Raw genomic sequence first — 55,952 nt, 5'->3', positions numbered from 1 at the left:
GGACGAAGCCGTCGGTGAGCACGGTGACCGCCTCGGTGAAGGCCAGTGCCGCCCGCTCCCGCTCGGAGTAGAGGTCGCCGGCCTCCTCCCAGGCCGGCAGCAGGTCGATCCGCTGCTGCTCGACGCCGGCCTCGCGGAGGTTCTTCACATGCATGTCGACGCAGAACGCGCACTTGTTGAGCTGGGAGGCGCGCAGCACGGCCAGCTCCGCGAGGACCGGGTCGCCGAAGCCCTTCTTGGCGGCCTCGGTGAGCTTGAGCTGGGCCTGGAAGAAGGCGGGGACCTTGCTCCAGAACGTCATGCGGTGGGTCATCGTGCTCACTCCTGTCCGGGGGCCCGGCGGGTGGCCACACCGAAGCGGTTCCAGGCGTTGATGGTGGTGATCATGGCGATCAGCTGGGCGAGTTCGGGCTCGTCGAAGACGGCGGCGGCCTGCGCGTAGACGGCGTCCGGGACGAAGCCTTCGGTGAGCACGGTGATCGCCTCGGTGAGCGCCAGGGCGGCCCGCTCGCGGTCGGTGTAGTAGCCGGCGGCCTCCTCCCAGGCGCTGAGGAGGGCGATCCGCTCCTCGGTCTCGCCGGCCTTGCGGGCGTCGGTGGTGTGCATGTGGAGGCACATGGCGCACCGGTTGATCTGCGAGGCGCGGATCTTGATCAGTTCGGCCAGGGTGGGGTCGAGGCCCTTACGGGCCGCCACGTCCAGGCCGATCATGGCCTTGTAGACGTCGGGGGCCAGCTCGGCCCACTGCATCCGGGGGCCGTGCCGGTGGCCGGCGGCGGCCGGCGCCTGCTGCCCTGCGGGCGGTGTCGTCGGGTTCGTCATGCCGTAGACGCTACGCGGTGAGTGGCTCAGCGGTATGGTCCACTTCCATGGAGAAATCGCGGGCCACTTTCGGACGGGATCTGGGCCGGGACCTGCATCTGGACCTCGGCGGGCCGGGCGGGGTGCGGGCCTCGCTGATGGCCGCGCTGCGCGAGGCGGTGCGGTCCGGGCGGCTGACCCCCGGCACCCGGCTGCCGTCCTCCCGGTCCCTCGCCGCCGACCTCGGCATCGCCCGCAACACCGTCGCCGACGCCTACGCGGAACTGGTCGCCGAGGGCTGGCTGAGCGCCCGCCAGGGCTCGGGCACCGAGGTCGCCGAACGGGTCCTGCCGCGGGCGGGCGGCCAGGCGCCCCGGCGCGCCCCGGGCCCGCCCTCCCCCGCCGCCGGCCCGCGCTTCGACCTCACCCCCGGCACCCCGGACGTCTCGTCCTTCCCGCGGACCGCCTGGCTGGCCGCGGCCCGCCGGGCGCTGACCGCCGCGCCCAACGAGGCGTTCGGATACGGCACTCCGGCCGGCCGCCCCGAGCTGCGCGCGGTGCTCGCGGAGTACCTGGCCCGGGCGCGGGGCGTGCGGGCCGACCCCGAACGGATCGTGGTCTGCGCGGGGTTCATGCAGGGGCTGGGGGTGCTGTGCCGGGCGCTGCGGCCCCGCGGCGGCGCCCCCGGCCGGGTCGCCACCGAGGCGTACGGGCTGCCCTTCCACCGCGCCGTCATCGCCCGCGCCGGCCTCGGCACCGTCCCGCTGCCGATCGACGCGCACGGCGCGGACACCGGCCGGCTGACCGGCCTGGACCACCTGCGGGCGGCCCTGCTGACCCCCGCCCACCAGTTCCCCACCGGCGTCCCGCTGCACCCCGACCGGCGGGCCGCGGCGGTCAACTGGGCGCGCGCCACCGGCGGTTACGTCCTGGAGGACGACTACGACGGCGAGTTCCGATATGACAGGCAGCCGGTCGGGGCCCTTCAAGGGCTGGACCCCGATCACGTCGTCTACCTGGGCACCGCGAGCAAGAGCCTGGCCCCGGCGCTGCGGCTGGCGTGGATGGTGGTGCCGGACCGGCTGATGGACCGGGTGCTGGAGGTCAAGTCGACCGGCGAGTGGCAGTCCGGTTCGCTGGACCAGCTCACCCTGGCGGAGTTCGTCTCCTCCGGCGCGTACGACCGGCATCTGCGCGGGATGCGGCTGCGCTACCGGCGGCGGCGCGACCAGCTGGTGGCCGCGCTGGCCGAACGTGCCCCGCAGGTGCACGTCTCGGGGATCGCCGCCGGGCTGCACGCGGTGCTGGAACTCCCGCCCGGCACCGAGCAGTCCGTCGTCCAGGCCGCGCGGTGGCAGGGCCTGGCGGTGACCGGGCTGGCGGAGTTCACCGACCCGGCCGGCCCGGCGTCCACCCGCGACGCGCTGGTCATCACCTACGGCCGCCCGCCGGACCATGCGTTCTCGGCCGTCCTGGAGGCCCTGTTGAGGGCGATGCCGCCGGCGGGGTGAGGGGGGCGGCGGGCCGGGGTGGGCTCCCGTTCAGGGTGTTCAGGGGCGTTCGGCGGCCGCCGTGGCGGGGTCGGACGGGGCCGCCGGTATGTCGGTGTTCGTGTCGCTGTCGGGGGCCTCGGTTGCCGGGGCCTCGGTTGCCGGTGCCTCGCCGAAGCGGGCCAGCGCCAGCGCCCCGGCGACGGCCAGCGCGAAACCGGCGACGGTCAGCGGGGCCAGCCCGTCGCGGGTGCGGTCGCCGAGCCAGACGACGCCGACCACGGCCGGGCCGAGGGTCTCGCCGATCACCATGCCGGCGGTGGCGGTGGTGACCGCGCCGCGCTGGAAGGCCGAGGTCAGCAGCAGGAAGGCGGCGGCCCCGCCGATCAGCAGCGCGTAGGTGGCGGGGTTGGTGAGCAGGTCGGACGGGGCGAAGCCGTCGATCAGGCGCACCGCGACCTCGACGACCCCGAAGCCGAAGCCCGAGCCGAGGCCGAGCACGGCGGCGCGGGAGCGGTCCGGGAGCCGGCCGGCCAGGGCGCCGGCGGCGAGCACGGCGGCCGCGAAGACCAGCACCCCGATCCGCAGCGCGGGGGTGCCGGCCCGGTGCCCCTCGCCGCCGGACGACAGCGCCAGCAGGGCCAGCCCGCCGCAGACCACCGCGACCGCCAGCCATTCGGCGCGCCGGAGGCGGACGCCCAGGACCGGCGCGGCGACCACCGCGGTCACCGCGAGGGTCGCGGCCAGCGCCGCACCGACCGTGTAGATCGGCAGCGTCCGCAGCGCCACCAGCTCCAGCAGGAAGCCCAGCCCGTCCAGCGCCAGCCCGAGCAGATACCGCCACTGCGTCAGCACCCGCAGCAGCAGCCGGGCGTCGACGCCGGAGCCGGTGCCGGGCGGGGTGTCCCGGGCGGCCACGGCCTGGAAGACGGAGGCGGTACCGAAGCAGACCGCGGACGCGAGCGCGCAGATCATCCCGAGCAGCATGGCTCCGACTGTACGGCGCCCCGGGGCCACGGGGCAGAGGGTCTCCCGCGCAACGGACGCTACGCGCCCAGCACCACCCGGAGCTGTTCCAGCCCCCAGTCCAGGTCCTCCTTGCCGATCACCAGCGGCGGTGCGATCCGGATCGTCGCGCCGTGGGTGTCCTTGACCAGGACGCCGCGGGCCAGCAGCCGTTCGGAGACGGCCCGGCCGTCGCCGCGGGAGGGGTTGATGTCGACGCCGGCCCACAGGCCGCGGCCGCGGACCGCGTCCACCGCGCCGCCGCCCACCATCGGGGCCAGCGCGCGGTGCAGGTGGTCGCCGAGTTCGGCGGCCCGCCGCTGGTACTCGCCGGTGCGCAGCATCGCGATGACCTCCAGGCCGACCGCGCAGGCCAGCGGGTTGCCGCCGAACGTCGAGCCGTGCTCGCCGGGCCGGAAGACGCCCAGCACCTCGCGGGACGACACCACCGCGGACACCGGCACCACCCCGCCGCCCAGCGCCTTGCCGAGGACGTACACATCGGGCACCACGCCCTCGTGTTCGCAGGCGAAGGTGGTGCCGGTGCGGCCCAGCCCGGACTGGATCTCGTCGGCGACGAAGAGCACGTTCCGGGCCCGGGTCAGCTCGCGCACCCCGGCCAGGTAGCCGCGCGGCGGCACCAGGACCCCGGCCTCGCCCTGGATCGGCTCCAGCAGCACCGCGACGGTGTCGGCGTCGACGGCGGCGTCCAGGGCGGCCAGGTCGCCATAGGGGACGACGGTGAAGCCGGGGGTGTACGGGCCGAAGTCGGCGCGGGCCTCGGGGTCGGTGGAGAAGGAGACGACGGTGGTGGTCCGGCCGTGGAAGTTGTTCTCCGCGACGACGATCACGGCCCGGCCGTCGGGTACGCCCTTGACCCGGTAGCCCCATTTCCGGGCCGTCTTGACCGCGGTCTCCACGGCCTCCGTGCCGGTGTTCATCGGCAGGACGAGTTCCATCCCGCACAGGTCGGCGAGCTGGGTGCAGAAGTCGGCGTAGCGGTCGTGGTGGAAGGCGCGCGAGGTGAGCGTGACCCGTTCCAGCTGGGCGCGGGCCGCCGCCAGCAGACGGGGGTTGCGGTGGCCGAAGTTGAGCGCGGAGTACCCGGCGAGCAGGTCCAGATAGCGGCGGCCGGTGACGTCGGTCATCCAGGCGCCCTCGGCGGTGGCCACGACCACGGGGAGCGGGTGGTAGTTGTGGGCGCTGTGGGCCTCGGCGGCGGCGATGAACGCTTCCGTGGACGTCACGGGTGACTCCGTCCGCTGGTCCGGACTCCCGGTCCGACTTCTGTGCCGGTCTTCTGTGCCGATCTCTCCTTACTCATTGTCTCGCTCGGCGCGGGCGCCCGCAGGCCACGCACCGGACGCCCGCCACCAGACGCCGCGGGGCAGGCGGGACTTCGGACGCACTCATCTAGAATTCCGGTGCGCAGCCGCGACTGGCGCACGGGGAACGGACCCCGAGGAAGCGGTGCGTGGCCACACGCCTACGAGGTGCCGCCCGCCTGGGTACCCCGGGACCACGACCGACCACCGCTCGATCGCCCCGGAGGACGCCATGACGGCCCATCCCCTCGCCCATCCCGCCCTGTACGCCGCCGACCCCGAACTCGCCGCGCTGGTCGGCGCCGAGGAGCGGCTCCAGGCCGACACCCTGCGGCTGATCCCCAGCGAGAACTACGTCTCCGCCGCCGTACTGGAGGCCACCGGGACGGTCCTCCAGAACAAGTACAGCGAGGGCTACCCGGGCCGCCGTTACTACGAGGGCCAGCAGAACATCGACGTCGTGGAGACCCTGGCCGTCGAGCGCGCCAAGGCACTCTTCGGCGTCGAGCACGCCAATGTGCAGCCGTACTCCGGCTCGCCCGCCAATCTCGCCGTGTACCTCGCCTTCGCCTCGCCCGGCGACACGGTGCTGGGCATGTCGCTGCCGATGGGCGGGCACCTCACACACGGCTGGGGCGTCTCGGCGACCGGGACGTGGTTCCACGGGGTGGGCTACGGCGTACGGGCCGACACCGGGCGGATCGACTTCGACGAGGTGCGCGACCTGGCCCGCAAGGAGCGCCCGAAGATCATCTTCTGTGGTGGCACGGCCGTCCCGCGGACCATCGACTTCGCGGCCTTCGGCGAGATCGCGCGGGAGGTCGACGCCGTCCTGGTCGCGGACATCGCGCACATCGCGGGCCTGATCGCGGGCGGCGCGCACCCCTCGCCCGTGCCGCACGCCGACGTCGTCTCGACCACCACCCACAAGACGCTGCGCGGTCCGCGCGGCGCGATGCTGATGTCCCGCGCGGCGCACGCCAAGGCGATCGACAAGGCGGTCTTCCCCGGCCTGCAGGGCGGCCCGCACAACCACACCACGGCCGCCATCGCGGTGGCGCTGCGCGAGGCGTCCGCGCCGTCCTTCCGGGAGTACGCGCACGCCGTCGTCGCCAACGCCAAGGCGCTCGCCGAGGCGCTGCTGGCCCGCGGCTTCGACCTGGTCTCCGGCGGCACCGACAACCACCTGGTGCTGATCGACCTGACGTCGAAGGAGGTGCCCGGCAAGGTCGCGGCCAAGGCCCTGGACCGGGCCGGGATCGTGGTGAACTACAACACCGTGCCGTTCGACCCGCGCAAGCCGTTCGACCCGTCCGGCATCCGGATCGGCACCCCGTCGCTGACGTCGCGGGGGCTGGGCACCGCGGAGATGCCGAAGGTCGCGGAGTGGATCGACCGCGGCGTCCGGGCCGCGTCCACCGGCGACGAGGAGACCCTGACGGCGATCCGCCGAGAGGTCACGGACCTCATGGCCGCCTACCCGGCACCGGGGCTGGCGACCGGCGACTGAACCGGATCTCAGTCCTCGGCGAGCAGGATGTCGGCGTCGTCGAAGATCCGCAGGACGACCAGGAGCAGACGGCCGCGCGACACCATGTACTCGGCCACGATCTGCGACGTGAGGCGGATCTCGCGGTCCTGCTCGCCGGGGCCGACAGGCCGCGACAGCTCGGTGTACGGGTCGCGGGCCAGCAACTCCACGGCCTTGTCGAAGGAAGCGCGACGGACGGGCGTGAGCCGGTCGCGATCGCGGGCTGCCGGTTCGGTGTACAGAATCTCGTAGATCTCTTCGTGCGGCATGAGCCCTCCAACTCGGCGTGACTTCGCCAGCGTACCGAGGAGACCAGCCCACCGTGCACCTGTTCTCCGGCTGTGGACGGGACCTGAGAGAATGACTCCCATGGCTCTCGATCGCCCGCCCGTCGCCCACCACCGCCCCAAGGGGAATGGCTCCGCCATGCAGCATCCTCGAGTGCTCTCCGGTATCCAGCCCACCGCCGGCTCCTTCCACCTCGGCAACTACCTCGGTGCGGTGCGCCAGTGGGTGGCGCTGCAGGAGTCGCACGACGCCTTCTACATGGTCGTCGACCTGCACGCGATCACCGTCCCGCAGGACCCGGCGGAGCTGCGCCGCAACACCCGGATCGCCGCCGCCCAGCTGCTGGCGGCCGGCCTCGACCCGGAGCGCTGCACGCTCTTCGTGCAGAGCCACGTCCCCGAGCACGCCCAGCTGAGCTGGGTCATGAACTGCGTCACCGGCTTCGGTGAGGCGTCGCGGATGACGCAGTTCAAGGACAAGTCGGCGAAGCAGGGCACGGACCGCACGACGGTCGGCCTGTTCACCTACCCCGTCCTGATGGTCGCCGACATCCTGCTGTACCAGGCCGACCAGGTCCCCGTCGGCGAGGACCAGCGCCAGCACCTGGAGCTGACCCGCGACCTCGCGGACCGCTTCAACACCCGCTTCGGCGACACCTTCACGATCCCGAACCCGTACATCGTCAAGGAGACGGCGAAGATCTTCGATCTTCAGGACCCGTCGATCAAGATGAGCAAGTCGGCGTCCTCGCCCAAGGGCATCATCGATCTCCTCGACGACCCCAAGGTCACCGCGAAGAAGATCAAGAGCGCCGTGACGGACACCGACACGGTCATCCGCTTCGACCGCGAGGCCAAGCCCGGCGTCAGCAACCTCCTCACCATCCTGTCCACCCTCACCGGCCAGGACATCCCGTCGCTGGAGCGCTCCTACGAGGGCAAGATGTACGGCGCGCTCAAGACGGACCTGGCCGAGGTGATGGTCGACTTCGTCACCCCGTTCCGGAACCGTACGCAGGAATACCTCGACGACCCCGAGACGCTGGACACGATCCTGGCCAAGGGCGCCGAGAAGGCCCGCGCGGTGGCGGCCGAGACCCTGGCCACCACCTACGACCGGATCGGGTTCCTGCCGGCCAAGCGCTGACCGTCCGCGCAGACCCGGGGACGCGCCCGTCAGGGTCCGTCCCCGGCACACTGGGAAGGGTGCGCGCCCGTGCGGCGCGCACGCACACGTCAGGAGGGAGAACGCAGTGGGGACCGTAACGCTCGGCGTTTCGCTCGCGGTCCCGGAGCCGCACGGCCGCTTCCTCCAGCGGAAGCGCGAGGGCTTCGGGGACCCGGCCGCCCGCGGCATCCCCACGCACATCACCCTCCTCCCGCCGACGGAGGTGGACGCCGGCGCGCTGCCCGACATCGAGCGCCATCTCGCCGAGGTCGCCGCCGCGTCCCGGCCGTTTCCGCTGCGGTTGGCGGGCACCGACACCTTCCGGCCGCTCTCGCCGGTGGTCTTCGTCAAGGTCGTCGAGGGCGCGGGCGGCTGCACGGTCCTCCAGGAGCGGGTCCGCGCCGCGTCCGGGCCGTGCGCCCGCGAGCTCCAGTTCCCGTACCACCCGCATGTGACGATCGCGCACGGCATCGACGAGGCCGCCATGGACCGCGCCCAGGCGGAGCTGGCGGACTTCTCCGCCACCTGGACGGTCGCCGGCTTCGCGCTCTACGAGAAGGGCGCGGACGAGGTCTGGCGGCTGGAGCGGGAGTACCCGTTCGGCGCCGGCGGGGGCCCGGTGCCGGTGCCCCGGCAGGGCGGCGAACCGGCCGAACTGTCCCGGCCGCCGGCCACGTTCCCCTGAGCCACCGCCTACGGAATCGCCGCCTACTGAGCCGCCTCCTATGGAGCCGCCGTGCCGTCGCCCCGGCCGTCACGCGCGTGCCCGGTGCGTCGGGTAGCCACGGGACGCCGGGGTAGCCGGAAGCTAGATGAGTGAGTCCGAAGTCCCGCCTGCCTCGCGGCGTCTGGCACGGCACCTCGCGGCGTTGCCGAACCGTCCCGATAGCTCCGCTATCAAGACGCTCCGGCGCCTTGCGATGCACCGCACCAGACGCCGCGAGGCCCGCCCTTCGGGCGGACGACGGGACTTCGGACTCACTCATCTAGTGTTCCGGATCATCAGCCGGAGCGGCCGGCACGGGAGGCGGTACGGGGATGAACGGCGGGCGCGACGTCCAGGGGAACGGGGACGGGAACGGGGACGCCGACGAGGACTCGCACGGCCACGCGGAGGGGGCCGCGGACGGTGACGCGGACGGGGCCGCGGAGGGCACCGCCGACGCGGACCGCGCCTCGGGGACAGGCGCCGAAGGCGACAACCCCTTCGGCTGGGTCCCGCGGCTGCCGGTCGTCGGACCGCGTCTCGCTCCCCTCGTCGAGCGACTGCTCGTCACCCACCTGTGGCGCAGCTACGCGCGGATGCTGCGGGTCCACTGGACCCGGCTGGCCGCGGCCATCACCTTCACCAGCTTCATCGCGCTCTTCCCGCTGCTGACCGTCGCCGCCGCGATCGTCGCCGCCACGATCGGCAAGGACCAGCTGCACACGCTGGAGGCCAAGCTCGCCGAGCAGGTCCCCGGCATCTCGAACCAGCTCGACCTGGCCGGGCTGGTCGACAACGCCGGCACCGTCGGCCTGATCGCCGGTGCCGCGCTGCTGCTCACCGGCATCGGCTGGGTGCAGTCCCTGCGCGACTGCCTGCGGGCGGTCTGGGAACTTCCCGACGAGGAAACCAACTTCCTGCTCGGCAAGGTCCGCGACGGCGGGCTGCTGCTCGGGCTCGGCGCGGTCGCGGTGGTCTCGGTGGGCTGCTCGGCGTTCGCCTCCGCGGCGGTCGGCCGGGCGGTGGACGCGATCGGCCTGCCCCGGGGCGGCGCGGTCAGCGTCCTGCTCACCGCCGCCGGATTCTGCATCGCGGTGCTCGCCGACTTCCTGATGCTGGCCTACGTCCTGACCAAGCTCGCCGGCGCGCACCCGCCGCGCCGGGCCCTGGTCGTCGCCGCGCTGATCGGCGCGATCGGCTTCGAGGTGCTGAAGCTGCTGCTCAGCAGCTATCTCCAGGGCGTCGCCGGGCGCAGCATGTACGGGGCGTTCGGCACCCCGATCGCGCTGCTGCTGTGGATCAACTTCACCGCGAAGCTGCTGGTCTTCTGCGCGTCCTGGACGGCGACCGAAGGGGCCGGGCAGCGCCCGGACGAGACCGGGCGGCAGCCGGAGACGGGGCCGGCCGCCACGGCGTGACGGCGGCGGGCCGGCCCCGGCGCCGGCCCCCGGCGGCAGTCACTTCCCGCCGCCGGTCACGTCCTCCCCCGGCCGCCTTCGCCGCCGGTCACTTCCGCCGCCGGCCCCCGGAGCCGCCCCGGCGCCCCTGCGCCGCGTCCTGCCCGGTGCCGCCCCCGGCCTCCGGCTGCGGGCGCCTCCTCCGAACGAACCACGCCGCCGCGGCGATCAGGGCAACCACTCCGCCGCCGATCCCGGCGACCGTCCACGGTCCGCCCCAGCCGCCGGAGTCCAGCCCGGCCTGGGCCTGCGGGTCGCCGTTCTTCGCGTCGCCTTGGTCCTTGCCCGAGCCCTTCGGCTCGACGAGGCTGCCGACCGGCGTCACCTTGCCGTCCGCCGCGAAGCCCCAGTCGAAGAGCTTGGCGGCCTCCCGGTACGCCTCGTTGTGCTGCTTCTTCTCCGGGTTCATCACGGTGACCAGCAGCTTGCGGTCGCCGTGCTGGGCGAACCCGGTGAAGGTGGACCCGGCGTTGGTGGTGGAGCCGTTCTTCACGCCCGCGATGCCCGGGTAGGGCTTGATGTCGTAGTCGCCGCTGAGCAGCCGGTTGGTGTTCTGGATGCCGAAGGTGGCGCGCTTGCCGTCCTTGCCCAGGTCGCCCGGGAACTGCGCGCTCGCCGTGGAGCAGTACTCCCGGAAGTCCGGGTTCTGCAGCCCGGCCCGCGCGAACAGGCTCAGGTCGTACGCGCTGGACACCTGCCCCGGCGCGTCGTAACCGTCCGGCGTGACCACATGCGTGTCGCCGGCGTTCAGCTGCACCGCCCGCTGCTGCATCTGCTTGACGGTGGCCTCCGTACCGCCGTTCATCGCGGAGAGCGTGTGCACCGCGTCGTTGCCGGACCGCAGGAACACCCCCAGCCACAGGTCGTGGACGGTGTAGGTGAGGTTCTCCTTTATCCCGACGAGGCTGCTGCCGACGCCCATGCCCGCCAGGTCGGCCGCCTTGACCGTGTACTTGGTGGTCTTGGGGAACTTCGGCAGCACGGTGTCGGCGAACAGCATCTTCAGCGTGCTGGCCGGCGCCAGCTGCCAGTGCGGGTTCTTCGCGGCCAGCACCTCCCCGGTCTCGGCGTCCGAGATGATCCACGAGCGGCCGGTGAGCTCCTTGGGCAGCTCGGGCGCGCCCGGCCGGAGCTGCACCTGGACACCGGGCCGGCCCAGCCGCTCCCCGCCGACCTGCGACATCTTCGCGGGCGGCACGGGGGCCTTGGGCGGCCGGCCGCCGTCCGCGGGGGCGGCGTGCGCGGTGCCGGCCAGCAGCGGCGACAGCAGTACGGAGGACGCCAGCGCGGCAGCGGTTCGGACGGCGGACGGGGACGCGGAGGCATTCAAGGTCGTCGGCACGTCCGTGAACGTACCCGCCCGCGGCCGCGTCTTTGAACGCGCCCCACGGAAGAGTGCCCCTCCGAACGGCCGGATGGAGCCGCCACCGCGGTCCGGCCGGGTACCCGTACCGCTCCCTCGCCCCGCATCCCGCTTCCCGCCCGCCTCACGAGGGAACTGGCGCATCTGGCCCACCTTTCACAAACAACTCACCAACACAACCTCAGGACCAGGCAAAAGAGCAGGTCACAGCACCCGTCACCGTTCCTGTCGAGGAGCCACGAGGACATGGACCTCCGTCCCCGTCACCGCACCCACCCGGTGTCCCACCGCACGCCCCGACGCCCGGGGTGAGCACATGTTCCACAGGCCCGAAGACGGGAGCCGGCCCGCCGGGGATCCACAATCCACCCGACCGGGATGTGAATCACTTGCGACCGGGGTCGGCACGCTGCCGAGCGAGGTTGACGTACGGGGCCACGGGCCGTGCCCCCGTCGCCCTACGCGTTGCCGTGCCGCTCCCCGGCCGTGTTTATGCCAGGACGCGCATAAGGAGCGCGCTCGCATGGACGCCCGGGGCCAGCCCCCCTACCGTCGTGGCCAGTTGGCCCGCCAGGGCCAGAAGCGAGGGGGTTTCGGCATGCCACGTGAGGAACTGACCCGGCTCACCGGCAACGGAAACGGCACGTGCGGTGACGAGGACTGCCCGAATGTCTACCGGGCGGCGAACGGGACACTCGTCATGCAGGGAGGCATTTCTGAGGCGTTCACGCCACCGCCCGGTGAGGGCCTGGTAGAGATTCCGGAAGACGTGCTGAGGGAGGCCGTGCGTGCTCTTGGATGGTGAAGCGTGGCGACGTCGGTTCGCGGAGATCGAACGAGAGGCATGGCGGCTTGAGACCCTCCCGCAGTACCTCGTACCGCAGGAGACCGCAGATTTTGCCGCGTTTCGCGAGGGACGGCCACTGGCACCGCGCACGGCCTCCTCATACACAGAACGTATCTCACGTCAGCGGGCGGAGGGAAAGTACAACGGCCGGGTGCATATCGTGACGCGACCGCTCTCCGACTACCTTCGATTCGAGTTCGCGCGCTATTACCGGGCGCACGCTGAGGCCGGGGACGACATTCGTGTCCTCGACGTGACTGATCGAACCAATCCCCTGGAGGGAATCCAGGACTTCTGGATGTTCGACCGCACAGAAGTCGTGCTCATGAACTACGAGGAGGACGGCAGGCAGATCAATCGTGAGGTATTCGAAGGGGACGTGTCTCCGTTCGTCGAGTACCAGCGGATCGCGATCGCCGAATCGGTCCCCTTCGAGGAGTACGTGAACGGTGGCCATCGAGCCTGACCGGCTCGGCCGGACCGGTCTGGAACTGGCGGCCATGCTCAGGCATCTCCGCAGCCAAGCCGGGCTCTCCGGAGTCCGGCTTGCCGCGCGTTGCCATATGTCCCAGTCCAAGATCAGTCGCATTGAAGGGGGGAAGCTCCGTCCGTCCCTGGTGGACGTTGAGCAGATCCTGCGCGGGCTGAGCGTCTCCCCCGCTGTCGCAGCCGAGGTCCTGGCCATCGCGCGAATAGCTCAGACGGAATGGCAGGACCGCAAGGCTCTGCATCGAAAAGGGCTGGACAAGAAGCAGTCGGAGCTGGCCGGGCTGGAGGCGGTCACCACAGACTTCCGGTACTTCATGCTGTCCATGGCCACAGGCTTGCTGGCAACGCCGGATTACATCCGGGAAAGCATCGCCCATGCCCCGCCGGCACAACAGGCCAAGGCCATCGGCATGAAGCTCCAACGTCAGGCCGTCCTGCTCGACCACTCCAAGCGCTTCACTTTTCTCCTTACCGAGCAGGCAATCAGGTACCCATTGGTTTCGTCGGACGCCATGGCCCTCCAGATTGACCGACTGGCCTCACTGACCCTGCAGTCGAACATTCGGCTCGGCATTCTTCCGATAGGCGTGAGGTTCAGCAACACGCCGCTGAGTACATTCACCGTTTACGACGACCGCCTGGCGACCATCGAGACGGACCTCGGGGCTGCCGTCTTCCGAGACCCCAAAGACGTCCGTTCACTCCTCGACCGATTCACCAGCTATGCGGCACACGCCGTCTATGGTGACGATGCTCGACAATTGCTGACCACCTGGGCGTGGTCATTCCGCCAGTGATCTTTAGTCGACAACGCGAATAAGACAGCGACTTCTTTCACTGATGCAGGATCATTGATGCCTCACAGGACAACTGGGGAGGCGCAAGAAATGGCGGGCAGCTCGGAAACATTCGAGGGAAATTGGGAGTACCCCACCTACGCACCCAAGGGGCAGCGGTGCTCTGTTTGCGCGGAGCCGATCCGGACGTTCGAGCTGACTCTCCGCGGTCAGATCGAACGCGTCTCCGGCCCGCCCGTAGTGATCTACCGGCACACCGGCACGTGCCCGAGGTAACGGCCAATGGCCAGGCAATCCCGCCCGGATGGACACGAAAGCACGAAGGAAGTCGAAAGATGAGCAGTGTGGCGGTCGAGACGTTCGAGACGCGTCGACGGGACACCGAGGGTTGGCCCGGCGTCCCGTTCCGGCACCCACGGGATCTGGAGGTCGGCGCCGAGGACGAGGGCGGGAAGCACGACGGGGGTCCCATGCCTCCGGAGGCTCCCCGCGATCCCTCTCCTCAGCCCAGCGGAGGTGAGAGCAAGTAAGCCGTCGGCGGCCGGAGCCTGCTTCGGTCGCTGATCGCTCGCGCCCCCGTCAGCTCTCGGCCGCCGCGGTCCCCGCCGTCTCGCGGCGCAGGGCGCGCAGGCCCCGGAAGCCGAGTACGCCGATCGCGGTGCCCAGGAGGAACGAGGTGATGGCGAGGGCGAGATGGATCCAGAAGTACGCGGTGGGGTTCCCGTGATCGAAGGCCAGGCCGCTGGCGTCCTTGATCAGGTTCTTGACGAAGGTCACCCACACCACCCAGGACCAGGCGCCGAAGGCGAGTAGGAACCAGGAGACGGGACGGCTGAGCTTCATGGGGCGGTGTCCTCTGCTACGGGGGAGCCTTGCCCTGCCAGTATCCGCGATGCGCGCGACCGGGTTCCGGGGCGTCCCCGCCCTGCCCGGGCGATCACCGCGGGGCGGCCACGCCGAAGCCTCCCGCCGGGTCGTCCCGACCCCGACAGCGCAGCCCCGTCCCGCTGACGACGGGCAGGAAGAGTACCGGCGTCGCCGACCACTCCACCCACGTTCCGGCGCAGGTCAGCGCCAGCCCGCAGGGCTCGCCCCGGTGCAGCGCGGCCACCGCGCCCAGGCGCCCCGCGTCGGCCGCCGCCCGCAGCGCCCGCGCACCTGCCCGTCCGCGCAGGCCGGCCGCCAGCCTGCGGGCGTCCGCGGTGATCACTCCCACGGCCCGCAGCGGAGTGTCGACGGCGAGGAACGTCCAGGACGCCACCTCGTCCGCGTGCACGGATCGGTACACGGTCCGCTCGCACCAGATCCCCGACACGGCCCCGATCGCCGGCCCGGCCGACCCCGTCTCCGTCCGTTGCGGCCGTTGCGACCCTCCCGCCCCGTCTGGGCGCCTCACGCCGCCAGCCATGTCGCCTCCCGGCCCCGCGGCGTGCCGTTCCCGAACGCGCCGACGCCCCTGCCACCGGGCCGGGCCACGAGCGCGTACGCGCACCCTTCGGCGTCAACGACGGTCAGCGTGACGGGAGTTCCGGCCACGAGCGCCGCCACCGCCCGCTCGAAGTCGCCCCGCTCGCCGAGCCAACCCCGCACCCCCGCGCCGCACGGCACCCCTAACTGCTGCGCGACCTGCTCGGCGCGCGTCCGCACCCACCACGCCGCCCGACGGGGCGAGTACGACACCACACCCCCGAGGTCGATCGGCGTCCCGGACGGCCGGTGGACGACCAACTCCGCCCGATAGACGGCCACTTCACCCGAGACGCTCACAACACTCCCGGAGCGGTCACCGTCAACTCCGCCCACACCACTTTTCCGGTGCCGTCCCACACCACGCCCCAACCACTTGCCAAGGCGTCCACGAGCACCAACCCACGACCACATTCCGATTCCCCTTCCTCCTCGACCCCCGTCGACCCGCTGACGACCGGCACCCCGTCGCTCACGTCGCGCACCTCCAGCCGCAGCCGATCGCCCGCCAGCGCGAACCGCACTCCGATTGCGGCCGCGGCGGCGGATTGCCCGACGTGCGCCCGCACCGCGTTGGTGACGAGTTCGGACGCCAACAGCTCGGCGGAAGAGGCAACTTCACCCCCGACACCCCACAAGCGGAGCCGCCGCCGCAGCTCCCTACGGGCCCACCCGACGCTCCGCACGTCAGACGGAAGCCGATAGGCGACTACGGGAGCGAGGGGCGGAGTTGCTACGAACCGGGCGCGTGCGGACATGGCTATCCCCTTGGTGCGCATGACGGAGCGGCGTCAATACGCAACGCATTCACATACGTGCATTGCGTGACGGCGGTCAGCGTAGGGCGTGGCGTGACACGCAAGCAAGCCATGCCCGCGCAAGTTGCGATCGCCCTACGTGAGCGAGCAAACTGGCTCCGTTACGACTCAACGCGGCACACTGAGGCGGTCGTTGAAAGGAGGGCGCTCATGCCCGCAGGTGGGAGGCCCACGGTCCGCAGTCGAAGGCTCGGCAATGCGCTGAGGCGCCATCGAGAAGCGGCCGGGCTGGATCAACCGGACAGCGCCGAGGCGATCATGAAGTCCGTCTCCAAGGTCAGCCGATTGGAGAGCGGGCAGACGACCGCGTCAGCCCTGGAGGTTCGAACGCTGCTGGACCTCTACGGAGTGCAGGATCCGGCCGAGCGGGCCAGATTGCTGGAATGGGCACGGAGGAGCAACGAACGTGGTTGGTGGATCGACTACCAAGACACAGTCGGGGCCGGCTACGCGCACCACATCGCCCTCGAACACGAGGCCACGTCCATTCGATCGTGGGGCCCGATCCTGATCCCCGGATTGCTGCAAACCACTGAGTACATGGAAGCCGTCATTGCCATAGGGCCCAGGAGGATCCCTTCCGAGAAGGTCGTCGAGTTGGCGAAGCTGCGCCAAGAACGTCAGCGACGGATCGAGGAAGGCGGGGCCAGTTTCACCGCAATCATCTGGGAGCCGGCCCTCACGTCCCTGCGCTTCCAACGCAAGGTCGAAGAGCGGCAGTTGACGCACCTTCTGGAGGCGGGAGAGCGGCAGAACGTCACGATCCAGCTGCTCCCGGCGACAGCAAGCCTGATTGCCGGAATGGCCGGCGCCTTTGTGGCCTTCTCCTTCGGAGGTGAGGTGAACGTGGAAGCCGTGACGCTGGAGAACCCGGCGAACACCAGCATCGTGGAGGCGCCCGAGGACCTGGCTCTCTACGTGAACACGTTCGATCAGCTACGCTCAGCGGCACTGCCGCCGGACAGGAGTGCCGAGCGCATCCGGGAACTCCTTGAAGACGGAACACGGCACAAGGAGTGAAGCAGTGAAGCCTCAAGCAATAGGCGCGTTTCGGAAGTCCTCGTACTCTGCCCAGTCGGGCGACTGCGTGGAGGTCGCCCCCACGTCCACCGGCGGCCACGCCGTCCGGGACAGCAAGAACCCCGCCGGCCCCCACCTCACCTTCACCGCCAACGCGTGGAGTGCGTTCACCGAGGCGCTCAAGGACGGCGACGCCGGCCGCGTCTGACGCGAGTGGGCCCCGGCCCCGTCGTGGAACGCGACGAGGCCGGGGCCCGACAGGCGGTCGCGCCTACTGCCCCGCGAACTTCCGGCTGACCGTGTCGAAGACGCGCTGCGCCGTCGGGCCCAGGTACGGGCCGGCCAGCCAGGTGTGGGCGTTGGAGCTGATCGACGTGTTGGAGATCAGGGCGAGCTTGCCGTTGCGGCTGACGAACCAGCCGCCGCCGGAGGTGCCGCCGGTCATGGTGCAGCCGATGCGGTCCATGGCGGGCGTGCCCTGCTGCATGGTGAGGCGGCCGGGGCGGTCGAGGCAGGCCATCATGCGGGCGCCGTCGTAGGGCGGTGCGGCCGGGTAGCCGAACGCCTTGACCGAGTTGATGCCGTCGGCGTGCGGGGCGTTGAACCAGACCTGGGCGGCCGCGCCCACGGTCTCCTGGAGGGACTTGCCGCCGCCGTACTCCGGGCGGACGTGCAGCACCGCGAAGTCGTACGCCGAACCGGCGTTGCCGGACGCCGAGCTGCCCAGGTCGATCCACTCGCCGGAAGTGCTGATCCAGTCGGCCCAGAAGCGGCCGTACGGGGTGACCTGCTCGGTGGGGCTGGTGCCGACCTGGCTCATCGACACGCCGTGGTCGTTGTACGACGGCACGAAGACGATGTTGCGCATCCAGCCGCCCTGCCGGCCGGAGTGGACGCAGTGGCCCGCGGTCCACACGAGGTTGGACTTCCCCGGGTGCGCGGGGTCCTCGACGATGGTGCCGGAGCAGACCATGGGGCCCTTGGGGCTGTCGAAGAAGATCTTCCCGACCGGGGCCATGTGGCGGTGGTAGGGGCGGTCCACCTCTTCGGCGGTGACGGGGCGGGGTTCGGGGTCGGTGGCGCCGTCGGCGCCGACCGCCGTACCGGCCTGGACGCCGAGTTCCGGTGCGGCCTTGGCGCGGGCCAGCCGGTCCGCCTTCCAGTGGTCCTTGATGATCGGGTTGGCGAAGTCCTGGGCCTTGTGCGCCCACTTGTCCCAGTTCTTCCAGCCGCCGTCCTTCCACTTCTTGAGGTCGTCGAGGCTGGTCGGCGTCCCGTCGGGCAGGTGGCCGGCGCCGGCCTTCCGGTCGCCGGCGGCCGAACTCCCGCTTCCGGAGGCGGTGTTGCCGTCAGGTCCGCAGGCGGTCGCGAGGGCGGCGAGCAGGACGGCGGCCGCCGCGGCGGCGAGGGACGTACGGCGGCGGGCGCGGGACCGGGACCGGGAGCGCCGCCGCGGGGCCGTTGCCCCCGGCCGTCCGTCAGTGGCGTGCGGGCCGGACGGTTCGTGCGGGTCGGACGGTTCGTGCGGGTCGGACGGTTCGTGCGGGCCGGTCGGTTCCGGTGGTGTGGCTGGTGGCATGGTGCGGTTCCCCCTTGATGCGTAGGTGCGCCCCCGGTACGGCTGTCATGACCCTGCTGGGGCGCCGGGCCGCGCTCTACTATGCCGTTCCGCCGCGCCCGGGCGGGGCCGGGGGCCGGGGCCGCGAAAAGATCGGGACAATCAGTGGTGTCCTGTCCGAACCGTCCCAAGGACCCGAACGTGACCGACCGCGTCATCGACCGTCCCCGCAGCCGCGGGTTCCTCTTCCTCGACTCCCACCCCGCCGGGTGCCGGCAGCTGGTCTCCGACATGTGGGAGGCTGTGCCCGCCCCCGCCGCGGCGCCGCCCGCCGACGGCCCGGTGGCCCTCGTCATCGGCTCGTCCGCCGGCTACGGGCTGGCCGCCACCCTGGCCGGTCTGAAGCGCGCCGGAATCCGGGGCATCGGCGTCTGCTTCGAGAAGCCGGCCACCGCCCGGCGCACCGCCACCGCCGGCTGGTACCGCACCGCCGCCACCGCCGAACTGGCCCGCGAGGCCGGGCGGGACATGGTCTTCGTCAACGGGGACGCGTTCTCCGACGAGGTCAAGGAGCAGGTCGCCGACCTGCTGGCGGAACGGTTCGGCGGCAAGCTGGACCACCTGATCTACTCGGTGGCCGCCCCGCGCCGCACCGACCCGGAGACCGGCACCACCTACGCCTCGGTCCTCCAGCCGATCGGCGCGACGTCCCGCACCAAGACGCTGGTCTTCGACGACGGGGGCGCGCCCGAGGTCAAGGAGGTGGAGACCGCGCCGGCCGCCGAGGAGGACATCGCACAGACGGTGGCCGTGATGGGCGGCGCCGACTGGGAGCGCTGGATCGACCACCTGGCCGGCCGCGGTCTGCTCGCCGAGGGCTTCAGCACCGCGGCACTGTCCTACATCGGCTCGACGCTGACCGAGGCGATCTACCGCAAGGGCACCATCGGCGCCGCCAAGGCCCACCTGGAGGGCACCGCCCGCGCCCTCGACAAGCGGCTGTCGGAGCTGGTCGGCGGGCGCGCGGTGACGTCCGTCAACGGCGCCGCGGTCACCCAGTCCTCGACCGCCATCCCCGGCATCGCGCTCTACGTCGGGCTGCTGCGCGGCGTCCTCGGCGAGCGGATGGCGCCGCCGACCGCCCAGCTCGCCGACCTGTGGGACCGGCTGACCGGGGCCCGGCCGCTGGACCTGGACGAGGAGGGCCGCATCCGGCTGGACACCTGGGAGCTGTCCCCCGAGGTGCAGGCCGCGGTCACCGAGCGCTGGCAGGCGGCCACCTCGGAGGACATCGCCCGGCTCGCCGACCTGGACTGGTTCCACGGCGAGGTGCACCGCCTCTACGGCTTCGCGGTGCCCGGCGTGGACTACGGGGCGCCGGTCGCCACCGAGGTGCCGTGGCCGGGGCAGGCCGGCTGACGGCCCGCGCGCCGGGGCGCGGTCAGTGGGGGCGGGCCGCCACCCGGGGGTCCCTCGGGTCCCGGCAGCCCGTCCCGACCGCGTCCCGGTACTCCTCGATCTGCTCGCGGGTCGGGTAGCACTTCTTGTCGCAACGGTGGCACCACCAGCGCCAGTTGTCCCGGTGGACCTCGGTGGTGGTGGTGTCCTTCCACAGGTGGTCGTCGCAGTCGGGGGTCGGGCAGTGCGGCGGCGGCAGAGGCATCACGAGCCGGGCCTTCCGTGAGCCGGGGCGTTCCCGGTGGGTCCGGGACGGGTCCCCGGAGGGGATGGGGGCGCCTCCCAGCCTGGTGCGCCGAGGGCGTGCGCGGTGGCCCGGCGTGACCGCGGCCATACGATCGGGTGACGACCCGTATCGCGGCTGACGCGTCCCGCAACACGGGCTCCCGCGACCGGACATGCGATCACGCGTGATCGGCGCTGCGATGGAGTCATGGGCACGACCAGGAGGGGCGGCACGCGGCTGTACCGCGTCTTCGAGACGACCTGTGACCGTACGCCCTCGGCGACGGCGCTGGAGTGCGGCCCGCACACCCTGACGTACGCGGAACTCGACGCCCGCGCCAACCGGCTCGCCCACCACCTGCGCGGGCTGGGCGTCGGCGCGGGGTCCCGGGTCGCGCTGCTGCTGCCGCGGTCGGTGGACCTGTACGCCGCGCTGCTGGCGGTGGGCAAGGCCGGCGCGACGTTCGTCCCCATCGACCCGGCGGCGCCCGCGGACCGGGTCGCCTTCATCGCGTCGGACGCGCGGGTGGACGCGGTGCTGACGGTGGCCGGGCGGGCGGGCGCGGTGGCGGGGCTGGGGGCGCATGTGGTGGAGCTGGACACGCGGGCGGCGGAGCTGGCCGCGGCGCCGGCCACCCGGCCGCGGGGCCCGGCCCCGGCGCGGGCGGCGGGCCCACCGGGTCCGGAGGACGACGACCCGGCCGATCCGCTCGCCTACATCATGTACACCTCGGGCTCCAGCGGCCGCCCCAAGGGCGTGGCCGTCGCGCACTCCAGCATCTGCAACTTCCTCGCCGTCGTCCCCGGCGTCTACGACGTGCGCCCGGAGGACCGGGTCTACCAGGGCATGACCGTCTCGTTCGACTTCTCCATCGAGGAGATCTGGCCCACCTGGGCGGTGGGCGCGACCCTCGTCGCGGGGCCGGCCGAGGCCGGCGCGGGACGCTTCGGCGCCGAACTCGCCGACACCCTGGACGAGTTGGGCATCACGGTCCTGTACTGCGTCCCGACGCTGCTGGCGACGGTCCCCCGGGACCTGCCGGGGGTGCGCGCCCTCATGGTGGGCGGCGAGGCGTGCCCGGCCCGGCTCGTCGAGCGGTGGAGCCGGCCGGGGCGGCGGATCCTCAACACCTACGGGCCGACCGAGACCACCGTCACCGCGACCGTCGCCGAGCTGCGGCCGGGCCGGCCGGTCACGATCGGCCGGCCGCTGCCCACGTACACGGTGGTACTGCTCGACGAGGAGCGCCGGCCGGTGCCGGACGGGGCGGTCGGCGAGATCTGCGTGGGCGGGCCCGGCGTCGCCCGCGGCTATGTGGGGCGCCCGGAACTGACCGCGGAGCGCTTCGTCGCGCACCCGCTGGCCCCTGGGGGCGGCCGGCTGTACCGCACCGGCGACCTCGGCCGGGTCACCGCGGACGGGGAGATCGCGTTCCTGGGGCGGGCCGACGACGAGGTGAAGGTCCGCGGCTACCGCGTCGACCTCGGAGAGATCGACAACGTGCTGCTGGAGGACCCCGGGGTGGCCGAGGCGGCCACCGCGCTGGTGCGGCTGCCGGCCCGCGACGGCGAGGCGGAGGACGAGGAAGGGGCGGGAGAGTGCCGGGAGTTGTCCGCGTACGTGGTGCCGTCCTCGAATTACGGGGCGTCTTCCTCGAACGGCGACGGACCGGCGGACGCGGCGGCGGCCGACGCGCTGGTGGCCCGCCTCCACCAGCTTCTGCGGCAGCGGCTCCCGGCCTACATGGTGCCGCCGTTCCTCGACGTCCTCCCCCGGCTGCCGGCCATGCCGAGCGGCAAGGTGGACCGCCGACGGCTGCCCGCGCCGACCGGGCGCCGGCTGGGCGGCGGTGGCCCGGTGGTGCCGCCGCGCGGCGAGGTGGAGTCCAGGGTCCGGGAGGTCTGGGCCGAGGTGTTCGGCATGCAGCCCGACACGCTGTCCACAGAGGCCGACTTCTTCGACGACCTCGGCGGGCACTCGCTGCTCGCCGCCCAGGTCGTCTCGCTGCTCCGCAGCCGCGGCGTCGGCAGCGGCACCGGCGCCACCCTGCGCGCTCTCTACGCCCATCCGACGGTGCGGGGGCTGGCGGCCGGTCTGGACGCGGCGGGGGTCCCGGAGGCCCTTCCGGGGAACGGGGACGGCGCGGACGGCGGCCCCGGCACGGCCGGCACGGGTAGCGCCGCCGCGTCCCCGCCCCCGGTCCGTCCCCGCCCGCTCCGCCACAGCAGGGCCCGGATCGCCGTGGCCGGGCTGGTGCAGGCGGCCGCGCTCTACCTCCTGCTCTTCGCCACCACCTTGCCGCTGGCGATCGTCTTCGGCCGGCAGGGCGGCGTGTTCACCAGCCGGACGCCGGTCCCGGTACAGCCCGTACTGGCCGTGCTCGTCGGCTATGCCGGCGTCCGCTGGCTGCTGCCGGTGCTGCTCGCCCGCCCCCTGGCCGCCGGTGTCCGGCCGGGCCGCTATCCCCTGTGGGGCCCGACCTACCTCCGGCTGTGGACGCTCGGCCTGCTGCTGAGCGTGAGCCCGCTGCCCGCGCTGAGCGGCTCCCCGCTGGCGGGCGGCTATCTGCGGCTGCTGGGCGCCCGGATCGGGCCGCGGACGACCATTGCCACCGGCGGCGTCCCGCTGCCGTCGCTGGTCCGGATCGGCGCGGACGCCTCGATCGGCTACGGCGTCACCCTGCACGCCTGGCGGGTGGCCGACGGCTGGGTGACCGTCGCCCCGATAGACATCGGCCCGCGCGCCTACGTAGGGGCCCATGCGGTGCTGGAGCCGGGCGCCCGGGTGGAGACGGGCGCCGGGCTCGGCGAGCAGTCGGTGCTCGGCGAGGGCGACGCCGTGCCGCCCGGCGCCCGATGGGCCGGTTCCCCGCCCTCCCCGGTGCCGGCCCTGACCCCGGACGTCGAGGAGATGCTGCGCGCCGGCGGCCCGGCCGAACGCGGCCGGGTGCGGCACCTCGCCGCCGCGCTGCTGGGCGTCGTCCTCCTCGAACTCCTCGCGCTGGCCGTCCTGGTGCCCGGCGCCGCGCTGGTGTGGTGTGCCTGGCTGGCCTGGGGCAGCGGGCCGGCCGTCCTGGTCTCCCTGGTACTGGCCGCGCCGCTCTACGTGCTCTCGGTCTGCGCCGCGGTCGCCGGCGCCAAACGGCTGGTGCTGCGCCGCACGCCGGTCGGCAGCCACCCGGTTCGCTCCGGCCTCGGTGTGCGCAAGTGGCTCTCCGACAAGCTGCTGGAATCCAGCCTCGCCCTCACCAACTCCCTCTACGCCACCCTCTACACCGCCCCCTGGCTGCGGCTGCTGGGCGCCCGGATCGGCCCGGGCGCCGAGGTGTCCACCGCCTCCCACCTCGACCCGGACCTGCTCGTCCTCGGCGAGGGCAGCTTCGTCGCAGACATGGCGGGGGTCGGCGGCGCGGCGTTCGCCGGCGGCCGGGTCCTGTGCCGCCGCACCGAGGTGGGCCGCCGCGCGTTCGTCGGCAACGCCGCGTATCTGCCGGCCGGGACCCGGACCGGGCCCCACTCCCTGATCGGCGTCGGCACCGTCCCCGCCGAGGAGGAGGTGCCCCCCGGCAGCTTCTGGCTGGGCTCCCCCGCGTTCCGCCTCCCGCGGCGCCAGAGCAGCGGCACCTTCCCCGAGGAGCTGACCTTCCGCCCCACCCGCCGGGCCGTCCGACGCCGCCTGGCCGTCGAGTACTTCCGCGCGACGATGCCGGCGGCCCTCCTGGGCACCACCGCGTACCTCTTCCTCCTCGCCCTCTCCGGCGTCGCCCACAGCCCCTCCCTCGCCCTGCCGGTGCTGCTCGCCCCCGTCCTGCTCATGGCCGCCGGCCTCGCCGTCGTCGCCGCCTGCGCACTGCTCAAGTGGCTGGTGGTCGGCCGCTACCGGCCCCGCGTCGAGCCCCTGTGGAGCTGGTTCGTCCGCCGCACCGAGTTCGTCACCGGCCTGTACGAGGCGGCCGCGGTGCCGGCCGGGCTCGCCGCCCTCGCCGGGACCCCGTTCCTGCCGCCGGCGCTGCGCCTGTTCGGCGCCCGGATCGGCCGCCGGACATGGCTGGCCACCACCTTCCTCACCGAGTTCGACCTGGTCGAGGTGGGCGACGACGCGGCGATCGGCGCGGGCGTAAGCTTGCAGACGCATCTGTTCGAGGACCGGGTCATGAAGATGTCGAAGGTCACCGTCCGCGCCGGCGCCGGCGTCGGCAGCCGCGCGATCATCCTCTACGACGGCACCGTCGGCGAGGGCGTCTGGCTCGACGCGCTGTCCCTGGTCATGAAGGGCGAGTACCTCCTCCCCGGTACGGCCTGGCGCGGCATCCCGGCCCAGGGCCTGGCCCTCCGGCCCGCCGACCGCCCGTCCGCCGCGCCGGCCCCGCACCCCACCAGCCCCGCACGGTGAGCCCCATGCCTCCAGACGGCTTCCTCGACTCCCTCCGCCGGGCCTTCGGCGCCCGCGGCGAGCCGGAGTCGCCCCTCCTCCCCGCGCCCGGCGGCCGCCGCCTGGCCCTGGTCTACCGCGGACCGGCCGCGCGCCCCGCCGGCTGCTCCGAGGCGGTCGCCGCACTGCTCGCCGCCGGCCCCTGGAACCTCGACGTCCGCTACACCGGCCCGCACGAGAAGGTCCCGCTCTCCGCCGCGTCCCTGGCGCACGCCCACCTCTACGCCCAGCCGGGCGGCGGCGACCTGGCCCCGGCCTACCGCCGGCTGCGCAAACACGCCGGTGAGATCCGCGACTACGTCCAGGGCGGCGGCCACTACCTGGGCTTCTGCCTCGGCGGCTATCTGGCCGGCGACGACCCGGGGTTCGACCTGCTCCCCGGCGACACCGACCAGTACATCGTCACGCCGGGCGCCACCGTCCAGCACGACGGGGACACCGTCGTCGAGACCCGCTGGCGCGGCCTGCCCCGCACCGTCTTCTTCCAGGACGGCCCGCACTTCCTCCTCGACGAGGGCGCCGACGCCACCGTCCTGGCCACCTATCCCAACGGCACCGTCGCCGCCGTCGTCGCCCCCTGCGGCGCCGGGAAGGTCGCCGTGGTCGGTCCGCACCCCGAGGCCACCGACGACTGGTTCCTCGACGAGAACCTCCCCGTCCACCACACCCGCGACCTGGCCGTGGACCTGGTGAACGAACTGCTGGAGGACTGACCCGGCCCCACAGACGCCGCCGGGCGGGCCCGTCCCCGTGGAACGGTCCCGCCCGGTGGCGTGGTGAGTTTGCGGCCGCTACTTCTTCGGCAGCCAGCGCTTCCAGACGTCGGGGTGCTCCTGGACCCACTTCTTGGCCGCGTCGTCGGCGGACAGGCCGCCGGACGCGATCATCTGGGAGACCTCGTTCTGGTCCTTCTTGTCCCAGCGGAAGTTCTTCAGGAACTGCGCCGCGGTGCTGCCGCTCTTGGCGAAGTCGGTGTTGAAGTACTTCTGGAGCGGGGTGGTGGGGTACGCACAGTCGATGGACTGCGGGTCCTTGGCCCCCTTCGCCGCGCAGGCGTCGGTGTACGGCGGGAGTTTGACCTCCACCATCGGCACCTGGTTGAAGAGCCACTGCGGTTCGTACCAGTAGGTGAGGAACGGCTTCTTCTGCTTGGCGAACTGCTGGATCTGGGTGATCTGGGCGGCCTCGGAACCGGCGAAGACGACCTGGTAGTTCAGGCCGAGGTTCTTCACCAGCGCCTTGTCGTTGGTGACGTAGGACGGCGAACCGTCCATCAACTGGCCCTTGTTGCCGCTCTCCGAGGTGCGGAGTTCCTTGGCGTACTTGTTGAGGTTCTTCCAGTTGGTGACGTCGGGGTGGGCGTCGGCCCAGTACTTGGGCACCCACCAGCCGATGTGGCCGGTGACGCCGTTGCCGCCGCCCGCCGTGATCGTCTTCTTGTCCTGGACGTAGCGCTTCTCCTGGTCGGGGTGGCCCCAGTCCTCCAGGATGGCGTCGACCCGGCCCTGGCTCAGGGCGTCCCAGGCGGGGATCTCGTCCACCTGGACGGTGTCGACGTGGTAGCCCAGCTCGTGTTCGAGCAGGTACTGCGCCACCGCGACATTGGACTGGGCGCCGACCCAGGTCTGCACGGACAGGGTGACCGACTTTGATCCCTTGGCGGCGGCGAAGGGCGATCCCTGCTTGGTCATGTCGGCCTTGCCGCAGGCGGAGAGGGAGACCAGCAGGGCACCGGTCGCGGCCGTGGCGGCGAGTGCCTTGGTGAGCGTCCGGGTGCGTATCGGCATACGGGACATGGTCAGGCTCCCTTCCCGGCGGTGCGCCGTTCCGTGGGCTGGGTGACCCGGTCGAGCATCAGGCCCAGGCAGACGATGGCGACGCCGGCGACCAGGCCGAGGGCGAGGTTGCCGGTGGCCAGGCCGGTGACCACGTCGTAGCCGAGGGCACCGCCGCCGACCAGGCCGCCGATGATGACGACGGCGAGGACGAGCACCACGCCCTGGTTGACGGCCAGCAGCAACGCGGGCCGGGCGAGCGGGAGTTGGACCTGCCGGAGGGTCTGCCAGCGGGTGGCGCCGAGCGACTCGGCGGACTCCATGGCGCCCGGGTCCACCTGGCGCAGGCCCTGGGTGGTGATCCGGATGACGGCCGGCAGGGCGTAGACCACGGCCGCGGCGGCGGCCGGGGCGCGGCCCACCGCGAACAGCGCCACGACGGGGATCAGGTAGACGAACTGCGGCATGGTCTGCATGACGTCCAGGACCGGGCGCAGCACGGCCTCGAAGCGCTTGCTGCCAGCCGCGAGGATGCCGACGCCGATGCCCAGCACCAGGGTCAGCACCAGGGCGGCGAGGACCTGGGAGAGGGTGTCCATGGACGGGCCCCAGACGCCCAGCACGCCCACGGCGGCCATCGCCAGGACGGCGGTCAGGGCCGTCCGCCAGGTGCCGATGAGCCAGGCCAGCGCGGCGACGACGAGCAGCACGCCGTACCAGGGCAGGGCGGTCAGGCCGTCGCGCAGCGGGTTGAGCACCCAGTTGGTGAAGTGCGCGGCCCAGTCGGCGGTGCCGCCGACGACCGGCACGCCGGAGTAGAGGTGGTTGACCATCCACTCCTTGGCGTCGTTGACCGGGCGGGCGATGGCGAGCGTGGCGCCGGCGGGCCAGATCGCGGAGCCGGCCAGCCGGCCGACGAGCGCGGCCACCGCGGTGAGCGCGGCGATACCGGCCCAGGCGGGCCAGCCGCGCAGCAGCCGCGGGCCGGCGGCGGACGGGTCCGCGCCGAGCTTCTCGCCGGCCGCCGCGGTGGTGCGGTCCATGACGATGGCCAGCAGCACGATCGGGACGGCGGCGGCGAGCGCGGCGCCGACGTCGACGGAGGCGAGCGCCTGGTAGACGCGGTCGCCGAGACCGGCGGCGCCGATCATCGAGGCGATCACGGCCATGGACAGCGCCATCATGATCGTCTGGTTGACGCCGAGCAGGAGTTCCTTGCGGGCCAGCGGGAGGCGGGCGGTGAGCAGCCGTTGGCGTCCGGTGGCGCCGAGCGAGGAGACCGCCTCCAGGACGCCGGCGTCCGCGCCGCGCAGTCCGAGCGCGGTGAGCCGGGCCATCGGCGGCGCCGCGTAGATCACGGTGGCCAGCAGCGCGGCCGGCACGCCGATGCCGAAGATCATGACGACCGGCAGGAGGTAGGCGAAGGCCGGGAGCACCTGCATGGTGTCGAGGACCGGGCGGAGGATCTTGAACAGCCGCGGGGAGAGGCCGGCGGCGAGCCCGAGGAGCGCGCCGACGACGACCGAGGCGAGCACCGCGACGATCATCAGGGCCAGCGTCTGCATGGTCGGGATCCACATCCCGAGGGCGCCGCTGACCAGGAAGGACACCAGCGCGGTGGCGGCGATCCGGACCCCGGCGACGCGCCAGGCCAGCAGCGTCACACCGGCCGTCACACCGGTCCAGCCGAGCGCGAGCAGCAGCAGGTAGACGCCGCGGACGGAGAGCACCACGGCGTTGCTGAGGTGGCCCAGGACGTAGACGAACAGCCAGTGGCTGTCGCGGTTGTCGATGATCCAGTTGCTGGCGTGGTCGAGCGGTCCGGAGACGTCGACGGTCAGGGCGCTGGGCCAGGCCGCGCCCGGCCAGGCGGCCTGGGCGAGCGGCACGAGGACCGCCGCGGCGACGGCGAGCAGCAGGAGCTTGGCGAGGCCGCGGCGGCGCAGCAGGCCCTGTATCGGACGGAGCTTGCCGACGCCGAGCGCGCCGGCCGAAGTCGGAGGTGCAACGGTGCTCATGCCCGGCCTCGCTTCACGGTGCCGGCCGGCACGCCGAGGGCGGCGGCGCGCTGGGCCTGGCGCCACCGGCGGAGCAGGACGGCGCGCAGCCGGGCCCGGGGGCTCGCGGCGGGCGCGCGGGGGAGGTCGACGGCGCGGGCGGCGCCGCGGTGCGGAGCGGCGGCGTACATCAGGCGGCCACCTCCCCCGGCGTGCCGTACGGCTGCGTGTTGCGGGCCACCACGTTCAGCAGGCAGGCGCTGTCGACGATGCCCAGGCAGCGGCCGTCGTCGACGACCCGGGCGGGGCCGCCGGTGCGGGCGACCGCCTCGATGGCGTCGCAGATCAGGGTGTCGGGGGTGAGCGCGGGGCCGCCGTCGGCCTCGCCGTCCTCGACGGGGCGCATCGCGCGGCGCACGGTGAGGACCTGCTCGCGCGGCACGTCCCGGACGAAGTCGCGGACGTAGTCGTCGGCGGGCGAGCCGACGATCTCCTCGGGGGTGCCGAGCTGGACGATCCGGCCGTCGCGCATCAGGGCGATCCGGTCGCCGATCCGCAGCGCCTCGGCGAGGTCGTGGGTGATGAAGACCATGGTCCGCCCCTCCTCGCGGTGCAGGCGGACGACCTCCTCCTGCATATCGCGCCGGATGAGCGGGTCGAGCGCGCTGAACGGCTCGTCGAACAGCAGGACTTCGGGGTCCACGGCGAGCGCGCGGGCCAGGCCGACGCGCTGCTGCTGGCCGCCGGAGAGCTGGCCGGGCCGGCGCTTCTCCAGGCCGGTCAGGCCGACCTTGTCGACCATCTCGGCGGCCTTCTCCCGGCGTTCGGACTTGCCGACGCCCTGGATCTCCAGCCCGTAGGCGACGTTGTCGACGACGGTGCGGTGCGGCAGCAGGCCGAAGTGCTGGAAGACCATGGCGGCCCGGCGGCGGCGCAGTTCGCGCAGCGCGGTGCGGTCCATGGCGCGGACGTCCTCGCCGTCCATCTCCAGGGCGCCGCTGGTCGGCTCGATCAGCCGGGTCAGACAGCGCACGAGGGTGGACTTGCCGGAGCCGGACAGGCCCATGACCACGAAGACCTCGCCCTTGCGGACGTCGAAGGAGACGTCGCGGACGGCGGCGGTGCAGCCGGTCTGCTCGCGCAGCTCGCGGGCGCTCAGCCCGGCGACCGAGGCGTCCTCGGGGATCCGGTCGGCCTTGGGGCCGAAGACCTTCCACAGGTTCCGCACGGAGAAGACCGTGGTCTGCTCGTCCACGGCGTCCGCGGCGTTCGCGCCCTTCGCGGCGGACGTGGCCGCGCCGGAGCGGGGGTTGGGGACGGCGGTGGCGTCGGTGGCGGAGGCGGCCATCACGCATCACCCCCCTGGGTCGGGGTCGCGCGGAGCAGTTCGGCGCACTTCTCCCCCACCATCAGCACGCCGATCATCGGGTTCACCGCGGGCATCGTCGGGAAGACGGAGGCGTCGGCGATCCGGATGCCGTTCAGGCCACGGATCTTCAACTCCGGGTCGACGACGGCGAGTCGGTCGTCCTTCGCGCCCATCTTGCAGGTGCCGGCCGGGTGGTAGACGGTGTGCGCGGCCTTGCGGACCAGCTCGCTGATCTCGGCGTCGTCGGTGACCTCGGGGCCGGGGAAGACCTCACGCTTGAGCCACTTCTTGAACGGCTCGGCCTCGGCGACCTTGCGGGCCAGCTTGATGCCGTCGACGAGGGTCTGCCCGTCGTAGTCGCCCTCGTCCTCGAAGTACTTGAAGTCCAGGGCGGGCTTGACCTCGGGGTCGGCGGAAGTGAGGTAGAGGCGGCCGCGGGCGCGGGACTTGGGGATGTTGGGGGTCATCGAGACGCCGTGCTCGGGGCGTTCGTAGCCCAGTCGCTCGGGGTTGTCGGTGAACGGGATCTGGTAGAAGTGGAACATCAGGTCCGGGCCCTTGTGCTCCGGGTCCCGCTTGACGAACAGACCGGCGTCCGAGTCCATCGCGGAGTTGCCGGGGATCGGCCCGTTGGTCTCCCACACGATCACCGACTCCGGGTGGTCGATCAGGTTCTCCCCGACGCCCGGCAGGTCGAGGACGCACTCGATGCCCAGCGCCTCCAGGTCCTCCTTCGGGCCGATGCCGGAGTGCATCAGCAGCCGCGGAGTGTCCACCGCGCCGGCGCAGACCAGCACCTCGCGGGCGGCCTCGACGTAGACCTCCTCGCCGTCCTTGGTGCGGACGTGGACGCCCTTGGCGGTGGTGCCGTCCAGCTCCAGCTTGTGCGCCCAGGTCTCCAGCATCAGCGTGAGGTTGGGGCGGTCGCCGGCCTCCATGTGGGGGTGGAGGTAGGCGACGGAGGCGGAGGACCGCTTGTTGTTCTCCGGGTGGTAGGAGAGGTCGAAGAAGCCGACGCCCTCCTCGAAGGGCCGGTCGTTGAAGCCGACGACCTCGGGCACGTCCAGGGCGGACTTGACGGCCTCGATCCAGTCCGAGGCGATCTCGTTCTGGTCCTTCTTGGCCACCCGCACGATGTTGTTGCGCAGCTTGCCGAAGTAGCGGTCCATGTCCTTCGCACCCCAGCCGGTGGCACCGGCCGCCGCCCACTCGTCCCAGTCGGACGGCAGCGGCTTGAAGGAGATCAGGGTGTTGTGCGACGAGCAGCCGCCGAGGACCTTGGCGCGGCTGTGCAGGATGTGCGAGTTGCCGCGGGGCTGCTCGGTGGTCGTGTACTCGTAGTCCAGCTCGCCGCCGAGCAGGCCGAGCCACTTGCGCAGCGTCAGGACCTCCTCGCGGTCGATGTCGGAGGGGCCGCCCTCGATCACGGCGACGGTGATGCCGGGGTCCTCGGCGAGGCGGGAGGCGATGACGGAACCGGCGGTGCCACCGCCGACCACCACGTAGTCGTACACGGGCATGGGGTGCTCCTTAACTGGCGAAGTGCGCGGGGCCCGGACGTCGGGGTGTCCGGGCCGGGGTCGTACCGGAAGGGGTGCCGGTCAGCCGGCGAACCAGCGGACGGGCTCGGGCCGCAGGTTCTCGTAGATGTGCTTGCTCTCCCGGTACTCGTCGAGTCCGGTCGGCCCCAGCTCGCGGCCGATGCCGGACTTCCCGAAGCCGCCCCATTCGGCCTGCGGCAGGTAGGGGTGGTAGTCGTTGATCCACACGGTGCCGTGCCGCAGCCGGGCGGCGACCCGGCGGGCGCGCGCGGTGTCGGCGGAGAAGACCGCACCGGCCAGTCCGTACTCGGTGTCGTTGGCGAGCGCGACGGCCTCGTCCTCGGTGGTGAAGGTCTCGACGGTGAGGATCGGCCCGAAGGTCTCCTCCCGGACGACCTTCATCCCGCGGTGGCAGCCGTCCAGCACGGTCGGCAGGTAGAAGTAGCCGCCGGCCGGCCGGACGTCGCTCGGCTCGGGGCGGGCGCCGCCGCAGCGCAGGCTCGCACCCTCGGCCAGCGCGGAGGCGACATACGCCTCGACCTTGTCCAGCTGCTGCTGGGAGACCAGCGGGCCGCACTCCACGCCCTCTTCGGTCCCCCGGCCGAGCTTGATCTTCTCGGCGCGGCGGGCGAGTTCGGCGACGAAGCGGTCCCGCACCGCCTCCTCGATGATCAGCCGGGCGCCGGCCGAGCAGACCTGCCCGCTGTGGATGAACGCCGCGTTCAGCGCCTGGTCGACGGCGGTGTCGAAGCCCTCGTCGGTGGCGCAGGCGTCGGCGAACACCACGTTGGGGTTCTTGCCACCCAGCTCCAGGGCGATCTTCTTGGCGCCGGAGACCGCCGCCGCGCCCGCCTTGGTGCCGCTGACCAGTCCGCCGGTGAAGGAGAAGAGGTCCACGTCGGGGTGGTCGGCCAGCCGCTGGCCGACGGGCAGCCCGGCGCCGGTGACGATGTTGGCGACGCCGTCCGGCAGCCCCGCCTCGACCAGCAGCCGGACCAGGTGCACGGTCGAGAGCGGGGTGACCTCGCTGGGCTTGATCACAAAGGTGTTGCCGGCCGCGAGGGCCGGCGCGATCTTCCAACTGGCCTGCAGCAGCGGGTAGTTCCAGGGCGTGATCAGCGCGCACACACCGACCGGCTCGTGCACGACGACGCTGTGCACGTCGGCCGACCCGGCGTCCACGACCCGCCCGCCGCTCTCGTTGACGACGAGGTCGGCGAAGTAGCGGAAGGCGTTGGTGACGTCGTCGACGTCGACCCGGCCCTCCTCCAGGGTCTTGCCGGTGTCCCGGCTCTCGATCAGCGCGATCTTCTCGCGGTCGCGCTGGAGCAGGCCGGCGACCCGGCGCAGCAGCGCCGACCGCTCGGCCACCGGCGTGCGGGGCCACACCCCGGCGCCGCCGTCGAAGGCCGCCTTGGCCGCCGCGACGGCCGCGTCGGCGTCCTCGGCGCCGCCCTCGGCGACCACCTGGAGCGTCGTGGCGTCGGCGGGGTCCAGGACCTCGCGCGTGGCACCGGAGGCGGCCGCCCGCCACAGCCCGCCTACGTGAATGGTCTCGCTTGTCTCGGTTGCCGCCACGACTGTCCTTCTGCCTTCCGTTTTCCGGATGTGTTCCCGCCGGCGGCCGGGCCGTCCAGTGATCTTCACTGGTTCAACCACTGCCCCGCCAGCAACGTGGACCCCTAACCCAAACCTCCGTTCCTATGCCGGAACATTCATCGAAAGTGACCCGAGTCACCCCGAGGCGCCCGACCTCTCCGCATGCGCCCGAATAGCCCGGAAAGTACTCTGAATAGCCGTATGCCCACCCCGGGAGCCTCCCGGACGGCCCACCGCGGTCCCGGGAGCCCCTCCGGACGGAGGTGCCGAGATGCCCCGCAGACGCCCCTCCCTCACCGCCCTGGCCTGCGGCGCGGCCGGCCTGATCGCGGCCGCCACCTGCGCCGCCGTCGCCCCGGCCGACGACCCCGGCGACGAGGGCGACCTCGCCCACAAGTCGGCCCAGCAGATCTCCGACGAGGCCCTGCACGCCCTCCTCGGCGCGACCTCCGTACGGCTGCGCACCGAGACCTCCGTCGACGCCACCAAGCTCGACCTCACGCTTGACCGGGCCGGGAACTGCGCCGGCGACATCAGCAACGGCGCACAGGGCCGGGTCGACCTGATCAAGCACGGCAAGGACGTCTGGCTCAAGCCCGACGCCGCCTTCTGGAAGAGCCAGCTGCCCGGCGACGAGGGCACCACCGCGGCCCGCACCTACCGGGACCGCTTCCTCCACGGCACCACCGACGACAGCTTCCTGCAGAGCCTCGCCGCCGCCTGCGACCTCACCGCCTTCCAGAAGGCGGTCACCCCGCAGTCGCCCGCCCCCGAGGAGAGCCCCTCCCCGGCCCCCGCCGTCACGCTCTCCAAGGGCCGCCCCACCACCCACGAGGGCACCCGCGTCCTCCCCGTCGTCAAGAAGGCCGGCGACGCCACCCAGACCGTCTACGTCGCCATCAAGGGCACCCACTACCCCCTGAAGCTCGCCACCCGGGTCGACGACGAAACCAGCACCGTCCTGCTCAGCGACTACGACCACCCGGTCTCCACGCACACCCCGCCCCCGGGCCAGACCATCGACGTCTCCGTCCTGGAGGGGGGCCAGAACCAGTCCGTGTGACGTCAGCCCCCGCCGGACTTTCACCCCCGTGACGTTCGTACATACGTATCGTTGAACCGTGCGGCTCCCCGCATCCCGCGGCGGAGCGGGGAGGAGCGGCACGATGACCATCAGCCTTGAGCGAACCGAATGGATCGAGATGGCCAAGTCCGGTGATCTGACGTTGGACCAGTTGTTCGATCAGCTGGAGCGGATGCCCGTCCCCGAGGGATACAAGGTCGAGATCGTCGAGGGGACCGTCTTCATGTCACCGCAGCGGGATGTCCACTGGGACACCATCTTCGAGATCACGACGGCGCTGCGAGAGCAATTCGGCGGGAAGAAAAGGCTGGTGAAGTCCGACGTACGGATCGACTTCCCCGGCGAAAAGAACGGCTTCTGCCCGGACGTCGCCAAGCTCGCCGAGAACGCCAAGAAGGAGAACGGCCGCTGGCGCTACCAGGACGTCGAGTTCGTGGCGGAGGTCATCTCCAAAGGGACCGCCGCGAACGACTACGGCCCCAAATTGACGGCCTATGCCACCGCCGAAGTCCCTGTCTACGTCATCGCCGACCCCTACCTCGGCCGGTGCCGCGTGTTCACCCAGCCCAAAGACGGCGACTACGAGAACGACGTCACCGTCTCCTACGGCGAACCCATCGACCTCACCGACACCGTCCTCGGCATGACGCTCTCGACGGAGGATTTCCCCCGGGACTGACCGCCCGGTCCCGGCGAGCCGCCCCGGGCGCCCGCGCGGTGCGCGAGACACTGCCGCCATGGAGAGCAAGGCACCCAAGGCAGTACTCCAGGGCGGTCCCGAGGGGATCAGCAAGCGGATCGTCGAGGTGGAACCCGGGGCGGGCGACCTGAAGGTCCCGTACCGCGGTGGCTACGAGCACTTCCGGCCGACCACGCGGGAGTGGGACACCGCCGACGGCCGGCTGCCGGTGTACGAGTGGTGGGAGCGGACCGAGCTGCCCGGCTGACGGCCCGGCCGGCTGCTCCGGTGGACGGCCGCTCGGGTGGACGGCCGTCAGGTGGTGGGCGCGAAGGAGTCCAGGGCGATCCGCTGGACCTCCGCCTGCCGGGGCCAGTCGGCGTCCGGGCCCAGGGCGAGGACCGCGAACTGGCGGCCGTCGGGGACCGTGAAGGCGCAGTCCACGGCCCGGACGCGGACGCCCAGGCGGTCGCTGTCGTAGGCGTAGGTCAGCTGGGCGCCGTCGGGGCCGGGCGGGCCCTGGCGCGGTTCCAGGCCCAGCTCCTTGTAACCGGGGTTGCCGGCAAGGCCCTTGGACGCCTGCTCCAGGGCCTGTCGCGGGGTGAGGTCGGGCTCGGTGATCTGGAATATCTGCAGCAGGCTGCGGCCGTCCGGCGAGGTGTAGAAGACCCCGGTGGAGCGCAGCTCGCGCCGCCAGTCGTCGGGGACGGCGAGGGTGAAACCCTTCTCGTCGTGCACGAGGTGGGAGCCGCTGGGCACGGCCGTGGCGGAGGCGGAGGCGGAGACGTCGGCGCTGGGCGAGGCGGAGGGCGCCGCCGCGTTGGTCGGGGTGGCGGTCGCGGTGCCGCTCGCCGAGGCCGTGGGGCGGGCGGGCGTGGCGTGCGGGCCGCGGCCCCACAGGGCGTAGGCCCCGCCGGCACCGGCCACGACGACGGCCACCGCGGAGGCGATCAAGATCCGGGTCCGGCGGCCGGTGGCCACGGCGGGCACGGGCATCCCCGCCGTGTCCGGGCCGGTGGCCGGTGGCGGCCAGGGAGCGTAGGCGGGTTCGGCGGGCTCGTTCGCGCCCGGTCCGGGGGCAGTGGGCGGCGGGGGCGCGGCCGGGCGAGGTGGCACCGGGCCGGTGTACGCGCGGGTGGGGCGCGCGGGGCCGGTCTCCCAGGACTGGGTGTCGGGGTTCCAGCGCGGTTCGGGGCCTTGGGGCACGGGCGTCACCCTCCCAGGAGGGCGGCGACCGCCTGGACCACCGCCGCGCCGGACGCCAGCAGCCCCACCACGGCGCCGGCGTCGGTCAGCGCGGTGCGCAGCCGGGCCAGCCGGCCGGGGGCGGCGGCGCCGGTGCCGGTGATCTCCTCCTCGGTGCCGGCGAGTTCGGCCGTCAGCGCCCGGACCTCGGGGCTCTCCACGGCCCGCCCGAGGTCCTCGCGGAGGGTGCGGGCGGCCTGGAGGAGCTGTTCGTGGGCCGGGTCGATCGCGGGTGCGGCGCCCTGGGCGTTGGTGCCGTGGTGGGTGACGGTGTTGTGGTCGCCGATGGCGAAGGCGCCCTGGACACTGCCGATGTGGATGCCGTCGCCCTTGCCGTTCGCGTCAGCTGATGCCACGTCAGGACCTGCCCTTCGGGGAGGAGTCGACCCCGCTCCGCGGAGCGGGGTCGCCGTTGCTGGTGATGGTGTTGTGGTCGCCGATGCCGACGGCGCCCTGGGCGGACTCGACATAGACCCCGCCGTCGGCGACATGGACGATGCGCTGCTCGAACTCGGCGGTCTGGTACCCCGCGTCGTGCAGCGCGCTTGTGACGCCGGCCGCCACCCGCTGCTGAACGGTCTTCAGATAGCGGGCCACGTCCATGTACTGGAAGAGCGACGCCTCACCGGTCGCGGCCAGTTCACGGACGGAGGCGGCCGGGCCCTCCGGGAGGGCGGCGCCGTGGCCCTCGGTGGCCAGCCGCCAGGTGGCGCCCAGCCCGCGCGCCAGGGTGAGCAGCGCCTCGCCGGCGGACCGGGGGCTGTGGCTCAGCGCCCAGACCGCCTTGCCGAAGCGGTCGTGGTGACGGTACTGGTGGGCGATCCGGTCGGCGTCCTGGAAGAGCGGGCGCAGCGGCCACAGCACATGCGGGGCCACCTCCATCATCAGCATCCCGCCCTGGGTGTGGACGCGGACGAAGACCGTGGTGACCACGCCTTCGTGCCATCCGCCGACCCGGATCCGCAGGAAGTGCCGGCGGGTCTCCCCGCCCTCCTCCAGGGCGGCGGCCCGGTGCGCCTCGAAGGCGGCGGGGGCGTACGGCGCGGCGGCGCGGCTCGGCAGGCCGTCGACGGGCAGGAAGACGCACTGGTCGACCTCCAGGGCGCGCAGCCGGTCGCGGACCGCGTCCGCCGTCTCCGGCGAGCCGGACGGCACCCGCAGCGCCTCGACCAGCGGGACGATGCGGGCGAGGATCTCGCCGTTGTCCAGCGGCAGGGCGGCGCCGTCGGCCCGGGGCACCAGCTCCACCGACAGCGACCACGGCTTGAACGGCTCGCCCGCGCCGCAGAACGGATCGCCGGGGCGGTACATCACCAGCGGCCCGTGCTGCTCGGTCCGCACCCGCTCGCGCAGCCGCTGGAAGCGGACGCCCTCGGCTTGCTCGGCCGGGTCGGACATCATGTCGGGGAAGCGCTCGCGGGACAGTTCGCGGGCCAGCGCGCGGGCGAACTGGCCCCGCTTGAGGGCGACCAGGACGGTCACGAGCACCGGCAGCGCCAGGGTGACCCAGACGGCGAAGAGGACGGCGGAGTCCGAACCACCGATATCCGCGGCCGGGTTGGGCCATCCGCTGCCGGAGGGCAGGCCGGAGGCCCCGGAGGGCAGGCCGGTGGTTCCGGCGCCCGAGACGGCGGAGCCGAGGTACGCCACCAGCAGTGCGGTCGGCGACTGCGCCAGCGCGAGCAGCCGCAGCATGCTCTCGTTGCCGAAGGCCGCCAGCGCCAGACCCGCCAGAAAGAGCGTCAGTGAGATCCGGGCGTACCAGCGCAACAGGAAGGAGACGAAGCCCGTCAGCCCGGCCGCGACCGGCAGCCGGCGCACGAATCGGGCCAGGCCCAGCAGAATGACGGGGCTGAGATAGGCCAGCGCCAGCCCCTGCGACAGCACGATGACCACGATCCAGGTGAACAGGATCGCCGCCGACCAGCCGAGCTCCAGCCGGCGGGCGCGCAGGGCGTGGGCGAGCACCCGGGCCGCGTCGATGCCCAGGGAGGGGGCGGCGAACCGCTCCTCGTGGACATAGAGTTCGTCGATCACGGTGTCGCGGAAGGTCTCGTCGAGGTAGGTCCCGGCACACAGCAGGCGGGTGGCCTCGCTGGCCGCGGGCGGGGTCGCGGGGAGCGGTGCGGGCACCGGAGCACCCGTGGATTCCTTCCGCAGCCGTGGCCGTCCCTCCGGCCCTCCTGGCTGCGCGGGCACCTCGTTACCAGTCATCCAGCCTCCCCCGTGCCTGCCGATCCGCGCCTACGCGCACCCCTCACAACGCGCCGGCGCGGCGGCGCAGTTCCGCCGGCGCGCATCATCACCCGTACGTGTGAAGGGACCGCAGAGCATAGAGGAGCGGGGGCCACCGTGTCAGCGCGTTGCCAATCCCTGACTTTCCGTCAACGGACCGAGCCCGCACGGCCGTTGGGCCGTACGGGCTCGGAAGGGGGTGGTGCGGCGGTGCGCCGGCGCCGGCTCAGATCAGGCCGAGGGCACGGACCGCCTCGCGCTCCTCCGACAGCTCCTTGACGGAGGCGTCGATGCGGGCGCGGGAGAAGTCGTTGATCTCCAGGCCCTGGACGATCTCGTACGTGCCGTCCTTGGTGGTGACGGGGAAGGAGGAGATCAGGCCCTCCGGGACGCCGTAGGAGCCGTCCGAGGGGATGCCCATGGAGGTCCAGTCGCCCTCGGCGGTGCCGTTGACCCAGGTGTGGACGTGGTCGATGGCGGCGTTGGCGGCGGAGGCGGCCGACGAGGCACCGCGGGCCTCGATGATCGCGGCACCGCGCTTGGCGACGGTCGGGATGAAGGTGTCGGCCAGCCACTTCTCGTCGTTGACGGCCTCGGCGGCGTTCTTGCCGGCGACCGTGGCGTGGAAGATGTCCGGGTACTGAGTGGCCGAGTGGTTGCCCCAGATGGTCAGGCGGCGGATCTCGGACACCGGGGTGCCGGTCTTCTGCGCGAGCTGGGTGACCGCGCGGTTGTGGTCCAGCCGGGTCATCGCGGTGAAGCGCTCGCGCGGCACGTCCGGGGCGGCGGCCTGGGCGATCAGCGCGTTGGTGTTGGCCGGGTTGCCGACGACCAGGACCTTGATGTCGTCCGCGGCGTGGTCGTTGATGGCCTTGCCCTGCGGCTTGAAGATGCCGCCGTTGGCCTCCAGCAGGTCGCCGCGCTCCATGCCCTTGGTGCGGGGGCGGGCGCCGACGAGCAGCGCGACGTTGGCGCCGTCGAAGGCCACGTTCGGGTCGTCGGTGATGTCGATGCCCTGGAGGAGCGGGAAGGCGCAGTCGTCGAGCTCCATCGCGGTGCCCTCGGCGGCCTTGAGACCCTGCGGGATCTCCAGGAGGCGCAGCTTGACCGGCACGTCCGCGCCGAGCAGATGGCCGGAGGCGATGCGGAAGAGGAGGGCGTAACCGATCTGGCCGGCGGCGCCGGTCACGGTGACGTTGACGGGAGTGCGGGTCATGGCGATCTCCTGCGCGGTATTCCGGGGGCAAGCCCCTGGACCACCTTGGGTCGGCGGTGGGTGTCCCTGCCCATTCATCGAGGTCTCTTGGTATCGAGAGACCCGGCGTCAGGCTATCGGACCCCCGACCCGCGCAGGTGACGGGCCGGTGTGGGACACCTCACCGGCCGTCACGCCGGCCGCGGCGGCCGCCCGCTCTCGGAGGGGTAGCGCGGGCGGCCGGCGGTTGTGCCATACCCGTGGGGGGTTGTGGTGCGCATGCCCGGGATACGGGAGGCCAATCCCCCCACTTTCGCGTCGGTTTCACGGGGAGGGCGATTCCCGGCCAGGCGCGGAGGCCCGCCGCGGCCGGCTCAGGCGGGCGCCATCGCCTTCTGGAGCCCGGCGTCCACCGCCTCCAGGAACTGGTCGGTGGTCAGCCACGGCTGGGCCGGGCCGATCAGCAGCGCCAGGTCCCTGGTCATCTGGCCGCCCTCGACGGTCTCCACACAGACCCGTTCCAGGGTGTGGGCGAAGCGGGTCACCTCGGGTGTGTCGTCCAGTTTGCCGCGGTGCGCCAGGCCGCGGGTCCAGGCGAAGACCGAGGCGACGGGATTGGTGGAGGTGGCCTTGCCCTGCTGGTGCTGCCGGTAGTGGCGGGTGACGGTGCCGTGCGCCGCCTCGGCCTCCAGGGTCCGGCCGTCGGGCGTCATCAGCACCGAGGTCATCAGCCCGAGCGAGCCGAAACCCTGGGCGACGATGTCGGACTGGACGTCGCCGTCGTAGTTCTTGCAGGCCCAGACGTAGCCGCCGGACGACTTCAGGGCCGCGGCCACCATGTCGTCGATCAGCCGGTGCTCGTAGGTCAGGCCGCGGGCCTCGAACTCGGTCCGGAACTCGCCGTCGAAGACCTCCTGGAAGAGGTCCTTGAAGCGGCCGTCGTACTTCTTGAGGATCGTGTTCTTCGTGGAGAGGTAGACGGGATAGCCGCGGTCCAGTCCGTAGCGGAACGACGCCCGGGCGAAGTCGCGGATCGAGTCGTCGTGGTTGTACATCGCCAGGGCCACGCCGGCGCCGGGGAATTGGTGCACCTCCAGCTCGGTCGGCTCGCCGCCGTCCGCCGGGGCGAAGGTCAGGGTGAGCGTGCCGGGTCCGGGGACCTTGAGGTCGGTGGCGCGGTACTGGTCGCCGAAGGCGTGGCGGCCGACGACGATGGGGCTGGTCCAGCCGGGGACGAGCCGGGGCACGTTCTCCATGATGATGGGCTCGCGGAAGATCACGCCGCCGAGGATGTCGCGGATGGTCCCGTTCGGCGAGCGGTACATCGCCTTGAGGTTGAACTCCTCGACCCGGGCCTCGTCCGGGGTGATCGTCGCGCACTTCACTCCGACGCCGTACTCCTGGACGGCGTGCGCGGCGTCGACGGTCACTTGGTCGCTGGTGGCGTCCCGGTGCTCGATGCCCAGGTCGAAGTACTTCAGGTCGATGTCGAGGTACGGGAGGATCAGCCGGTCCCTGATGGACGACCAGATGATGCGGGTCATCTCGTCGCCGTCGATCTCGACGACGGGGCGGTCAACCTTGATCTTGGCCATGCGTGGACGTCCCTCTCGCGGTTGGGGCACCCCCCGGAGGTCGCCAAGTTACCCGCGTCACACAGGCCCGCGGCGCTACGGCACGAGGTGTGCCGCAGCGCCGCGGAGATCCGTCAGAAGCGCCCTAGCGGACCGTGAAGTGGACGATGTCGTCCAGGAACGGGATGTGAATCCACGGCTTGGGCTGCACCATCATCGCCAGGATCACGATCACGAAGCCCAGGCCGCCGTAGGTGATCATGTCGGTGAAGCGGGACCGGACGGCCAGCATCCCCACCGACGGCAGCGCCCACCGCAGCACCGCGCCGCCCAGTAGGGACAGCCCGATCACGATCGAGCCGATCCGGAACGCGTCCAGCGCGACCAGCAGCAGCCCGAGGGCGACCCCGCCCAGCACGGTCAGCAGCGGCCACTGCCGGGCCGGCGCCGGGTAGTCGCCCGAGGCGGCCCGGCCGCCGCCCTCGGGGCGGGCGGTGTCGCGGGTCAGCTGCGGAAAGCGGCGCGAGGTGCGCTGCGGCTCGGACGCACCCTCCGAGTGCGCTTCGGCAGCCATGTCTGGCGGTCAGCCCCTTCCGGTGTCCGGGTCGGTGTGGAGATCGGTGGAGAGGTCGGGTGTCGCGGGTGCGTCGCCCGCGCGGGACGCGGGACGGCGGGCCCTCTTCCAGGCTCGCACGTCCGGGCTGGTCAGAGGCCGGCCGCGCGCTCCGCCGCCTCGACGACGTTGACCAGCAGCTGGGCGCGGGTCATCGGGCCGACGCCGCCCGGGTTGGGGGCGACCCAGCCGGCCACCTCGGCGACGCCGGGGTGCACATCGCCGACGATCTTGCCGTGCTCGTCCCGGCTGACGCCCACGTCCAGGACGGCCGCGCCGGGCTTGACGTCCTCGGGCTTGATGATGTGCGGCACACCGGCGGCGGCGACGATGATGTCGGCCTGCTTCAGGTGGGCGGAGAGGTCGCGGGTGCCGGTGTGGCACTGGGTGACCGTGGCGTTCTCGGACTTGCGGGTGAGCACCAGCGGCATCGGCCGGCCGATGGTGATGCCGCGGCCGACGACGACCACGTGCGCGCCCTTGATCTCGACGTCGTGCCGCCGCAGCAGCTGGACGATGCCGTACGGGGTGCAGGGCAGCGGGCCCTCGATGCCGAGGACCAGGCGGCCCAGGCTCATCGGGTGCAGCCCGTCGGCGTCCTTGGCCGGATCCATCAGCTCCAACACGCGGTTGGCGTCGATGCCCTTGGGGAGCGGGAGTTGGACGATGTAACCGGTGCAGGCCGGGTCCTCGTTGAGCTCCCGGACGACGGCCTCGATCTCTTCCTGGGTGGCGGTCTCCGGCAGTTCGCGCTGGATGGACGCGATGCCCACCTGTGCGCAGTCCCGGTGCTTGCCGTTGACGTACCAGCGGCTGCCGGGGTCGTCGCCGACGAGCAGGGTGCCCAGGCCGGGGGTGACACCCTTGGCCTTCAGCGCCTCCACGCGGGCGGTGAGCTCGGACTTGATCGCGGCGGCGGTGGCCTTGCCATCCAGAATCTGGGCAGTCATACCCCCCATCCTCCCGGATGGAGGTGCCCGTGTTCCAATCAGGGCGCGCGGACGGCAGTTGTCCTGAAATGATCATTGCGGTTGCACAAAGGCTGACCGCCTTGACTGGACAGACGGAATCCTCACCTAGAAGGATTGACGGCGCAGTGCCGCAGGCATCGTCGGGGGCGGGCCATGAATACACCTGTTTTTCCTCCGAGTCACGCCGCGTCGTCCCCCACTGACACCAACGGAGGAAAGCAGCACCATGAGCTTCGGTGACCCGAACAACCCCTACGGCCAGCCGCCGCAGGCCCCCCAGGGCCCGTACGGCCAGCAGCCGCCGGTCCCGCCGCAGGGCGGCCAGCCGGGCTACGGCTACCCGCAGCAGGGCGCCCCGCAGCAGCCCCAGCAGCCGTACGGCTACCCCCAGCAGGGGCAGGTCCCGCCGCAGGGTCAGCCGGGCTACGGCTACGCGCAGCAGCCGGCCGCGCCGTACGGACAGCCGGGCATGCCCGGGATGCCGGGAATGCCGATGGGTTACGCGAGCTGGGGGGCGCGGGTCGGCGCCTTCCTGATCGACGGCCTCATCATCGCCGCGGTGCCGGTCATCCTGTTCATCATCAGCGGCGTCATTGCGGGCGCCTCGGCCAGCAGGTCCATCCCGGACACCTCCAGCTGCCCTCCGGGGGACTACACCTGCGTCTCGAACGCCATCAACTCGGCCTCGTCGAGCAGCACGCCGGTCGGTGCCCTCCTGGTGGGGGCGCTCGGCTATGTGGTCATGCTGGCCGCGGTCATCTTCCTCATCGCCAAGGAAGGCAGCACCGGCCAGACCCCGGGCAAGAAGGCGCTGGGCATCAAGGTGATCAAGGAGTCCACCGGCCAGACCCTCGGCTTCGGCATGACGTTCGTGCGTTTCCTCTGCCGCTACCTGAACGGTGTGCTGTGTGGCATCGGCTACCTGTGGCCGCTGTGGGACGAGAAGAACCAGACCTTCGGGGACAAGATCGTCGGCAACGTGGTCGTCCAGGTCCCCAAGTAATGCCGTAACGGGCCCTCGGACGCCCGCAACAGCCGATGAAGGCCCCCTCGCAGCAGCGACCGGGGGCCTTCGTGGCGCTCGCCGATACCGCTTCGCCTCGCCTCGCCTGGAAGGGCACCGCTCGTGAGCTATCCCAATCCCAACCCCTACGGCCCCCCGCCGGGACAGCAGCCCGGTTACGGCTATCCCCAGCAGCCCATGCAGCCACAGCCGCCGCAACAGCAGCCGATGGCCCCGTACGGCCCGTACCCGGGCGGTCCGATGCCCGCGGCGCAGATGCCGTACCCGACGGTGATGCCGGGCGGCGTCAAGGCGGCCCGGGCGCTGCTGTTCGTGCTCGCCGGGCTGAACCTCATCGGCCTGGTGCTGGCGGTGATGGGACTGGGCGACGTCACCAAGGCGTCGCACAAGGCCGCTTCCTCGCCCTATGAGGACATGTCGATGTTCAGCGTCGGCAAGGGCGTGCTGATCGCGGTGATCGCGATCATCGTGATCTTCACGGTGGCCGCGATCACGCTCGCCGCGCAGTTCGCCAACGGCGGCAAGGGCGTCCGCGTGGCCACCATCGTCTCCTGCGTCATCGGCATCGTCATGAGCCTGGGCACCTTCCCGTTCGGTCTGGTGCACACCGTGCTGGGCATCCTGGTGCTGGTCTTCGTCTCCAAGGACGACGGCAACGCCTGGTTCAGCCGGCCGCGTTACTGACCGCGGCGGCCCCGTGCACGGCGGAGGGCCGCACCCCGAAGTGACGGGGTGCGGCCCTTCGCGCGCGACCGGTCCGGCTCAGTGGAAGAAGTGCCGGGTGCCGGTGAAGTACATCGTCACGCCGGCCTTCTCGGCGGCCTCGACGACCTGCTCGTCACGGATCGAGCCGCCCGGCTGGACGATCGCCCGCACCCCGGCGCCGATGAGGATCTCCGGGCCGTCGGGGAACGGGAAGAAGGCGTCGGACGCCGCGTAGGAGCCGCGCGCCCGCTCCTCGCCCGCGCGCTCCACGGCGAGCTTGCAGGAGTCGACGCGGTTGACCTGGCCCATGCCGACGCCGACCGAGGCGCCGTCCTTGGCGAGCAGGATCGCGTTGGACTTGACGGCCCGGCACGCCTTCCAGGCGAAGGCCAGTTCCGCCAGCTCCTCGGGGGAGAGCGCCTCGCCGGTCGCCAGCGTCCAGTTGGCCGGGTCGTCGCCGTCGGCCTGGAGCCGGTCGGTGACCTGGAGCAGCACACCGCCGTCGATCTGCTTGGCCTCGACCCGGTTGCAGGGCGCGCTCGGGGCCTTCAGCACACGGAGGTTCTTCTTCTTGGTGAGGGCCTCCAGGGCCCCCTCCTCGTAGTCCGGGGCGACGATCACCTCGGTGAAGATGCCGGCGACCCGCTCGGCCATCTCCTTGCTGACCGGCCGATTCACGGCGATCACCCCGCCGTACGCGGAGACCGGGTCGCAGTCGTGCGCCTTGCGGTGCGCCTCGGCGACGTCCGAACCGACCGCGATACCACAGGGGTTGGCGTGCTTGATGATCGCGACGCACGGCTCGTCGTGGTCGTACGCGGCACGGCGGGCGGCGTCCGTGTCCGTGTAGTTGTTGTACGACATCTCCTTGCCGTGCAGCTGCTCGGCCGCCGCGAGACCGCCACTGCCGTCGACGTAGAGGGCGGCGGGCTGGTGCGGATTCTCGCCGTAGCGCAGGGTGTTGGCGCGCTCGAAGGTGGTCCCGACGAAGTCCGGGAAGCGCGACTCGTCGACGGGCGCGTACGAGGACGCGAACCAGGAGGCGACGGCCACGTCGTAGGCGGCGGTGTGCTGGAACGCCTCGGCGGCCAGGCGCTTGCGGGTGGCCAGGTCGAAGCCGCCGCCGTTGACGGCCGCGAGGACGTCGGCGTAGCGCTCGGGGCTGGTGACCACGGCGACCGAGGGGTGGTTCTTGGCGGCGGCGCGGACCATCGAGGGGCCGCCGATGTCGATCTGCTCGACGCACTCGTCCGCCGAGGCGCCCGAAGCGACGGTCTCGCGGAACGGGTAGAGGTTGACGACGACCAGGTCGAACGGCTCCACGCCCAGCTCGGCGAGCTGCTCGCGGTGCGGCTCCAGACGCAGGTCGGCGAGGATGCCGGCGTGCACCTTGGGGTGCAGGGTCTTGACCCGGCCGTCGAGGCACTCGGGGAAGCCGGTGAGCTCCTCGACCTTGGTGACCGGCACCCCGGCGGCGGCGATCCGCGCGGCCGTCGACCCGGTCGAGACCAGCTGGACGCCCGCCGCGTGCAGCCCCTGGGCCAGCTCCTCCAGCCCGGACTTGTCGTAGACGCTGACCAGTGCGCGGCGAATGGGCCGCTGCGTACCTTCGGTGGCGGTGCCTTCGGTGGCGGTCACGAGATACGTACCTTTCGTCCCTCTATGTGGTAGCCGTGACGGGCCAGACGCCCCACGACATCGACGAGCAGCGAGCGCTCGACTTCCTTGATGCGCTCATGCAGCGCGGATTCGTCGTCCTCCTCCCGGACCTCGACCACGCCCTGGGCGATGATCGGGCCGGTGTCGACGCCGTCGTCGACGAAGTGGACGGTGCAGCCGGTGACCTTCGCGCCGTACGCGAGCGCGTCGCGCACACCGTGGGCACCGGGAAAGCTGGGCAGCAGCGCCGGGTGGGTGTTGACCGTCCGGCCGCCGAAACGGGCCAGGAAGCCCTTGCCGAGGATCTTCATGAAGCCGGCCGAAACCACCAGGTCGGGAGCGTGCGCGGCGGTCGCCTCGGTGAGCGCCGCGTCCCAGGCCGCGCGGTCCGGGTAGTCCCGGACCCGGCAGACGAACGTCGGCAGCCCGGCCCGCTCGGCGCGCTCCAGGCCGGCGATCCCGGTGCGGTCGGCGCCCACGGCCACGATCTCGGCGCCGTACGCGGCGGCGCCCTCCTCGGCGATGGCGTCGAGCAGCGCCTGGAGGTTGGTGCCCGAACCGGAGACGAGTACCACGATGCGGGCCGGGGCGGCGCGAGCGGGAAGAGAAGAGGGGGCCACGGTGGAGGTCTTTCTCGCCAGGTCTTGCGGGTCTGGGGTGCTGGAGTGCTGTCCGGGGGCTCTGCGGTCTTTGTGCGGTCGTACAAAGCGAGGGGTTTCCTGAATCCGGGGAACCCTACGAAGGCGCCGACCGTCAGCAACGATACCGGCACACCGCGCGGCCCCCGCGGGACGGGGGCGGGCACGGGAGGTAGCGTCGGGCGGGAGAACGCATGCAGTTCATGGTGACCGTCCGCCCGGCCCACCCGCCGGACGGACGCCCGCGACAAGGGGAAGACTCACTCCAGATGCCGGACCGACGCCGCCGCGCGGCTCTCCTCCTCCCTCCCCCGGCCATCGCCGGAGGAGGGTGCCCCCAGCCCCCCACCGCCCCGGGGGTGGTCGTCCTGCCGCGCGAGCGCAAGTCGTCGTCCGCCCCGGACTCACCGTCCGCCGGTGGCCCGGGCCCGTCCTCCGCCGGCCGGGACGACAACCCGTTCGCGCCGCCGCCGGCCGGCACCCCCGACCAGGAGTGGCGCCCGCGCCCCCACCTCACCGGACAGGCGCAGGGCGACGGCGACGGCGACGAGGAGCAGCCGCAGGACCAGCCGCCGGCCTGGGGCAGCCAGTGGAGCAGCCGCCAACCGGGCCGGCAGGGCGGCGGGTTCGGCACCCGGCCGGGCCGGGGCGGCGGCCAGGGAGGCCCCGGCGGTCCGGGCGGGCCCGGAGGACCGGGCGGCGGCCCCGGCGGGCTGCGCTGGGACCCCACCGACCCGCTCCAGCGCCGGGCCCGCTACGCCCTGCTGGCCGGGATGTGGGCGTTCTTCTTCGTCCTCTTCAGCCTGCCGGAGGTGGCGCTGCTGCTGGGTGCGCTCGCCCTCTACTGGGGCATCAGCGCGCTGCGCGGCAAGCCCGCCCCGAAGAAGGCGACCGCCGCGGCCCTGGAGGGGCGTCCGGCCGGCGGCGCCACCCCGCCCCCGCCGGGCCGGCCCGGCGGCGCCCCAGCCGCGGCGCCCCGGCCGCAGACCACCTCCGCGATCGCCGGCCTGGTGACCGCCTCGCTGGCGCTGATGATGGTGGCCGCGACATTCACCGTGCAGATCGTCTACCGCGACTACTTCACCTGCGTGAACGACGCACTGACCCAGGCGGCGGGCAAGTCCTGCGAGCGGCTCCTGCCGCCGCAGCTCCGGCCGCTGCTCAGCCAGCAACAGCAGCCACAGTAGGGACCGGGCGCGCCTGGGCGCGCCCTCAGGCCGCGCTCTCCTGGTCGCCGCCCCGGCCGTCCTTGCCCCGGCGGGCCCGCTCGCGGCGGCCCCTGCCGCGGCCGGTCCACCGGCCGGCCGGTCGGCCCGCCCGGCGTTCGCGCCGGCTGGGCTCGGCGCTCGGCGCCGCCGGGTCCGGCGTCGTCGTGACCGCTGTCGTCGGGGCCGCTGCCGTCGTGACCGCTGCCGTCGTGACCGCTGCCGGGTCCAGCGTCGGGTCCGTCGTCGGCTCCGGCTCCCGGTGCGGTTCCGGGCTCGGCTCCCCGCTCAACTCTCCGCTCGAATCCGGGCTCGGGTCCGGGCACACGTCCGGGCTCGGCTCCGGGCCGGACGCCCGGCCGCGGCGGAACAGGTGGCCCGGCAGGGCACGGAGCCCCGGGCCGCGGCCCTCGACCGCCCGCCGCTCGGCCCGCCGCCAGGCGCGCAGCCCCAGCGTCCCGGGCACCCCGGCCAGCGCCGTCCAGCCCGCCGCCACGGGGCCGGTGAGCCACCCGGCGGGCCCGAACGACACGAGCGTGCCCTCGCCCAGCGCCCCACCGGCCAGACCGCCCAGCACCCCCATCGCCACCCCGCACAGCACCGCCGCCACGGCGGCCGTGCCGGCGGTCCGCCCCCAGGAGCGGTGGCCGTCCCCGGCCGCGTACCGGGCCAGCAGCACCGCCGCGGACGCCGGCACCACCAGGGCCGGCGCGATCTGCCACCAGGAGCCGGGCCCCGGCGCCGGCAGGCCGCTGAGCAGCGGGAAGTGCGGCAGCGGAGGGCGCGGCGAAGTGGCCAGCGGCCCGACCGCGGTGCCCGCGCCGACCGTGAAGCCGGGCCCGAGTCCGTAGGCGGCGCCCCAGACGGCCGCGTTGGGGAGCAGGGCGAGGCAGAGCAGCAGCACCGTGCAGCGGCCGGCCCAGTCGGGGGCGAGCTGCCCCAGGTCGTCGGCGAACCGCCCCGGGTGCAGGGCCAGTCCGAGGAGGACGAGCGCGGCGCCGGAGGCGAGCAGCGCGAGGGTGGCGGCGCCGGCCGCGCGCAGGGCGGTGTCGAGGCGGGGGCCGGTGAGGGCGGCGCGGAGGGTGTCGGGCAGTGCCCGGAAGGCGCGCGGCACCCGCGCCGGCAGCAGCGCCGCGGCGTCCCGGCCGAGGAGACGCCAGGCGGTCGCGCCGAGCGTGGCGGCGGCGGTGCCGGGGACGGCGAGCAGCGCGGAGAGCGGCGCCGCGGTCAGCCGGCCGGTCGAGGCGTAGACCAGCGCGGCGGCGGCGACCAGCAGGTATCCGGCGAGCAGAGCGCCGAGCAGGGTGCGCGGGGCGACCGCGGTGCCGTCGTCGCGGCGCTGGTCGGCGGCGGTGGCCAGGGTGTCCCGGGCGGCGCGGTGGAGCAGCCAGACGGGGAGGACGCACAGCAGCAGCGGGGTCACCGCGAGGGGCGCCGGGGCGCCGGACAGCGTCGTCTCGCGGACCAGGCCGCCGCCGTGCGCCATGAACCAGAGCCCGGCGGCCAGATGCAGCGCCCGGGAGGGGCCGCTGTCGGGATACGGGGAGGCGACCCAGAGCAGCAGGACGGCGACCGCGAGCGCACCGAGGCCGAGTCCGGCGGCGGTCACCCCGCTGACGGCGGCCGCGGCGATCGCGGACGAGCGCTGCGCGGCGGTCCGGCCGTGCGAGGACAGCGGGGTGCCGCGTTCGGTCAACTGGCTCACACGGCCATGCTGCCAATAACGCCCCTTTCCGCCACGTACCGGGCATCCGTCCGACGTGTCGCGCGCGCTCCGCCGCCCGCGTTTCCAGACTTCCGGTATGAGCGAGCACGACCGGCGGCAGCACCCGACCACCCCCGACGCCCCGCACGACACCCCGCCCGACGCCACTCCCCTCACCGATGTCGACGCATCGTCAAAATCCATTGAAAAACGGTTAGTTGACTGTCCATCAGCAGCTTTCGACGCGCTCTACGCTGCGCACGCCGGGCCGTTGATCCGGCAGACGCTGCTGCTCACCGGACGGGCCCGGCTCGCGCGGCGGGCCGTCGAGCGGGCGTTCCAGACGGCCTGGCAGCGGTGGCCGGAGGTGGTGGCGGACCCGGACCCGGTGGGATGGGTGCGGGCGGCCGCGTACGAGTACGCGCTGGCGCCGTGGCGGCGGCTGTTCCCCGGGCTGCGGCCCGCCGAACGTCCCGGGCCCGGGACGCCCGCGCCGCCGCCGGCCGTGCCGGCGGACCATGCGCTGCTGACCGCGGTGCTGGCGCTGCCGGTCCCGTACCGCCGGGCGCTGCTGCTGCACGACGGGATCGGGCTGGGGCTGCACGAGACCGCGGCGGAGGTGGAGGCCAGTACGCCGGCGGCGACCGGGCGGCTGACGCACGCCCGGGAGTGCCTGGCCGAGCAGCTGCCGGAGCTGGGGCTGAAGGGGCTGCCGCCGGACCGGCAGGGCGCGGTGCTGCACGCGCGGCTGGGCGCCCTGGCGGCGCCGCACCCGGTGGTGGTGCCGCCGGCGCGGGAGGTGCGGACCGGGGCGGAGCGGCGGGCCCGGCTGACCACCCGTACCGGGTTCGGGGCGGCCGGGCTGCTGGCGGTGACGGCGCTGGCGGTGTCGTTGGGCACGCCGGACGGCTACCGGCCGCCGCCGCGGCGGCCGGCGGTGGCGGCCCCGTCCGCGGCACCGGGACCGGCGGCGGTGCCCCCGGCGGCCCAGCAGGCGGACCGGCCGCGACCGCACCACCGGAAGGGCGGGCACCCCGCCGGGCGGCACCGGGCGCTGCCGAACGGCGCCCGGCTCACCCCCGACGCCCGGTGAACGGGGCGCGCCCCGGCGGCCGCCGGAAGCGGGAACGGCCGTGGGCCCGCACCCGGAAAGGGGTGCGGGCCCACGGCCGTCATACGGTGCCGCCGCGGCGGTACGCGGACGGGAACGCGGTTCAGCCGCCCAGGATCTCGCGGGCCAGCAGCGCGGTCTCGGACGGGGTCTTGCCGACCTTCACGCCCGCGGCCTCCAGGGCCTCCTTCTTCGCCTGGGCGGTGCCGGACGAGCCGGACACGATGGCGCCGGCGTGGCCCATCGTCTTGCCCTCGGGCGCGGTGAAGCCCGCCACGTAGCCGACGACCGGCTTGGTGACGTTCGCCTTGATGAAGTCGGCGGCCCGCTCCTCGGCGTCGCCGCCGATCTCACCGATCATCACGATCAGGTCGGTGTCGGGGTCGTCCTGGAACGCCTTGAGGGCGTCGATGTGGGTGGTGCCGATGACCGGGTCGCCACCGATGCCGACGGCCGACGAGAAGCCGATGTCCCGCAGCTCGTACATCATCTGGTAGGTCAGCGTGCCGGACTTCGACACCAGGCCGATGCGGCCGGGCTTGGTGATGTCGCCCGGGATGATGCCGGCGTTGGACTGGCCCGGGGTGATCAGGCCGGGGCAGTTCGGGCCGATGATCCGGGTCTTGTTGCCCTTGGCCTTGGCGTACGCCCAGAAGGCGGCGGAGTCGTGCACCGCGATGCCCTCGGTGATGACGACGGCCAGCGGGATCTCGGCGTCGATCGCCTCGACGACGGCGGCCTTGGCGAAGGCTGGCGGGACGAAGAGGACGGAGACGTTGGCGCCCGTCTTCTCCATCGCCTCCTTGACGGAGCCGAAGACCGGGACGGACGTGCCGTCGAAGTCGACCTCGGTGCCCGCCTTGCGCGGGTTCACGCCGCCCACGATGTTGGTGCCGTCACCGAGCATCAGCTTGGTGTGCTTCATGCCGGTGGCGCCGGTCATCCCCTGGACGATGACCTTGCTGTCCTTGGTGAGGAAGATAGCCATGGTTGTTGGAGTCCTCGTCCCTTACTTGGCCGCGGCCAGCTCGGCGGCCTTGTCGGCCGCGCCATCCATCGTGTCCACACGCTGCACCAGCGGGTGGTTGGCGTCCGAGAGGATCTTGCGACCCAGCTCGGCGTTGTTGCCGTCGAGGCGGACGACCAGCGGCTTGGTGACGTTCTCGCCCTTGGACTTCAGCAGCTCCAGGGCCTGCACGATGCCGTTGGCGACCTCGTCGCAGGCGGTGATGCCACCGAAGACGTTGACGAACACCGACTTGACGTCCGGGTCGCCGAGGATGATCTCCAGGCCGTTGGCCATGACCTCGGCGGAGGCGCCGCCGCCGATGTCGAGGAAGTTGGCGGGCTTGACGCCGCCGTGGTTCTCACCGGCGTAGGCGACGACGTCCAGGGTGCTCATGACGAGACCCGCGCCATTGCCGATGATGCCGACCTGGCCGTCGAGCTTGACGTAGTTCAGGCCCTTGGCCTTGGCGGCGGCCTCGAGCGGGTTGGCCGCGGCCTTGTCCTCCAGGGCCTCGTGCTCCGGCTGGCGGAACTCGGCGTTGGCGTCCAGGGAGACCTTGCCGTCGAGGGCGAGGACGTCACCGGAGGCGACCTTGGCCAGCGGGTTGACCTCGACGAGGAGGGCGTCCTCCTTCACGAAGGTCTGCCACAGGGTGACCATCACCTCGGCGACCTTCTCGGCGACGTCGGCCGGGAACTGCGCCTGGGCGACGATCTCGCGGGCCTTCTCGATGGAGACGCCCTCGTTGGCGTCGACCGGGACCTTGGCGAGCTTCTCGGGGGTCGTCGCGGCGACCTCCTCGATGTCCATGCCGCCCGCGACCGAGGCCATGGCCAGGAAGGTGCGGTTGGTGCGGTCGAGGAGGTACGAGACGTAGTACTCCTCGGCGATCTCGGGCGCCGTCTCGGCGATCATCACCTTGTGGACCGTGTGGCCCTTGATGTCCATGCCCAGGATGTCCGTCGCACGCGCGACGGCCTCGTCCGGGGTGGCGGCCAGCTTGACGCCGCCGGCCTTGCCGCGGCCGCCGACCTTGACCTGCGCCTTGACGACAGACTTGCCGCCCAGCCGCTCGGTCACCTCGCGCGCCGCCTCAGGCGTGTCGATGACTTCACCGGCCAGCACCGGTACACCGTGCTTGGCGAAGAGGTCCCTCGCCTGGTACTCGAACAGGTCCACGCGCGTCCGTCCCTTGTCTTCTCAGAATCGCCGTAGTGATCGCGGTTCGTTCGTCTGCGATGGGCGTGCCGCGAAGGGCAACGTGACGGCGCTGTCACAGGGGAGGCGTATACACGGTGTCCGGATACGCGGCATGTCCGTCTCGCAGGGTATCGCCGCTGGACATGCCTCCCTAAATCACAGATCACACTCCGGCGGTGATTACGGTCACAGATCTTTTGGCCAACGTACGATGCCGCCCCTTTTCCGCAGGGATGCCACGGCGCGTCGGGGGGATTTCACAGGGGCGAGCGGCTCGGGGTGAGGCATTCCTGCTCCGGGTGAGGCTCCGCCGTCGTCCGTCGTCCGTCGTCCGCCGTCTGCCGTCCGCTGCGCGCTGTGACGGCGGGCGCCGTTGATCCCTGGTGAGCGTCGCCGCGTTCGTCAGTTCGGTGGTAAGTCCCGTTGGACAGGCGGCAACTCCCGTTCCCGGCTTGGGAATACGCCCCCTGCCCCAGCACGTTGTGGCCCCGAAGGGGGGCCGCGCACCCCCTAGGGAATCCGTTCCCCTCCCCCCTACGGGAAACCCCGCCCCCCGCCCACGAAAAAGCCGGGTGGCCCTCCCCCACAGAGGGCCACCCGGCGTCTTTCACTGGGCGGTGCGCAGCGATCCCCACATCACTCCGGCCGCCTCATCCGGCGTCCCGCGTGCCCCGGTTTCCCGGCCGCCGCCGCGGCCGTTCCGCCGGTGCACTCCGTACGGTCCGCCGGACGGATCAGAGGCCCTGCACGGGGAGCGCGGGCACCGCCGGGATGTTGGCCACGTGGGTCAGGTCGGCGACGTGCGCGGGCACGGCCGGGGCCAGGCCCTGGGCGCCGGCGACGGTGGTGGTCGCGGTGCCCTTGGCGTCCGTCACCACGACGCCGGTCAGGCCCTGCGCGAACGGCACTGCGTCGCCGCCCACGCCCTGCGCGAGCAGGGTGGCCTGACCGGCGACGCCCTGCGCGAACGGCACCGCCTGGCCCTGGGCACCCTGCGCGAAGACCTGGACGCGGCCGCCGACGACGGTCACGAACGGGGTGGCGTGGCCGGCGGCGTCACCGGCGAGCGCGCCCGCGTTGCCGACCGCGCCCTGGGCGACCGGCAGGACCTTGGCGACCGTGCGGCCGGCGACCGGCGGCAGCACGTCGGCGGCGGTGCGGTCGACGACCGGACGCGCGGTGGCCAGGGCGCCCTGGGCCTGCTTGGTCAGCTGCTCGGGGCGCAGCCCCGCACCGGCGAGACCGGCCAGCAGGTTGTCGGCGGAACCCGGGGCCTTGGGCAGGCCGGGGACCTTGGGCAGCGCGGGGACGCCGGGCAGGCCCTTGGGCAGGCCGCCGGGCAGCTTGGCGGCGGGAACGCCGGGGACCGCCGGCAGCTTGCCGTTCACCAGCTTGCCGGCCTTGCCCAGCTCGGCGTGGCCGGCGGCCTTGGTGACCTGCTTGACGGCCTTCGTGGCCTGCTTGGTGTCGACGGCCTTCTGGACGTCACCGGTGTTCAGGCCGGACAGGCCGGCACCGCCGACGAGCTTGCGCACGCCGTCCACGACGCCGCCGACCTGCGGAAGCCGACCGGTGGGCAGCTTGTCGGCCGACACGCCACCGCCGCCGAGGGCCCCGGTCGCCTTGCCGGCCAGGCCGTTCACGGTGGCGGTGGCGGTGCCGGCGGCCTTCTGGACGGTGCCGGTGACCGCGCCGGTGGGCAGGTGCCCGGCCGCACCGGTGACGGTGCCGACGGCCGGCAGGTCCGGCGTGGCCGGCAGCTCCGCGGCATTGGCGGCGACCGAACCCAGGGCCCACAGGCCGGTGGCGGTGGCGGCGACGGCGATGGAACGGCGGATGTTGGTGCGCATGGTGGTGGTGTCCTTCGAATTCGGGAGGTTCAACGGGCAGACCTGTGCCGCCCCCGCGCGGCAGGTCCTTCGGACGCGGAGCGGTCTGCCCTAGCCGGGGAATTCGAGGATTTCTTCGGCCCGTCGGCGCGTCGGGGCGCCATCGGCCGTACGGACGCCACCCGGCAGCAGCCGGAAGCGCGGGGAGTCCGCCGGAACGGCGGCGTGCTGGTCCCCACCGCGGGGACCGTGGCCGTCGCCCGCGGTGTGCGCGGGCGGCGCGGCCGGACCCTGCGGGCCCTGGCCCGGCAGGCCGTGGCGACCGGCGTCGCGCTGCGAAAGCGCGCCGGGACGGTGCTGGTGCCGTGCGACGGCCAGGTGCTGCGGCGCGTCAGTGCAGTGCGCCGGGCGGAACAGGTGCGAAGCGGCCGGACCGTCGCCGGTCGGCGCGGCACCCGGACCCGCCGGGGCGCCGCCGAGCGTCCCGCCGTGCGCGGGCGTGCCACCGTCGCCGGGCCGCCCCGGGTGGGTGCCGACGGGGAGGTGGACGGGCAGCGCACCGCCGACCGTCTCCCCGATCCCGCCGATCTCCTTGACCACGCCGGTCACCTCGCCCACCGGGCCGGTGAGCCGTCCGGTGACCGGTGCGGCGGCCCGCTCGACGGGGCGCACCGCGCCCTCGACGGTGGCCGCCGCGGTGTCGGTCCCACGGGCGATTCCGGCGTCTGCCGCCCGGCCCTGGTGCGCCAACGCGGCCCCGGACTCCGGCAGTCGGCCGGTGTGACGGGTGGCGGTGGCGCCCTCCGGGGCCTGGGCCCCGGTCAGCGCGGGTGCGGCCGGGTGGCCGTCGGCGGGCGTGCGGTCGGCGGCGTGTGCGCCGGTGCCGAAGGCGATGCCGAGGAGGACGAAGCCGATCAGGAAGAGCCCCGCCAGCAGTGCGCGCCGTACGGCCACGGTGCGCGGCAGGCGCACGGCGGCAGGCAGGGCGAACACAGCGGACAAGGAGGGGACCTTCCCATACGGACGGGGACAGCCGGGCGCAATGCCTCGGTGTCGCACCCGTCACGGGTGATCGAGCGATGCCCTGATCCTTGCACGACACGCCAGGTGCCACGCAAGTCCCCCCGGGTTTCCTGTCACCGTTGCTCCGCCATGTCCGGTATGGGCAGCGGCCTCTTTTCCAGTGCGGCCGCCATCACCTCCGGGAACCGGTCGGGTGTACAGGCGAACGCCGGTGCCCCCAGGGCCGCGAGGGCCGCGGCGTGCTCCCGGTCATAGACGGGCGCTCCTTCGTCGGACAGCGCGAGCAGGGTCACGAACTGCACGCCGGACGCCTTCATCGCGGCGACCCGCTTGAGCATCTCGCCGCGTATCCCGCCCTCGTAGAGGTCGCTGATGAGGACGACGACGGTGTCGGCGGGGCGGTGGATCCGCGACTGGCAGTACGCCAGCGCCCGGTTGATGTCCGTACCGCCGCCGAGCTGGGTGCCGAACAGCAGCTCCACCGGGTCGTCCAGGTGGTCCGTCAGGTCGGTGACGGCGGTGTCGAAGACGACCAGCCGGGTGTCGAGGGCCCGCATCGAGGCCAGGACCGCCCCGAACACCGAGGCGTACACCACGGAGGCGGCCATCGACCCGGACTGGTCGATGCAGAGCACCACGTCCTTCGTCGCCGACCGTGCGGCGCGGCCGTATCCGATGAGCCGCTCGGGGACGACGGTGCGGTGTTCCGGGAGGTAGTGCCGG

Annotated in this window: 54 protein-coding genes (2 of these 54 cut by a window edge); 21 read left to right on the top strand and 33 right to left on the bottom strand. The window is 72.8% G+C overall.

The window, feature by feature from the left end:
• On the bottom strand, window positions 1–313 hold the 5' portion of the coding sequence (locus tag B073_RS0129510; protein WP_018541689.1) for a carboxymuconolactone decarboxylase family protein. Its footprint begins 137 nt before the window's first position; 313 of the gene's 450 nt are visible here — the first part of the coding sequence; the start codon lies at window positions 311–313; the stop codon falls past the left edge of the window.
• A gap of 5 nt (window positions 314–318) precedes the next feature.
• Window positions 319–822 carry a carboxymuconolactone decarboxylase family protein gene (locus tag B073_RS0129505; RefSeq protein ID WP_018541688.1) on the bottom strand — a complete coding sequence of 168 codons (504 nt, stop codon included), beginning with the start codon at window positions 820–822 and terminating at the stop codon, window positions 319–321.
• A 47-nt stretch (window positions 823–869) separates the two neighbouring features.
• On the opposite strand from B073_RS0129505, the gene B073_RS0129500 reads away from it, so the two are divergent.
• Window positions 870–2,312 carry a PLP-dependent aminotransferase family protein gene (locus B073_RS0129500; RefSeq protein WP_018541687.1) on the top strand — a complete coding sequence of 481 codons (1,443 nt, stop codon included), beginning with the start codon at window positions 870–872 and terminating at the stop codon, window positions 2,310–2,312.
• 39 nt (window positions 2,313–2,351) lie between these two features.
• Here the strand turns inward: B073_RS0129500 and B073_RS0129495 are convergent, their stop codons facing one another.
• Complete coding sequence (locus tag B073_RS0129495; protein ID WP_018541686.1) at window positions 2,352–3,278, bottom strand: hypothetical protein; 927 nt, start codon at window positions 3,276–3,278, stop codon at window positions 2,352–2,354.
• A 59-nt stretch (window positions 3,279–3,337) separates the two neighbouring features.
• Window positions 3,338–4,543, bottom strand: coding sequence for an ornithine--oxo-acid transaminase (gene rocD / locus B073_RS0129490; protein ID WP_018541685.1), 1,206 nt, complete (start codon window positions 4,541–4,543; stop codon window positions 3,338–3,340).
• A 310-nt stretch (window positions 4,544–4,853) separates the two neighbouring features.
• Here rocD and glyA point away from each other — a divergent pair, with 310 nt between their 5' ends.
• Window positions 4,854–6,131 (top strand): serine hydroxymethyltransferase, encoded by a 1,278-nt coding sequence (glyA, locus tag B073_RS0129485; protein WP_018541684.1) that lies wholly within the window; start codon window positions 4,854–4,856, stop codon window positions 6,129–6,131.
• An 8-nt stretch (window positions 6,132–6,139) separates the two neighbouring features.
• Here the strand turns inward: glyA and B073_RS0129480 are convergent, their stop codons facing one another.
• Window positions 6,140–6,421: a type II toxin-antitoxin system RelE family toxin gene (locus B073_RS0129480; protein WP_018541683.1), complete on the bottom strand. Its 282-nt coding sequence runs from the start codon at window positions 6,419–6,421 to the stop codon at window positions 6,140–6,142.
• A 100-nt stretch (window positions 6,422–6,521) separates the two neighbouring features.
• On the opposite strand from B073_RS0129480, the gene trpS reads away from it, so the two are divergent.
• The 3 genes from trpS (at window position 6,522) to B073_RS41470 (ending at window position 9,731) form a co-directional block, all read left to right on the top strand.
• A complete protein-coding gene (gene trpS / locus B073_RS0129475; RefSeq protein WP_420706467.1) occupies window positions 6,522–7,586 on the top strand; it encodes a tryptophan--tRNA ligase in 1,065 nt (354 codons plus the stop codon).
• Between the two features lie 106 nt (window positions 7,587–7,692).
• Window positions 7,693–8,292 (top strand): 2'-5' RNA ligase family protein, encoded by a 600-nt coding sequence (locus tag B073_RS0129470; protein ID WP_018541681.1) that lies wholly within the window; start codon window positions 7,693–7,695, stop codon window positions 8,290–8,292.
• A gap of 353 nt (window positions 8,293–8,645) precedes the next feature.
• The gene (locus tag B073_RS41470; RefSeq protein ID WP_018541680.1) at window positions 8,646–9,731 is read left to right on the top strand and encodes a YihY/virulence factor BrkB family protein; all 1,086 of its coding nucleotides are present in this window, start codon (window positions 8,646–8,648) and stop codon (window positions 9,729–9,731) included.
• A gap of 88 nt (window positions 9,732–9,819) precedes the next feature.
• On the opposite strand, the gene B073_RS41465 is transcribed toward B073_RS41470, so the two are convergent.
• The gene (locus B073_RS41465) at window positions 9,820–11,112 is read right to left on the bottom strand and encodes a D-alanyl-D-alanine carboxypeptidase family protein (RefSeq protein ID WP_018541679.1); all 1,293 of its coding nucleotides are present in this window, start codon (window positions 11,110–11,112) and stop codon (window positions 9,820–9,822) included.
• Window positions 11,113–11,731: 619 nt separating this feature from the next.
• Here B073_RS41465 and B073_RS0129455 point away from each other — a divergent pair.
• The 4 genes from B073_RS0129455 to B073_RS0129435 all read left to right on the top strand — a co-directional run bounded on the left by B073_RS0129455 (window position 11,732) and on the right by B073_RS0129435 (window position 13,796).
• Window positions 11,732–11,938, top strand: coding sequence for a hypothetical protein (locus B073_RS0129455; protein WP_026247847.1), 207 nt, complete (start codon window positions 11,732–11,734; stop codon window positions 11,936–11,938).
• Window positions 11,922–12,446, top strand: coding sequence for a DUF6879 family protein (locus B073_RS0129450; RefSeq protein WP_026247846.1), 525 nt, complete (start codon window positions 11,922–11,924; stop codon window positions 12,444–12,446). The genes B073_RS0129455 and B073_RS0129450 overlap by 17 nt, the downstream gene beginning before the upstream one ends.
• Window positions 12,430–13,266, top strand: coding sequence for a Scr1 family TA system antitoxin-like transcriptional regulator (locus B073_RS0129445; RefSeq protein ID WP_018541676.1), 837 nt, complete (start codon window positions 12,430–12,432; stop codon window positions 13,264–13,266). The genes B073_RS0129450 and B073_RS0129445 overlap by 17 nt, the downstream gene beginning before the upstream one ends.
• A 335-nt stretch (window positions 13,267–13,601) precedes the next feature.
• Complete coding sequence (locus tag B073_RS0129435; RefSeq protein WP_018541674.1) at window positions 13,602–13,796, top strand: hypothetical protein; 195 nt, start codon at window positions 13,602–13,604, stop codon at window positions 13,794–13,796.
• Window positions 13,797–13,845: 49 nt separating this feature from the next.
• On the opposite strand, the gene B073_RS0129430 is transcribed toward B073_RS0129435, so the two are convergent.
• The 4 genes from B073_RS0129430 to B073_RS41460 all read right to left on the bottom strand — a co-directional run bounded on the left by B073_RS0129430 (window position 13,846) and on the right by B073_RS41460 (window position 15,491).
• Window positions 13,846–14,109: an SCO4848 family membrane protein gene (locus B073_RS0129430; RefSeq protein WP_018541673.1), complete on the bottom strand. Its 264-nt coding sequence runs from the start codon at window positions 14,107–14,109 to the stop codon at window positions 13,846–13,848.
• A gap of 94 nt (window positions 14,110–14,203) precedes the next feature.
• Complete coding sequence (locus tag B073_RS0129425) at window positions 14,204–14,554, bottom strand: hypothetical protein (protein ID WP_234025195.1); 351 nt, start codon at window positions 14,552–14,554, stop codon at window positions 14,204–14,206.
• A gap of 104 nt (window positions 14,555–14,658) precedes the next feature.
• The gene (locus B073_RS0129420; protein WP_018541671.1) at window positions 14,659–15,033 is read right to left on the bottom strand and encodes a hypothetical protein; all 375 of its coding nucleotides are present in this window, start codon (window positions 15,031–15,033) and stop codon (window positions 14,659–14,661) included.
• Window positions 15,030–15,491, bottom strand: a complete 462-nt coding sequence (locus B073_RS41460) for an ATP-binding protein (RefSeq protein ID WP_106731996.1) — start codon at window positions 15,489–15,491, stop codon at window positions 15,030–15,032. The genes B073_RS0129420 and B073_RS41460 overlap by 4 nt, the downstream gene beginning before the upstream one ends.
• A 210-nt stretch (window positions 15,492–15,701) precedes the next feature.
• On the opposite strand from B073_RS41460, the gene B073_RS0129410 reads away from it, so the two are divergent.
• Together B073_RS0129410 and B073_RS0129405 are read left to right on the top strand one after the other, a co-directional pair.
• Complete coding sequence (locus tag B073_RS0129410; protein ID WP_018541669.1) at window positions 15,702–16,571, top strand: helix-turn-helix domain-containing protein; 870 nt, start codon at window positions 15,702–15,704, stop codon at window positions 16,569–16,571.
• A gap of 4 nt (window positions 16,572–16,575) precedes the next feature.
• A complete protein-coding gene (locus tag B073_RS0129405; RefSeq protein WP_026247845.1) occupies window positions 16,576–16,779 on the top strand; it encodes a DUF397 domain-containing protein in 204 nt (67 codons plus the stop codon).
• 63 nt (window positions 16,780–16,842) lie between these two features.
• On the opposite strand, the gene B073_RS0129400 is transcribed toward B073_RS0129405, so the two are convergent.
• A complete protein-coding gene (locus B073_RS0129400; protein WP_018541667.1) occupies window positions 16,843–18,150 on the bottom strand; it encodes a trypsin-like serine peptidase in 1,308 nt (435 codons plus the stop codon).
• A 180-nt stretch (window positions 18,151–18,330) separates the two neighbouring features.
• On the opposite strand from B073_RS0129400, the gene fabV reads away from it, so the two are divergent.
• A complete protein-coding gene (gene fabV / locus B073_RS0129395) occupies window positions 18,331–19,548 on the top strand; it encodes an enoyl-[acyl-carrier-protein] reductase FabV (RefSeq protein WP_018541666.1) in 1,218 nt (405 codons plus the stop codon).
• A gap of 22 nt (window positions 19,549–19,570) precedes the next feature.
• Here the strand turns inward: fabV and B073_RS0129390 are convergent, their stop codons facing one another.
• Window positions 19,571–19,792 carry a hypothetical protein gene (locus tag B073_RS0129390; protein ID WP_018541665.1) on the bottom strand — a complete coding sequence of 74 codons (222 nt, stop codon included), beginning with the start codon at window positions 19,790–19,792 and terminating at the stop codon, window positions 19,571–19,573.
• 228 nt (window positions 19,793–20,020) lie between these two features.
• On the opposite strand from B073_RS0129390, the gene B073_RS0129385 reads away from it, so the two are divergent.
• Both B073_RS0129385 and B073_RS0129380 read left to right on the top strand, forming a co-directional pair.
• Complete coding sequence (locus B073_RS0129385) at window positions 20,021–24,205, top strand: Pls/PosA family non-ribosomal peptide synthetase (RefSeq protein ID WP_018541664.1); 4,185 nt, start codon at window positions 20,021–20,023, stop codon at window positions 24,203–24,205.
• Window positions 24,206–24,210: 5 nt separating this feature from the next.
• Window positions 24,211–24,957, top strand: coding sequence for a BPL-N domain-containing protein (locus B073_RS0129380; protein WP_018541663.1), 747 nt, complete (start codon window positions 24,211–24,213; stop codon window positions 24,955–24,957).
• Between the two features lie 78 nt (window positions 24,958–25,035).
• Here B073_RS0129380 and B073_RS0129375 read toward each other — a convergent pair whose 3' ends face one another.
• From B073_RS0129375 to B073_RS0129350, 6 genes are all read right to left on the bottom strand, one after another.
• Complete coding sequence (locus tag B073_RS0129375) at window positions 25,036–26,031, bottom strand: ABC transporter substrate-binding protein (RefSeq protein WP_018541662.1); 996 nt, start codon at window positions 26,029–26,031, stop codon at window positions 25,036–25,038.
• Window positions 26,032–26,042: 11 nt separating this feature from the next.
• Complete coding sequence (locus B073_RS0129370) at window positions 26,043–28,037, bottom strand: ABC transporter permease (protein WP_018541661.1); 1,995 nt, start codon at window positions 28,035–28,037, stop codon at window positions 26,043–26,045.
• Complete coding sequence (locus B073_RS46745) at window positions 28,034–28,207, bottom strand: hypothetical protein (protein WP_018541660.1); 174 nt, start codon at window positions 28,205–28,207, stop codon at window positions 28,034–28,036. Before B073_RS46745 ends, B073_RS0129370 begins: the two co-directional genes overlap by 4 nt.
• Window positions 28,207–29,364 (bottom strand): quaternary amine ABC transporter ATP-binding protein, encoded by a 1,158-nt coding sequence (locus B073_RS0129360; RefSeq protein WP_018541659.1) that lies wholly within the window; start codon window positions 29,362–29,364, stop codon window positions 28,207–28,209. The genes B073_RS46745 and B073_RS0129360 overlap by 1 nt, the downstream gene beginning before the upstream one ends.
• Entirely contained in the window at window positions 29,364–30,905 is a 1,542-nt protein-coding gene (locus tag B073_RS0129355) for a GMC family oxidoreductase (RefSeq protein WP_018541658.1), read from the bottom strand. The genes B073_RS0129360 and B073_RS0129355 overlap by 1 nt, the downstream gene beginning before the upstream one ends.
• A gap of 81 nt (window positions 30,906–30,986) precedes the next feature.
• Window positions 30,987–32,462 carry an aldehyde dehydrogenase family protein gene (locus tag B073_RS0129350; protein WP_026247844.1) on the bottom strand — a complete coding sequence of 492 codons (1,476 nt, stop codon included), beginning with the start codon at window positions 32,460–32,462 and terminating at the stop codon, window positions 30,987–30,989.
• Window positions 32,463–32,796: 334 nt separating this feature from the next.
• Here B073_RS0129350 and B073_RS0129345 point away from each other — a divergent pair, with 334 nt between their 5' ends.
• The 3 genes from B073_RS0129345 to B073_RS0129335 all read left to right on the top strand — a co-directional run bounded on the left by B073_RS0129345 (window position 32,797) and on the right by B073_RS0129335 (window position 34,556).
• Window positions 32,797–33,588 (top strand): hypothetical protein, encoded by a 792-nt coding sequence (locus B073_RS0129345; RefSeq protein ID WP_018541656.1) that lies wholly within the window; start codon window positions 32,797–32,799, stop codon window positions 33,586–33,588.
• Between the two features lie 103 nt (window positions 33,589–33,691).
• Window positions 33,692–34,288 (top strand): Uma2 family endonuclease, encoded by a 597-nt coding sequence (locus tag B073_RS0129340; protein WP_018541655.1) that lies wholly within the window; start codon window positions 33,692–33,694, stop codon window positions 34,286–34,288.
• A 58-nt stretch (window positions 34,289–34,346) separates the two neighbouring features.
• Entirely contained in the window at window positions 34,347–34,556 is a 210-nt protein-coding gene (locus B073_RS0129335) for a DUF5988 family protein (RefSeq protein WP_018541654.1), read from the top strand.
• Between the two features lie 47 nt (window positions 34,557–34,603).
• Here the strand turns inward: B073_RS0129335 and B073_RS0129330 are convergent, their stop codons facing one another.
• From B073_RS0129330 to B073_RS0129300, 7 genes are all read right to left on the bottom strand, one after another.
• Complete coding sequence (locus B073_RS0129330) at window positions 34,604–35,494, bottom strand: hypothetical protein (protein WP_026247843.1); 891 nt, start codon at window positions 35,492–35,494, stop codon at window positions 34,604–34,606.
• A gap of 5 nt (window positions 35,495–35,499) precedes the next feature.
• A complete protein-coding gene (locus tag B073_RS0129325; protein WP_018541652.1) occupies window positions 35,500–35,889 on the bottom strand; it encodes a hypothetical protein in 390 nt (129 codons plus the stop codon).
• A 1-nt stretch (window position 35,890) separates the two neighbouring features.
• On the bottom strand, window positions 35,891–37,747 hold the full coding sequence (locus tag B073_RS0129320) for a hypothetical protein (protein ID WP_026247842.1): 1,857 nt from the start codon (window positions 37,745–37,747) through the stop codon (window positions 35,891–35,893).
• Between the two features lie 247 nt (window positions 37,748–37,994).
• The gene (locus B073_RS0129315) at window positions 37,995–38,984 is read right to left on the bottom strand and encodes a malate dehydrogenase (RefSeq protein ID WP_018541650.1); all 990 of its coding nucleotides are present in this window, start codon (window positions 38,982–38,984) and stop codon (window positions 37,995–37,997) included.
• Window positions 38,985–39,337: 353 nt separating this feature from the next.
• Entirely contained in the window at window positions 39,338–40,558 is a 1,221-nt protein-coding gene (locus B073_RS0129310; RefSeq protein ID WP_018541649.1) for an NADP-dependent isocitrate dehydrogenase, read from the bottom strand.
• Between the two features lie 124 nt (window positions 40,559–40,682).
• Window positions 40,683–41,111 carry a DUF3017 domain-containing protein gene (locus tag B073_RS0129305; RefSeq protein ID WP_018541648.1) on the bottom strand — a complete coding sequence of 143 codons (429 nt, stop codon included), beginning with the start codon at window positions 41,109–41,111 and terminating at the stop codon, window positions 40,683–40,685.
• 131 nt (window positions 41,112–41,242) lie between these two features.
• Complete coding sequence (locus B073_RS0129300; RefSeq protein WP_018541647.1) at window positions 41,243–42,100, bottom strand: bifunctional methylenetetrahydrofolate dehydrogenase/methenyltetrahydrofolate cyclohydrolase; 858 nt, start codon at window positions 42,098–42,100, stop codon at window positions 41,243–41,245.
• A 247-nt stretch (window positions 42,101–42,347) separates the two neighbouring features.
• Between B073_RS0129300 and B073_RS0129295 the strand changes: the two genes are divergently transcribed.
• Entirely contained in the window at window positions 42,348–43,124 is a 777-nt protein-coding gene (locus B073_RS0129295; protein WP_018541646.1) for an RDD family protein, read from the top strand.
• A gap of 123 nt (window positions 43,125–43,247) precedes the next feature.
• The gene (locus tag B073_RS0129290; protein WP_018541645.1) at window positions 43,248–43,829 is read left to right on the top strand and encodes a hypothetical protein; all 582 of its coding nucleotides are present in this window, start codon (window positions 43,248–43,250) and stop codon (window positions 43,827–43,829) included.
• A 78-nt stretch (window positions 43,830–43,907) separates the two neighbouring features.
• On the opposite strand, the gene purH is transcribed toward B073_RS0129290, so the two are convergent.
• Both purH and purN read right to left on the bottom strand, forming a co-directional pair.
• On the bottom strand, window positions 43,908–45,488 hold the full coding sequence (gene purH / locus B073_RS0129285; protein ID WP_018541644.1) for a bifunctional phosphoribosylaminoimidazolecarboxamide formyltransferase/IMP cyclohydrolase: 1,581 nt from the start codon (window positions 45,486–45,488) through the stop codon (window positions 43,908–43,910).
• Window positions 45,485–46,129, bottom strand: coding sequence for a phosphoribosylglycinamide formyltransferase (gene purN, locus B073_RS0129280; RefSeq protein WP_051094243.1), 645 nt, complete (start codon window positions 46,127–46,129; stop codon window positions 45,485–45,487). Before purN ends, purH begins: the two co-directional genes overlap by 4 nt.
• 287 nt (window positions 46,130–46,416) lie before the next feature.
• Here purN and B073_RS0129275 point away from each other — a divergent pair, with 287 nt between their 5' ends.
• The gene (locus B073_RS0129275; RefSeq protein WP_234025194.1) at window positions 46,417–47,334 is read left to right on the top strand and encodes a hypothetical protein; all 918 of its coding nucleotides are present in this window, start codon (window positions 46,417–46,419) and stop codon (window positions 47,332–47,334) included.
• 25 nt (window positions 47,335–47,359) lie between these two features.
• On the opposite strand, the gene B073_RS41455 is transcribed toward B073_RS0129275, so the two are convergent.
• A complete protein-coding gene (locus tag B073_RS41455) occupies window positions 47,360–49,057 on the bottom strand; it encodes a DUF6350 family protein (protein WP_199788209.1) in 1,698 nt (565 codons plus the stop codon).
• Between the two features lie 97 nt (window positions 49,058–49,154).
• Here B073_RS41455 and B073_RS0129265 point away from each other — a divergent pair, with 97 nt between their 5' ends.
• Complete coding sequence (locus B073_RS0129265) at window positions 49,155–50,150, top strand: hypothetical protein (protein ID WP_026247841.1); 996 nt, start codon at window positions 49,155–49,157, stop codon at window positions 50,148–50,150.
• A 121-nt stretch (window positions 50,151–50,271) separates the two neighbouring features.
• Here B073_RS0129265 and sucD read toward each other — a convergent pair whose 3' ends face one another.
• The 5 genes from sucD to B073_RS0129235 all read right to left on the bottom strand — a co-directional run.
• Complete coding sequence (sucD, locus tag B073_RS0129260; protein ID WP_018541640.1) at window positions 50,272–51,156, bottom strand: succinate--CoA ligase subunit alpha; 885 nt, start codon at window positions 51,154–51,156, stop codon at window positions 50,272–50,274.
• Between the two features lie 21 nt (window positions 51,157–51,177).
• On the bottom strand, window positions 51,178–52,356 hold the full coding sequence (gene sucC, locus B073_RS0129255; protein WP_018541639.1) for an ADP-forming succinate--CoA ligase subunit beta: 1,179 nt from the start codon (window positions 52,354–52,356) through the stop codon (window positions 51,178–51,180).
• A gap of 755 nt (window positions 52,357–53,111) precedes the next feature.
• Window positions 53,112–54,227: a hypothetical protein gene (locus B073_RS0129250; RefSeq protein ID WP_018541638.1), complete on the bottom strand. Its 1,116-nt coding sequence runs from the start codon at window positions 54,225–54,227 to the stop codon at window positions 53,112–53,114.
• Between the two features lie 90 nt (window positions 54,228–54,317).
• Window positions 54,318–55,208: a hypothetical protein gene (locus B073_RS0129240; RefSeq protein ID WP_158690245.1), complete on the bottom strand. Its 891-nt coding sequence runs from the start codon at window positions 55,206–55,208 to the stop codon at window positions 54,318–54,320.
• Window positions 55,209–55,342: 134 nt separating this feature from the next.
• Window positions 55,343–55,952, bottom strand: the 3' portion of a protein-coding gene (locus tag B073_RS0129235; protein ID WP_018541636.1) for a VWA domain-containing protein. Its footprint extends 587 nt past the window's final position; the window shows 610 of its 1,197 coding nt (coding positions 588–1,197); its start codon lies off the right edge, out of view; the stop codon is at window positions 55,343–55,345.

Source organism: Streptomyces sp. MspMP-M5 (genome assembly GCF_000373585.1).
Lineage (GTDB): Bacteria > Actinomycetota > Actinomycetes > Streptomycetales > Streptomycetaceae > Streptomyces.
Note: the sequence above shows the minus strand (reverse complement) of the source record. Positions and strands in the feature narration are given on the sequence as shown.

Excerpts from the sequence above, each read along its gene's own strand:
- B073_RS0129400 (WP_018541667.1), bottom strand. The coding sequence starts at position 18,150 with ATGCCACCAGCCACACCACCGGAACCGACCGGCCCGCACGAACCGTCC.
- B073_RS0129390 (WP_018541665.1), bottom strand. The coding sequence starts at position 19,792 with ATGCCTCTGCCGCCGCCGCACTGCCCGACCCCCGACTGCGACGACCAC.
- B073_RS0129455 (WP_026247847.1), top strand. The coding sequence starts at position 11,732 with ATGCCACGTGAGGAACTGACCCGGCTCACCGGCAACGGAAACGGCACG.
- B073_RS0129335 (WP_018541654.1), top strand. The coding sequence starts at position 34,347 with ATGGAGAGCAAGGCACCCAAGGCAGTACTCCAGGGCGGTCCCGAGGGG.
- B073_RS41460 (WP_106731996.1), bottom strand. The coding sequence starts at position 15,491 with ATGTCCGCACGCGCCCGGTTCGTAGCAACTCCGCCCCTCGCTCCCGTA.
- B073_RS0129345 (WP_018541656.1), top strand. The coding sequence starts at position 32,797 with ATGCCCCGCAGACGCCCCTCCCTCACCGCCCTGGCCTGCGGCGCGGCC.
- B073_RS0129355 (WP_018541658.1), bottom strand. The coding sequence starts at position 30,905 with ATGCCCGTGTACGACTACGTGGTGGTCGGCGGTGGCACCGCCGGTTCC.
- B073_RS0129310 (WP_018541649.1), bottom strand. The coding sequence starts at position 40,558 with ATGGCCAAGATCAAGGTTGACCGCCCCGTCGTCGAGATCGACGGCGAC.
- B073_RS0129275 (WP_234025194.1), top strand. The coding sequence starts at position 46,417 with ATGCCGGACCGACGCCGCCGCGCGGCTCTCCTCCTCCCTCCCCCGGCC.
- B073_RS0129320 (WP_026247842.1), bottom strand. The coding sequence starts at position 37,747 with ATGACTGGTAACGAGGTGCCCGCGCAGCCAGGAGGGCCGGAGGGACGG.
- B073_RS0129340 (WP_018541655.1), top strand. The coding sequence starts at position 33,692 with ATGACCATCAGCCTTGAGCGAACCGAATGGATCGAGATGGCCAAGTCC.
- B073_RS41470 (WP_018541680.1), top strand. The coding sequence starts at position 8,646 with ATGAACGGCGGGCGCGACGTCCAGGGGAACGGGGACGGGAACGGGGAC.
- B073_RS0129370 (WP_018541661.1), bottom strand. The coding sequence starts at position 28,037 with ATGAGCACCGTTGCACCTCCGACTTCGGCCGGCGCGCTCGGCGTCGGC.
- B073_RS0129495 (WP_018541686.1), bottom strand. The coding sequence starts at position 3,278 with ATGCTGCTCGGGATGATCTGCGCGCTCGCGTCCGCGGTCTGCTTCGGT.
- B073_RS0129305 (WP_018541648.1), bottom strand. The coding sequence starts at position 41,111 with ATGGCTGCCGAAGCGCACTCGGAGGGTGCGTCCGAGCCGCAGCGCACC.
- B073_RS0129265 (WP_026247841.1), top strand. The coding sequence starts at position 49,155 with ATGAGCGAGCACGACCGGCGGCAGCACCCGACCACCCCCGACGCCCCG.
- B073_RS0129250 (WP_018541638.1), bottom strand. The coding sequence starts at position 54,227 with ATGCGCACCAACATCCGCCGTTCCATCGCCGTCGCCGCCACCGCCACC.
- B073_RS0129505 (WP_018541688.1), bottom strand. The coding sequence starts at position 822 with ATGACGAACCCGACGACACCGCCCGCAGGGCAGCAGGCGCCGGCCGCC.
- B073_RS0129360 (WP_018541659.1), bottom strand. The coding sequence starts at position 29,364 with ATGGCCGCCTCCGCCACCGACGCCACCGCCGTCCCCAACCCCCGCTCC.
- B073_RS0129435 (WP_018541674.1), top strand. The coding sequence starts at position 13,602 with ATGAGCAGTGTGGCGGTCGAGACGTTCGAGACGCGTCGACGGGACACC.
- B073_RS0129480 (WP_018541683.1), bottom strand. The coding sequence starts at position 6,421 with ATGCCGCACGAAGAGATCTACGAGATTCTGTACACCGAACCGGCAGCC.
- sucD (WP_018541640.1), bottom strand. The coding sequence starts at position 51,156 with ATGGCTATCTTCCTCACCAAGGACAGCAAGGTCATCGTCCAGGGGATG.
- B073_RS0129300 (WP_018541647.1), bottom strand. The coding sequence starts at position 42,100 with ATGACTGCCCAGATTCTGGATGGCAAGGCCACCGCCGCCGCGATCAAG.
- B073_RS0129375 (WP_018541662.1), bottom strand. The coding sequence starts at position 26,031 with ATGCCGATACGCACCCGGACGCTCACCAAGGCACTCGCCGCCACGGCC.
- B073_RS0129385 (WP_018541664.1), top strand. The coding sequence starts at position 20,021 with ATGGGCACGACCAGGAGGGGCGGCACGCGGCTGTACCGCGTCTTCGAG.
- B073_RS0129380 (WP_018541663.1), top strand. The coding sequence starts at position 24,211 with ATGCCTCCAGACGGCTTCCTCGACTCCCTCCGCCGGGCCTTCGGCGCC.
- glyA (WP_018541684.1), top strand. The coding sequence starts at position 4,854 with ATGACGGCCCATCCCCTCGCCCATCCCGCCCTGTACGCCGCCGACCCC.
- B073_RS0129430 (WP_018541673.1), bottom strand. The coding sequence starts at position 14,109 with ATGAAGCTCAGCCGTCCCGTCTCCTGGTTCCTACTCGCCTTCGGCGCC.
- B073_RS0129410 (WP_018541669.1), top strand. The coding sequence starts at position 15,702 with ATGCCCGCAGGTGGGAGGCCCACGGTCCGCAGTCGAAGGCTCGGCAAT.
- B073_RS0129500 (WP_018541687.1), top strand. The coding sequence starts at position 870 with ATGGAGAAATCGCGGGCCACTTTCGGACGGGATCTGGGCCGGGACCTG.
- B073_RS0129315 (WP_018541650.1), bottom strand. The coding sequence starts at position 38,984 with ATGACCCGCACTCCCGTCAACGTCACCGTGACCGGCGCCGCCGGCCAG.
- trpS (WP_420706467.1), top strand. The coding sequence starts at position 6,522 with ATGGCTCTCGATCGCCCGCCCGTCGCCCACCACCGCCCCAAGGGGAAT.
- B073_RS46745 (WP_018541660.1), bottom strand. The coding sequence starts at position 28,207 with ATGTACGCCGCCGCTCCGCACCGCGGCGCCGCCCGCGCCGTCGACCTC.
- B073_RS0129295 (WP_018541646.1), top strand. The coding sequence starts at position 42,348 with ATGAGCTTCGGTGACCCGAACAACCCCTACGGCCAGCCGCCGCAGGCC.